We start from the raw sequence: 57,671 nt of genomic DNA on the forward strand, positions 1-57,671 counted from the left end.
GGTCTATTGACTGCAACTAATGGGCCCGGTTAGGACCACTCGCTTTCGCTACGGCTTCTCCGCTAAAGCGGATTAACCTCGCTACAGTCAATAACTCGCCGGCTCATTCTTCAATAGGCACGCCGTCATCCACCTCCACCGAAGCTTTGGTGGACTCCGACTGCTTGTAGGCATATAGTTTCAGGTTCTATTTCACTCCCCTCCCGGGGTTCTTTTCACCTTTCCCTCGCGGTACTCGTGCACTATCGGTCGAAACCTTGTATTTAGCCTTGGGAGGTGGTCCTCCCGGATTCCTACGGAGCTCCTCGGTTCCTCCGTAGTACTTAGGTATCTGGCACAGGCGTTTTCAGAATTTTGTCTACAGGACTTTCACCTTCTATGGTTGACCTTTCCATGCCATTCAACTATCCTGAAAAACTTTTAGACCTGTTGAGAGAGTAGGTTCTCTCATGCCAGACCCTGCAACCCCGTATAATGAACACACCTACGTTATTACCATTATACGGTTTAGGCTCTTCCCCTTTCGCTCGCCGCTACTAAGGGAATCGAAAATTTCTTTCTTTTCCTCAGGGTACTGAGATGGTTCACTTCCCCTGGTTCGCCTTCGTCTTGCGACGAATCTCCATCCTTACGGACAGAGGGGTTGCCCCATTCGGGAATCCCCGGATCACAGGTTGCTTGCACCTTCCCGGGGCTTTTCGCAGCTTGCCACGCCCTTCATCGCCATGTTTCGCCTAGGCATTCACTATATGCCCTTATTAGCTTGACCATAAATTTTAAATTGTCAAAGAACATCTCAAAGATTATTAAAAGGAAGGTTATTATACTCCCTTTTTTTATCTGTGTCAAATTATTTTACCCTTTTTAAACCACCCTGTCAAGAGAACTTATTTTAGTATAAGAAGATATTAGATTGCAAATAATCTCTTTTTCAGTAGCACCACATCTTTCCTTTAAAAAGTTACCAATTTCATTAACTGCTTTTTTAGGACCCTGTATCATTATTTCTACATTTTCGTTTGATAAACCTTCTCTTATGTCAGGAATGGCTATCATCATCTCCACTGTGCTTTTTAAGTTATATTTATTTCTATTGTAGTAAAGGTATGTATCTAATCTATATTTTTCTGCTATCTGAGTAACAGGCATTATTGGTCTTATGTGAAAGTCCTCTATTCTGTAAGAGTAAAGTATAAGTTTTTTTGTAGAATAGATAAATTCATCTGCATCCATACCCATTTTTCTGAATATCTTTGCAGAGACTTCCCTTCCCATAATAAGGAAAAATACAGAATAATTGAGAACAAATTCTCTTAAAGTTTCTTTTATTGCATTGTTTGATACCAAACGAGAAATTTGAGAGTATGTAGAATATCTCCTTACTTTGTCACTATGCCTTTCATAGAAATGTGCAAGTGCCTTACCCATCTCTAAAAGGTGTAGAGATATAGCCACATGACTTCTTATCTTTTTTATATCAGGGTAGGTATTCTCTATCTCTGTGTTTTTAAGGAATGTATCATAGAGTGACTCAATCTGGTTAAGTATTGACCTGTATTTCTCCATTACTTCTTCTGTAATTTCTTCTTCTGATTTTATACCACATACGAAGGTATTAAATACCTCAGTGCTTTCAAGAAATTTTACCAGGATGCCAACTGCTCTTTCTTCTTTTTCTTTTATTGTATCTTCTTCAATATCAGGAGGAAGGATTTTCTTCTGGATTTCTATTAGCATTTTCTTCTTGATATATCTTTCTTTTGTTTTTTTAACTCCAATTTTTAATGCTTCTTCCTGTAATGCTTCTCCAAGATTTTTCAGCGCATTTAAATAAAGAGATATCGTCTCTTTTATCTTCTTAATAAATCTCTCTTTTTCTCGTTCAGAGATTTCAAGGTTATAACTTTTTACCCTTGCCAGGATATGTAGTCCTTGAAATATAGTAATGTTTATCCATCTTATAGAACCAATCAACTCTCTAAAATAAAAAAACTTTCTGTTGTGAGAAGCACCATAATCATCAAGGAATGTTTCTATTTCTTCTACTTCCCGCATCACAGAGAATATAAGTTCTCTGTCAGGGAAGGACTTTTTATTTATAATCTCTTCAAAAATTATAAGGAGTGTTTTACTTATAGAATTAAGGCGAGGGATAAAATCGTTCTCTATCTCCTTTTCACTCATTATCTTAACCAGCGAATCTGTTTTTTTATCTTTCATAAAAATTCCTTTTAATAAATTAAAAATAACAGTTATAGGATATTTTAATCTATTTTTAAAAAATAAGTGGAGATAGCGGGAGTTGAACCCGCAACCTTCCGCGTGCAAGGCGGACGCTCTCCCTTTGAGCTATATCCCCATTTCCTAATAGTTTAATTGCTACAAAATTAACAGTATTTATTGTATATTATTATATCAAAAACATAGGGACAGTCAACATCGGTGTTAAGAATTTTGGAAATAAGAAAGATAAGAGTATATAATAAAAGTAATTATGAACCACAAAAAACTTATTTTATTTCTGGCATCCTTAACACCTCTGATATTTCTGCCATACCTTAGAAACACCTTTTATGTTCCTAAAATTGTTTGGATTTTTCTGATAACTATATTGATTTCTACTGTGTGCATAAAGTATAAATTGTTTGGGTACAGAAACACCTTTATTATACCTATAGGTCTAATAACTTTCTGGTATTTAATATCTTTAAATCGTTGTGTAAACATTTTTGAAGGGATATATGCAGTTTTAATTTTTATACTTTTTATTACCTTTTACATTTCATTAGAGGATTTAGTATCAAAGGATGTTGCAGTTATAGATATTTTTATAGGTTATTTGGTCCTGGTAAGTTTCATGGTTTCTTTATATGGGATATTACAGATATGTGGTATAGATTTTTTAAGGTGGGAGGTGGAAAGGACTGCATTAAGTACATTAGGGAGGCGAAACTTTGCTGGTGAGTATCTTGTAATGGTGATTCCATATGTTTATTATTTATTATATAAGGAAAAGAAGTGGTATCTGTATATAGTTTTATTGTTTTTAATTTCCCATCTGGTTTTTACATTTACCCGTGCCAGTTATATTGCCTTTTTTGTTTCAAGTGTTGTATTTTTCATTCTGGTAAGTAAAAGAATCTCGTTAAATAAGAAAGCAATAATATTTCTCTGTATATTGCTTTTTTCTTATAATGCCTTTTCTGATATCAAGACATTTGAGAAAGGGACAGTAAAAAGCAGATTTCTTATCTGGAGTATAACATTGAAGATGATTAAGTCCAATCCTTTGATGGGTGTAGGTCCTGGTAATTTTTTTGTTATGTATCCTTACTATGCAATAGGTGAAGAAAAGGCGCTCAGGGGTATATCTCTTGTAGTGGACAGGGCACACAATGACTATTTAGATATATGTGCTGAGACAGGAATAACAGGAATTTTTCTTTTCCTCTATCTTCTATATTGTTTTTTCAAGGTATGTATTATTTTGTATAGAGATATAGATAGAAAAAGGAAGTTATTGATAGCAGGTATTATTTCTTCAGTTGTTGCTATGTGTATCAATGCTTTAGCATCCTTCCCATTCAACAATCCAGCTACACTTTTTTTATTCTGGACTAATGTATCATTTGCTGGTGGTATATACAGAAAGGTGAAAGGTGAAAGGTCTGTGAAGGTGAGCTATTCTATAGTTAAATTTTATCTGGTAATTTTTGCTATTACAGGTATTGTTTTAAGTTATAGAGGTATAAAAGCGGGTAGATGTGCCTTTCTTGCTAAAGTTTTTAAAGGAAAGCAATCCCTTCAATTTGCAGAAAGCGCTGTAGCTTACAACCCTTTCTCTTTCAAATATTTACATTTTGCAGGGACTACCGCTCTGAACTTAGGGGAATATCAAAAAGCATATGAATTGTTGACAAAAGGAATTAATTTACATCCTTACTATGATTCAACTCATAATAATCTTGGTTTAATATATCTTTTCATAGGCGATATAGAAAAAGCAGAGAGTTCATTTTTCACTGCCCTTAAGTTAAATCCTGATAACTATGAGTTTAACAACAATATTGGCTTTTTATATCTTACTACAAAAGATTATGAGAAAGCCATTAATTATTTGACAAAAGCAATTCAACTAAAACCGGATGCCTATCTTTCTTTTTACAGTTTAGGAGTGGCTTATTATATGAAAAAACAATACAGTGAAGCAAAAGAACAGTTCAGAAAAGTGCTTGAAATAAATCCTGATTTTTATCCAGCAAAAGAATATCTTGAAAAAATATCCCGTTAAAAGCGGATACTTTTAAATTGTGGAAGATAGTCCTTATTTTTTTCAAGCATCTCTTTTACCATCTGTCTTATCTCCGCAAGTGAAAGAACACTTGCAGTTAAAGGGTCATAACATATCGCATGATAGACCATCTCTGCATTACCTGTCAATGCTGCCTCAACTGCCATCTCTTCTACCGCTATATTTATATTGTTGAGTGCGGCACACTGCGGAGGAAGTGGTCCAACATATATAGTATTAAATCCTCTTTTATCTGCAAGCACTGGAACTTCTACACAGGCATTATAAGGCAGATTTGGGATAATGCCTGTGTTTGGAACATTACCATTGAATACAAATGGTTCTCCACCCATATAAGCATTTATTATGCTTGCCGCATATTCATGACCTCTTTTAAGATTAATGGGTTCTTTCAGCCACTTTTTAATATCATCTCTCCATGTATCTTCTCTTTTAAGATATTCATCAAGAATATATCTATGGACTCCAGGGTTCCATCCAGTCCCATGTGTACAGTATTTTTCTATCAATTCGGGTCTTTTTCTGAACCACCAGTTATACTCTGAGTTATGTCCACTTGATTCAGTTACATAGTAACCGAGTGCAAGGAACATTTCATTTCTTACAATTTCTTCTTGATATATCTCTTTATTTTCTTTTATTGCTTTTCTTATAAGTGGATAAGCATCCTTCCCGTTTTTCTTAAATTCAATATACCATGCCTGATGGTTAATCCCTCCACATACATATGTGATCTCATCCATTTTTGCTCCAATCCATCTTGCAAGCATCTCAGCGGTTCCCTGAACACTGTGACAGAGTCCTGTTACCTTTAAAGAGGTTTTTTTCTGCATTGCCCTGCATAGCATAGCCATAGGATTTGTGTAGTTAAGAAATATAGCATCAGGACAAATCTTTTCAATATCTTTGCAGATATCCAACATCACAGGAATGGTTCTTAATGCTCTAAAAATACCTGCTGCTCCTCTTGTGTCGCCGACATTAAAATCCACACCATACCTCTTTGGTATCTCTATATCATGCCTCCATATATGGACATCACCAGCTAGGATTGTACATATAACAGCATCAGCACCTTTCAGCGCTTTTTTTCTGTCCATCGTTACTTCAAGTTTTGCGGGATATTTACCAACGGATATAATCTTCTCCACTGCCTCTTTTATAAAACCTAAACGCTCTTTATCAATATCCATCAGACATATAGTTGCATCTTTAAGGAGTGGAAAGGTAAGAATATCCTTTATCAATGTTCTTGTAAATCCAAAACTTCCAGCACCTATGAAAGATATCTTTGCCATTGTTTCCTCCTCTTTGAAATTTTATTTAAACTTTAATTATAGAATTTTCATTTACTTTGTCAAATTAAATTGACTTATGAAATTTTTATAGATAAAATAGTGATATGGGAATATTAATTTTTATACTTGGACTGGCTTTTGGAAGTTTTGCAAATGTGGTTATATATCGTTTACCAAAAGGTAAGTCTATAATATATCCTGGTTCTCAATGTCCTTCCTGTGGTAAAAATATCCTATGGTATGATAATATACCTCTTTTAAGTTACCTGCTACTTAAAGGTAAATGCCGTTTCTGTAAAGCAAAAATATCCTGTAGATATTTTGTTGTAGAATTGATTACAGGACTGCTATTTCTGTCTTTATATTTGAAGTTTGGTCTGACGGTAAACCTTTTAATATATGCCTTTTTTGTTTGCTGCCTTTTAATAATGGGTTTTATAGATATAGATACCTATCTTATATCTGATGTAATTGTTCTTCCTGGAATTGTTATCGGACTTTTATGTGCTATTTTCTTCCCCCAGATACATTATGATATAACGAAGATAGGAAGTATATGGTATTCATTCACAGGAATTCTGCTGGGAAGTGGTATTCTTATATTTCTGGCTATGATAGGTAAACTACTTTTCAAAAAGGAAGCAATGGGAGGAGGGGACATAAAACTTCTTGCTATGATAGGAGCATTTCTTGGATGGAAATGTGTTTTTATTACCATATTTTTTGCCTCTCTATTAGGGACAGTTATAAGTTTGTCCCTTATAGCACTAAAGAAAAAGAAGATGGAGGATTATGTTCCATTCGGCCCATATTTAGGATTAGGAGCGATTGTATCTCTTTTTTATAAAGGAACAACTTTTCTCGGGTTTTTTATAAACTAAAATTTAAGAAGAAAAGCAGAATAGATGATTATGAGTCAGGCAAGTATTGAAATTGTTAAAGAATTTTTCTTAATCCATAATTTTTTCGTCCTTAAAAGGGATGATATTCTTTTTGTTAAAAATGCTGAAATTATAGAATCAGAAGAAACAGAAAAGTTTATTCTCTCAGGAAGTGAAATATGTAAGGTTGTTAAAAATGCTGTTTTAAAGCCGGTCTGCTGGCATACAATGAAATTTACTCCTGTCGTTCTTTCCCGTTTTCCTGAGATATTTGAATTTGTAAGAGGTAAATATATAACGGAAAGTAAAAAGTTTTTTCAAGGAGATGTTTATAAAAAAATACTTGTTATCCCTTCTCTTCCTGCTTCAGATAATCTTCGTAAGGAAAGTATAAATATAATGAAGGTAAAAGGTATTGACCATATTGTTATATTTCCTTCTATTATTGCTTCTCTAATTGACAGTATAGATGCAAGGAATGTATATCTTTCTTCTGTAAATGAGATATTAAGGGTTCTTAAATTTTATAAATTTTTTACTGATAAAGAACAGAAACTCCCATTTTAACAATGAATGTAACGTTGGATACACCACTTATATACCTGCCTTCTGTTGGAGAAAAACGTGCTAAATCACTTGAAAAACTTGGGTTGAAAAAGGTATGTGATTTACTTTTTCTTTTCCCCCGTAAATACCTTGACCTCAGAAATTTTAAGAAGATAGGAGCGCTTATTCCTGATGAGTTTGTATCTGTAAAAGGGAAGGTAATGGCGAGAGAAGAGAAGGTAATACCTGTAAGGTATGGAAAGTCATATCTAAAGGTTGCAATATCAGATGGTTCAGGGGTTCTTTTTCTTGTTTTTTTTAACCAGCCGTATCTTAAAAATACCTTTGCTTTAAATAAAGATTTTTTTGTAAATGGTAAGGTAGAGATATTTAATGGGCAGATGCAGATGGTGAATCCTTTATATGAAGAGTATAAGGAAATAAAAAGGGACTGGATTTTACCCGTCTATCCACTTTCTTCCGGACTTACACAAAAATATATGAGAAAACTGATAAAGTTTATTCTCCATAAAATTGAAGAATATCCTCCTGAAGTCCTCCCTTTAGAAGAGAGACAGGGTTTGAATCTTTCTAATATAAAATTTGCACTTCAAAATATACACTTTCCAAAGTCGGATATGAATCTTGAGAAGGCAAGAAACTACCTTATTTTTCGTGAATTCTTTATTCTCCAGATGGGGCTCCTTTTGAAAAAAGCAAAAGGGAAGAGAGTATTTTCAGAGGTTCCTTTCAATACAGAAGAAAATGTTATTGAGATATTTCAGTCATATCTTCCTTTCAAACTCACAAAGCCACAGATTCAGGCGATGAAAGATATTTTGGAAGATATAAAAGAAGGGAAAGTTATAAGTAGGATGGTACATGGTGAGGTTGGTTCTGGCAAAACAATTGTTGCTGTTTTTGCATTATGGGTTTTTTCGCGGGCAGGTTATCAGTCAGCACTTCTTGCTCCTACAGAGATACTTGCAGAACAGCACTATATCAATTGGCAGAAGTTTTTCTTAGAGCAGGACATTTCTGTGTCTTTATTAGTTGGACAGTTATCAGAGGCAGAAAAGAAAAGGATAAGAGAAGGAGTTAAAAATGGAGATATAAAGGTTCTTATAGGAACACATACACTTCTAACAGAGACATTAGAATTTAAAAATCTTAAAATAGCAGTTGTGGATGAACTGCATAAGTTTGGAGTAAAACAGAGAGAGCGGTTAAAAGAAAAAGGGGAGGATGTTCACTACATTGTGATGAGCGCTACTCCTATACCGAGAAGTATTGCTCTTACTTTTTATGGTGCACTTGATGTTTCAGTAATAGGAGAGATACCAAAAGGTGAGAGGAAGGTTATATCATACATATTTCCTGTGGAAGAGAAAGATAATGTGTATCAATTTATTGAGTATCAGAGTTCTCAAGGTAAACAGGGTTATATTGTCACACCTGCAATAGAGGGTAATGAAAGTATTGAATCAGCAATTAAGGAATACAACTATCTGAAAGAAAAACTTCCTCATATTTCTGTTGCTTTACTCCATGGCAGGATGTCATATAAAGAAAAAGATGAAATAATGAAAAATTTTAGAGCAAATGAAATATCAGTTCTCGTAGCAACATCCGTAATAGAGTCAGGGATAGATGTTCCTTCTGCTACATATATTATTATTGAACAAGCAGAAAGATTTGGATTGGCACAACTACATCAATTGAGAGGTAGGGTTGGAAGAGCAGGGGATGTAGGTTATTGTATACTTGTTCCATATTCTTTTACTGATAGAGAGATAATGGAACGGCTTGAAAGTTTTGTGGAAACAGAAAGTGGTTTTGAAATAGCAGAGATTGATTTAAAAATAAGAGGGCAGGGAGACCTGCTCGGTGTGAGACAGCATGGTGTCCCACCTCTAAAGATAGGTGATATAGTGAGGGATATGGAACTTCTCAATGTAGCGAGAGAAAAAGCAGAAAGGGTTATAAAGGAAATCCCTGCAGATATTCTTAAAGAAAAGTTTTTAAAAGAGGTCTTTATAAATGAATAAAGAAATAGCGGTTTTAATTCCTGCACATAATGAAGAAAAAGCCATTGGTGGTCTCATATCAGAACTTAAAAAAAAGTTTGAAACAGTTATTGTAGTTGACGATGGCTCTTCAGACAGAACAGGAATATTAGCGAGAGAAAATGGTGCTATTGTTTTGAGGCATCCTGTATGTAAGGGGAAAGGAGAGGCGCTAAAAACAGGGTTCCGCTATGTACTTGAAAAAGGAGAAGGTATATCTGCTATCCTCACAATGGACGGAGATGGACAGCATAGAATAGAAGATATAGAAAATTTTATAAGGGGATACTACCGAAATAAAAATATCTCTATATGGGTGGGGAAGAGAAAGATAAAAGGGACAAAGATGCCCTTTATAAGACGGCTTACCAATATCTCTATGTCATTGAGTATTTCTTTTTTTTCCCTCCAGTGGATACCCGATACACAGTGTGGATTCCGTCTTATAAAAAAGGATGTAATTAAAAATATACGTCTTTTAACCTCACATTTTGAAACAGAATCAGAATTATTGATAAAAGCAGGATGGAAGATGTACAGGATTGGCTCTGTCCCTATATCTACTATATACAGTGAAGAGAAGAGTAAAATTAATCCTACGAGGGATACATTGAGATTTTTCGGTATGCTTTTAATTATATTCTTTCCACTCCTGCTGAAAGTAAAATGGAAGAGGCGGCTTTTATAAAATTAAGAAGGCGAATGGTAGAGGAACAGATTGTTGCAAGAGGTATAAGAGACAAAAAGGTTATAGATTCCTTTTTGAATGTTCCGAGAGAAAGATTTGTTCCAGAACATCTTAAGGAATATGCTTATGAGGATGGTCCACTTTCAATAGGTAAAGGGCAGACCATAAGCCAGCCATATATTGTGGCACTTATGACAGAGGCGCTTGACCTTAGCGGTGGAGAGAAGGTCCTTGAAATAGGCACAGGTAGTGGTTATCAGTCAGCAATCCTTGCAGAGATGGGGTGTGAGGTATATTCAGTAGAAAGAATACCTGAACTTGCAGAAAGGGCGAGAAAGATATTTATAGAACTTGGATACAATGTAAAAATAAAGATTGGTGATGGTACACTCGGCTGGGATGAGTTTGCTCCCTATGACAGAATTATTGTAACTGCAGCAGGTCCTGACGTCCCTCCTTCTTTATGTGCTCAACTTAAGGATGGTGGGTCTCTTATAATGCCTGTAGGTGATAGATACTTTCAGGACTTAATACTTGTAAAGAAGGTAGGTAACCGGATGGAAAGGAAAAGTTATGGGGGATGTCAGTTTGTACTTCTTAAAGGTGCTGAGGGTTGGAAAAATGAGGGGGAATAGTGATAGAACAAATAACTTCTTATTTATCAGGACTACCTAAAGAATTTATAATATTAATTCTATCTATGCTACCTATTTCAGAACTGCGAGGTGCAATTCCTTATGGTGTATACAATAACATACCATTTTTAAAGGTACTTGTTATTTCAATAGCAGGTAATCTCGTTCCTGTTATTCCTCTTTATTTTTTTCTTAACAGAATACTTATCTTCATAGACAGGTTCAGATATGGTAAAAGATTTTCTACCTGGCTTGTAAGGCATACCCTTAAAAAGTCAAAGATGATAGAGTTATATGAGATGCTCGGACTAATTATATTTGTTGGAATTCCTCTTCCGATGACAGGTGCATGGACAGGAACTATTGCATCAGTGCTTCTGAAACTAAAATCCAGATATTATTTCATAGGGATTATATGTGGTGTTCTCCTTGCTGCTATTATTGTCTCCTTAATTGTCTTTCTTTTTCACCTACCATAAAAGTATTGAAAGGATAAAGATTTTATAAAGAAAAGGCAGTATCAATTGCTTCTTCAGGTGTCTTTACAATAATGGGTTTTTTCTTGAATGTTTGGAGGAAATTTTCTTTTGAAAGTAAGTCCGCTACCCCACCGCTTCCGTCTATAACTATTGTGGGTTTCCCAATACCGAGAGCCATTGCTATTTCATTGAGTGTCCCCCATCTCCCGCAGATACCTATAACACAGTCAGCACAGTTGACAATGATATTGTTTCTATAAAAACCAATTCCTGTACCTATCGGGATGTCTATATAAGGATTTGCTGAGTTTTTATCCCATGGTAGTATCCCCACAGTAATACCATTTCCTTGCTTTGCGCCTTTTGCTGCCGCTTCCATAATTCCACCGAGACCACCACAGACAAGAATACCACCTTTTTTAGCAATCAGATAACCTGTTTCCTCAGCAATTTTCAGTATTTCCTCTGTAAGGTTATCATCACCTGAATTACTTCCAGACACCGCTATAATTTTTCTCATTTTTTATACTATTTCAAATACCTCAGGTGATATATAATCCCCATATTCTTTTTGTGCTTTTAGTAGACGTTCTTTCTGTTCTTCCAATACAGTAAACAGTTCCTCAGGGACATCAGAAAGTTTTTTCCAGAATGCCCATACCCTTTCAATCTTCATCAAATTTTCAGGTACCCTTATTGTGAACTGTTTTTCGTAATCATCTTTTGTATAGTTTTTCTTCCGTATCTCATTGAAAAGAGGAGCGATATCTTCATAAAGAGGTATAAGTCCTGTAGGGGTCATCCTTGCCTTCACTTCATTATTTACTCTTAACGCCATCCATTTTACCCACACATGTTTATCTTTCCTCTCATTCAGGAATTCCCCGGTTTTTAAATCTCTAAGGAAGTAGTTAACGCCGAATATCAATGGTTTCTCTTTTAGCCCTTCTCCGAACTTAAGATAATTCTTTACATACTGTCCTAATGGTATGGAAACAAAGTCCTGAATACTCATAATATTTATTTCATACTTTCCTTCAGTGCCAACTGTAGCAAATGTTGTCTCTGTTTCAAGCGCTGCACCATATACAATAATTCCATGTTCCCATGAGAAACCCTGTTGTACCGGGACATATGCCTTATAGTCCCTTCCACCATACATTATACCGTCTAATTTGACACCTTCAGGGTTATCCACTTCCGGGTCACAGTTAGCGAGGGCTTTTAGTTTTACAGTATATCTCGCATTTTTATGGGCAGGTAAAATTTTTTCACCCTTCTCATCTGTCTTTCCTTCATACCACCATCCAGAGTAGTTCTTTCCCTCTTTGGGTAATGGTTCTCCCATCCCTAACCACCATGTCCTTCCATCTTTTACAAGTATATTTGAAAAGATAACCTCTCCTGGAGTGGTGAGTATCTGGTATATAAGAGGGTCATCATTAAAATTTACATCCTGTATAATACCGAATATACCTGCTTCTACATTTACTGCTTTGCACTCTCCATTAATATTCTTTACATAAGCAATATCATCTGAAAGTATTGTCTCTCCTTCAAGCATAGCAGTAGATGTTTTTCCGCAGGCACTCGGGAACGCACCTGCAAGATATGTCTTTCTGTTATTTTTTGTATGAACTCCTATTATCATAAAGTGTTCTGCAAGCCATCCATTTCTATGAGATTCTCTTATAGCGAGACGAAGAGCAAGTTTCTTAAACCCCACAGAATTTCCTGCATACTGTGTATTAACGCTATATACAATGTTTTTTGTATAGTCAATATAAATTCTTTTTTTATCATAGTCCACGCTTACCATATTCTCATCAGTTCTACCAGATGAATGCAGTGTTTTGAATATTATTGAATTATCAGAAATATTACAAAATGCTTCATATCCCTTTCTATATAAAAGGTCAACAGAGTGTGCTACATACCAGGAGTCAGTGCATTCCATACAGTGAATTGTAAAGGGAGAATTAGCAGGTCCTAATGTAAGGAACCGTACAATCATTATCTTCCCTTTCATAGAGCCCTTAAGAAGAGAGAGTATTTCTTCAAGTCCCTTTTCTCTTTCAATTTGATTGAGATTGGGGCTTAAATGTTCTCCTTCAGGAACAAGGAATTTTGTTACTTCTCTATCTCTCCCTTGGTCGTAATATCCATCAAAGTGGAATGTATGCCCTGGAATAAGAAGTGCTGCTGATTCTTCACCGGATACAATTGCCATATTTTTTATATATGCAGTTTCATCGGGTGTATCACTGCATATAAAGACATCTTTTGGTTTGCATAGTGTAACTGCATCAGCAATGAATTTATAGACAGAGATATTATTAATCTTTAATAACTTTTCCAGTTCTTCTTTCCTTAATTTTTTTTCAAGTTTACGGATATACTTATTTTCCATTTATCCTCCTTTTTGTTTGATTTATAAAAGATAAAAAAACTGTGGAAAAGAGCGGTTATGATGTGAAGTTTTGAATATTATAATAACATATGGTAATATATATGTCAAAAAAAAGGAGGAGATAATGATTTCTGAAAAAGCAAAGAATATAAAACCATCAGCAACATTAGAGATTAACAAGAAAGCAAAAGAACTGAAGGCAAAAGGTGTGGATGTTATAAACCTTTCAGTAGGAGAGCCGGATTTTGATACGCCTGATATTATAAAGGAGTTTGCTATAAAATCAATAAAGGATGGATTTACAAAGTATACAGACACAGCAGGCATTCTTGAATTGAGAGAGGCAATCTGTGAAAAACTTGAAAAGGAAAATGGACTTTCTTATGCACCATCCCAGATAGTTGTTTCAAATGGAGCTAAACATTCTTTATACAACATATTTCTTGCAATACTTAATGATGGCGATGAGGTTATTATTCCTGCCCCTTACTGGGTAAGTTATCCTGAAATGGTCTCTCTCGCTGGTGGAGTTCCTGTTTTTTGTAAATGGGATAAAAATTTTAAAATAGATATGGAACATTTGAAATCGCTTATCAACAAAAGGACAAAGGCGCTTGTTTTGAATAGTCCTTCCAATCCTACAGGTATTGTATATGATAAAGAAGAGATAGATAGTATAGCAGAAATTCTGCTTAAGAATAATATTATATGTATATCAGATGAGGTCTATGAGAAAATTATGTATGATGGGAAACAGCATATAAGTATTGCTTCATATTCACCTGAAATGAAAAAGATTACAGTGGTTGTAAATGCTGTTTCAAAGACATTTGCTATGACTGGTTGGCGTATTGGATATATAGCAGCAGAAAAAGAGATTGCAGATGCAATTAATAAAATACAGGGACAAACCACATCCGCGCCCTCTTCTATTTCACAGAAGGCAGCGGTAATTGCTATAAAGGAAGGGGAACGGCTTTATACTGATATGGTAAAGGAATTCCAAAAAAGAAGGGACTATCTTTTGAAAAGTATACCGGAAGAGTTTTCTTATCCAGTTCCTATGGGTGCTTTTTATTTATTCTGCAGTTATAAAGAGATGGATTCTATGGTACTCTGTAAACGGCTACTTGAGGAGAAGTTTCTCGCTGCAGTCCCTGGTGTGGAATTTGGTGCAGATAAGTTTATCCGTATTTCCTATGCGACGAGTATGAAAAATCTTGAGGTTACAGTTGAACGACTTAAAGAGTTTGTAAAGGAGAACAGATGAAAACAAAGATTTTTTTGTACCTGTTGGTATTCATTATAGGGTGTTTATCTTTTAGTTTTTCAGAACCACTTTATAGGTTTTCTCCGGAAAAACCCCTTTTCTATAGTTTCAAAATAGAGGGGGATATAACCTATAAATATGAAGGTATATCAGAAGAGACACTCAATGTTTCTTCTAAAGGGATAGTTAAACTTGAAACAATAGGGATGAAAGATGATAGATATATTATAAAGATAACTCCTTATAAGACAATTATTAAAATTAATGATGGCATTCTGGAAGACATTACAGATATAGAGACCGCCATATCAAATGTTATCTCAACATCTATTATGGAAATAAAACCAAACGGAGAGATAATGAGTGTAAAGGAAGAGAGAACAGGGATTTTAGATATTGCTCAGATGTTTATGTTGGTACCTGCCTTCCCTGAAAAACTTAAGACTCCATGGAAACAAAAAGTTCCTGCATTCAGTATACCTGGTGTTCCTATGTGCTCCCTTACATTTACATATTTATACAGTCCTGTAAAGGAAGGGATGTCAAAGATACAACTTCTTTCCAATCAGAGTATAAAAGAGGAGAGGAAAGAACAGGATGTAGTTGTAATCTTTACAGGAAAGAATTCTTCAAATGGTGAGTTTTACTTTGATGAGAATATAGGAGAATTAAAAAGTTTCAAAGGATTGGTAGACCTTATCTTGAATATTGTTTTTAAAGTGCCTTCTTCTCCTGAAAAGAAGTTGTCAACAAAACAGAGCATTCCCTTAAAAATAGGAGTAAAACTTAATATAGAAGTGATAAATAAAAATTAACGGAGAGAGATAACTGGTATCTCAACTTTTTCAATATTTTCTTCTGTGCATACCTTTCTGGCAATATTCAATAACACACCCAGTGCAAGGATATTTATAAGGAAGGAAGACCCACCTACACTGAAAAAAGGAAGTGTTGTTCCTTTAGCAGGTACAAGATTTAAAACAACACATGCATGAAGGAGGAACTGAAAGCCAAAGAGTCCCCCTATACCTGCACTTAAGAATTTAAGATAGTTATCAGAGGTTAGATTTGTTATTGTAAAGGCAGAGAAAACGAGTATTGCAAATAAAAGGAGTATAAAAGTGGTTCCTATAAAGCCCATCTCTTCCCCTACTACAGCATATATATAGTCCTTATGTGCTTCAGGTAAAAACTTGAGTTTTCTTTCTCCTGCACCAAGCCCTTTTCCTGTAATACCTCCTGAACCGATAGTAATGAGTGATTGGATTGTTTGGTACCCACTTCCGTGAGTATCCGCAGATGGATTAAGGTATGTTTTAATTCTCTGGATTCTATAGGGGAACATTAATATAAGTAAACAGACGAGTATAATCCCAGCAAGAATAATGAGTGTTATATGTTTAAGTTTTACTCCTGCAAGAAATGTAAGAAGAATAAAGGTAAAAAAGATAATGACAAATGTTCCTATATCCTTCTGTGTTTGTAGAATACCCGTAATAATAAGTAAAAAGATAATTGGTACAATCAATGTTTTAAAATTGCCGATATTTATTTGCTTCCTTTTGAAATAATCAGCGAGATATATTATAAATGTAAATTTTACCAGTTCTGCTGGTTGGAAACTTAAAGGTCCTAATTTTATCCATCTTAATTCTCCAAAAAATCGTGGTAGAGGGAGTAAAAGCATTGAAAAAAGAAAAATGTGGAAACTGTATTTTTCAATATATTTTATATCTTTTTTGTTGATGAACCATACTCCTATAATACCTATTACAAGCCATACGAGATGTTTTGTGAAGTAATATGTAGGATTTCCTGTCCGAGATATTCCATAAATAGAACTTGAACTTAAAACAAAAACACTACCCAGTAGAATTAATATCGTTCCTGAAATCAATATCTTAAAGTAGAGAGAAAACCTCTTTTTTAAAAGCATCTCCCCGCTCCTTATAATTGTTAAACATATCAAATGATGTACATCCAGGAGAAAACATCACTATATTACCTGTTTTTGCATTTTTTAATGCTTTTTCAACTGCTTCTTTAAGGGTATCAACCTTTATCAAGGGTAGACCTGTAGTACTGAATTCTTTCGCAAGTTCTTCTTTTGCTTCTCCTAACAGAATGATAAGGAAGACCTTTTTCTGGAAATGGGGTATAACTCCGGAGAAAGACATATCTTTATTCCTTCCGCCCATAATAAGTATCGTTTCTGTATTATTGTCTATACTGTCAAGTGCATTTATTACAGAGTGAGGATTAGTTGATTTAGAATCATTTATGAATAAGACACCATTTATTTCTGCTACTTTTTCAAGACGGTGGGGCAGGGGGGTGAATGAATAGATTGCCTCTTTTATATCATCCGGAGATAGATTGCATAAAAGTCCTATAAGTGTGGATGCCATCATATTTTCAATATTTCCCTTGCCCCAGAGGTTTGTTTTTGTAATGTTAAGAACTTCTTCTAAATTTTTAATATTTGAAAAGATATGTTTCCCGCTGATATATGCACCTTTTTCTTTTATTATTCTATGACTGAAGAAAAACAGGTTTGATTTTATATCAGGAACTATTTCCTGACAGTAATTGTCATCATAGTTGATAATTGCAAAATCATTTTTATCCTGATTGGCAAATATCTTTTTCTTTGCCTCTATATATTTTTTCATTGTTTTATGCCTGTCGATATGGTCTTCTGCTATATTCAAAAGACAGGCAATAGATGGTTTGAAGGTTATGGTTCTTTCCAATTGAAAGCTACTTGTTTCAAGTACAACATATGTATCTTCTGTGAGGTTTTCAATCTCCCCTATGAAAGGATTGCCTATATTACCACATACATTAACAGGAAAACCTGCTTTTTGTAATATATGTCCTGTAAGAGCAGTTGTAGTTGTCTTACCATTAGTGCCTGTAATTGCTATAATTTTATTGGTAGGGGAGAAGTTAAAAGCAAGTTCTAATTCACTTATTACAGGAATATTTTTACTTTCAGCATATTTTACAGGGAGAGCATCATCAGGGACACCAGGACTTACTATAAGAAGTTCCATATTTTCAAGAAATGCTTCTGTATGTCCTCCAATCTCTGTTTTAATACCTTTTTCATTAAGCAGAGAAGCATTTTTATAAATTTCGTCGGTTACCTTTGCCTCTGTTAAAAAAACATCTGCACCTTTCTTATAAAGAAAAATAGCGGTTTCAAAACCAGTTTTCCCTAATCCTATTATTACTACTTTTTTATCTTTTACATCCATTGAAAGTTTATCCTCTCATCGTATTTTTAATGTTACGAGAGTGAAGAGTGCAAATATGATACCGAGTATCCATAAACGCACAGTAACTTTTGGTTCAGGAATACCTTTAAGTTCAAAATGGTGATGTATGGGGGTCATAAGAAATACACGTTTGCCACGTGTTTTGAAAGATATCACCTGAATAATTACAGAGAATGCCTCTATAAAGAAAATTCCCCCCATTATAATAAGAGATAGTTCCTGTTTTACAATAATTGCAAGGAGGCCTATAAGTCCTCCTAACATAAGAGACCCAGTATCTCCCATGAATATTTCTGCGGGATAGCAGTTATACCATAAAAATCCGAGGGATGCTCCTATAAGTGCTCCTGAAAATACAGTAACCTCTTCAGCACCTTTTATGAAAGGGACATTTAGATAGTTGGCAAATTTTACATTGCTGACAACATATGAAATAGCACCATATGTAAGAGCAACCATAAGAACAGAAGCGATTGCAAGACCGTCCATGCCATCTGTAAGATTTACAGCGTTTGAAGTAGCAACAATAATAAGTGTAGCAAACAGTATATAATACACTCCGAGAGGAAACACAATATTTTTCAGGAAAGGCATATACACAGAGGTGTTAAAATTCAGAGAGGGATGATAATATAAAATTAATCCTATTATAAATCCAATACTGATCTGTCCTAATATCTTTACCAGTGGTCTTAATCCTTTGTGACTCTTTTGACGAAGTTTTATATAATCATCCCAAAAACCGAAAGATGCCAGCCAGATGGATAGAAAAATTAGAAGGAAGATATATATGTTCTTAAGGTCTGCCCATAATATTGTTGAGATAAGGATACTACCGAGTATAAGCAGACCTCCCATAGTCGGTATATTCTCTTTACTGTCCACCCTGAAATTAAGCATATTAGGATGACAGAGATGTCTCAATGCACTTATGGTTTTTTTTCCAAAAATAATGGTTATAAACAGGGAAGTGAGAGTGGCAAAAACAGTTCTTACTGTCACATATCTGAAAACATTAAATCCAAACCAGTATGATGTGAATTGGTAAAGAAATTTATATAACACGTTTATCCTCCATATTGTTCCAACAGGTAGTTTCTTGTGCTGTCCAGATTCATAATTCTTGACCCTTTGATTAAAATGGCATCACCCTTTTTTATAATTTTAGATAAGTATTTATTCAGCGTATCAATATCCATAAAATGTTTCCATTTTTTATCTGCAATTTCTCCCATCTGTTTACTTTTATCCCCTATAGTAATCAACATATCTATATCTAATTTTCTGATAAACATACCTGTATTTCTGTGATATAAAGAAGATAATTTCCCAAGCTCTGCCATATCTCCTATAACTGCTATTTTCCTGTTAAACTGTTTCTTATGGAAACTATAAAGAGATGCTTTTAGAGATTGAGGGTTACAGTTATATGTTTCGTCAATAATAGCAATATCTTTCAAGTAGTAAATTTTTCCTCTTCCCGGTAATGGTTGTATCTCTTCGAATATATTTACCATACTGTGTGTTCCTATACCGAATTTTTTACCTAATCCGAATGCTATAAGAGCAGGATATATAATGGATGTATTCCAGAAATTTATTCTGAAAGGACTATCTTCTCCCTCAATATAAAATGTGAAGAAGTCATTGCCTTCTTCTGCTATAATACCTCTTATATCAGCCCCTTCTTTTATTCCAAAACTTAAGACCCTTGCCGATGCCTTTTTTTTCAAAAAAGAGAAGAACTTATTATCATAATTTAGCAAACACAATTTTTCGCCTTCCAGAGTTTCTATTAATTCTGACTTAGCCTCTGCTATCTCTGTTAAACTTCTGAAAAATCCTATATGTGCAGGACCGATGGTTGTAATAACCCCTGCCTGTGGTTGTGCTATTTTGCTAAGATATCGTATTTCACCCCGTCTGTTCATCCCCATTTCAAGTACACAGAAGTCCGTTTTTTCAGTTATGTTGAATATAGATAAAGGGAGTCCTATGAAGTTATTAAAATTTCCTTCAGTACCACTTGTATTATATTTTACAGAAAGGGTTTTTTTAATAAATTCTTTTGTGGTTGTTTTTCCATCACTACCAGTTATTCCAATTACATAAACATCAAATTTATTTCTATATCCTCTCGCTATATCACCGAGTGCCTTTAGTGTATCTTTTACCTTTATGATTTTTTTGCTATCGGAGATGAAATTGTCTGGAACTACAGCAGCCACAGCTCCTTTCTGTAATACTAAATTAACAAATGATGTTCCATCAAATCTTTCTCCCTTAAGTGCTACAAAAACTTCTCCCTTTTTTATCTGTCTGCTATCAGTGGATATTCCATAACAGTATCTTTTAAGAATACTTTTATCAGGTACGGTTCCTCTACACCATTTTACGATGCTTTCAATTTGAACCTCTTCCATAATGACTATCCACTTATCAACGTTAATCTACAAATTTTTCAATTTAACTTTTTAATCTCTCTCTTATAGCTTTTCTCGCTTCTTCTCTGTCATCAAATGGAACAACGGTATTTTTCAATATCTGAAATGTTTCATGTCCCTTACCTGCGATAACCACACAATCATTTTCTCTGGCAATGGAGATTGCTTCTTTTATCGCCTGTTTTCTGTCTATAATTGCTACATATTTCTTCCTTAGATAGAAAGGAATACCTTTTTCTATATCATCTATAATATCCTGTGGGTCTTCAGAACGTGGATTATCAGATGTAATAAATACAATATCAGCCATCTTTACAGCGATATTTCCCATAAGAGGTCTCTTGGTTTTATCTCTGTCACCACCACATCCGAAGACAAGTATAATTCTTTTAGGATGGAGTTCTTTAACAGAATGTAACAGGTTAGAAAGGGCATGGTGTGTATGGGCATAGTCAACTATAACATCAAAGTTTTGTCCTTCATCAACTGATTCAAACCTTCCAGATACATATGTTATAGATGCAAGTGCTTCTTTCAAAATATCTATTGGTATCCCTTCAGAAATACCGAAAGAAATTCCTGCTAAACTATTGTATATATTACCCAGTCCTTTTAGATTTGTATAGAATTCAATTCTTGTCCCTTTTGTTTCCACTATAAGATAGTTCCCATCCTTTTTCATTGCATAATCTACAATCTGTATATCGGATTTCTTCCTGCCATAGGTTATACATTCTATTCCATTTTTTTTCAGACATTTTATAAAATAACCTGCACATTTATCGTCATTATTTACAATCCCTACCTTTCTTTCTTTTTCACTTTCTTTTAAATAATAATTAAAAAATTTCAGTTTTGCATTTAGATAGTTTCTAAAACTTTTATGATAGTCAAGATGTTCATGGGAGGCAATGTTTGTAAATATCCCTGTATCAAAATTTATTTTAGAAATCCTCCCCTGTGCTATACCATGGGAAGATACTTCCATTACAGCCCAGTTACAACCTGCCTCTACCATGTCATAGAAAAGTTTCTGGATATCAAGTGACTCAGGGGTTGTATTGACAGAACTGATGGCCCTTTCACCTATCTGATATGATATAGTTCCTATAAGTCCACATTTATTTCCTGATTTTTCAAGTATGTGTTTGATAATAAATGAGGTTGTGGTCTTTCCATTAGTTCCTGTTATTCCAACAACTCTTAATTTTTTAGAAGGATGTCCATAAAACTCTGCTGCGATAGTATGCAGGGCTTCTCTTGTATCTTCAACAACAATTTCTCCTACATCTGATGGTAAAACAGGACTTTTTTTACTTACAACGATTATTTTAGCCCCTCTGGATATAGCGTCGTTTATAAAATGATGACCATCAAAAGTGGTACCTTTTAAAGCAACAAATATGAATTTCTCTTTTACTTTACGAGAATCATACGCGATACCATTCACTTCAGGGTTATTCAGATTATATAACCGTTTGTAATCTAAATTTTTAATAATGTCTTTCAACTTCATTTTTTCATCACCAATTTATGTTCTTCTTCAAGTAATTCAGGTGGAATATTAAGATACTGTAATGACCTCCACATTATATTTTTAAATGCAGGTGCAGCAACCAACCCCCCATAATATACTGGTTTTGGTTCATCAACTTTTACTAAAACCAGCATTTTTGCATCTTTGTGCTGAAGGAAACCTACAAAAGAAGAAACAAACCTGTCCTTTGAATAATATCCATTTACAATTTTTTGAGCTGTACCTGTTTTACCACTGATATTGTAACCAGGTATATTTGCAAGTGGAGCAGTCCCTTCTGGTCCTGTTACTTCCTGAAGTATCTTTGTAAGAGTTTCACAGGTAGCACTGGAAAGAATCTGTTGTTTTTCCTTCCCCTTCCATAGTATAAGTGTTTCAGGATTATCCGCTTTAAATCCTTTAAGGACATGTGGCTGGATTAAATAACCACCATTTGCAATCACTGCCATTGCTGTAATCCCCTGTAATGCATTGATTCCCACTTCCTGTCCTATAGGAACAGCAGTAATTGAATAACTTGACCATGCATTGAGAGGTCTCAATATACCACTTATCTCTCCCGGCAGGTCAACCCCTGTAGGTACGCCAAATCCAAATTTCTTACAGTACTCATAAAGTTTTTTTTCTCCTAATTTCATTGCTATCTTTACTGTTCCGATATTACTTGATTTTTCTATTATTTCACTTACTGTTAATCTCCCATATTTATGTACATCTCTAAGATAATGGTTTCTTACAAACCACTTACCATTTTCACAGTTTATAACATCATCAGGAGATATAATTTTTTCTTCAATTGCTGATGCAGCAGTCACTATCTTAAATGTTGAACCGGGTTCAAAAAGGTCAGTAACAGCTCTATTTCTTAAGTTTGACAGAGGAAATTTGTCTGGTCTATTAGGGTCATATTTTGGTATATTCGCAAGGGCAAGGATTTCTCCTGTATCATAATCAATCACTATTGCAGATACACTTGCAGCGTTATATTTATGATATACGTTTTCAATCTCTTCCTCTACGATATACTGAAGATTACTGTCTATTGTAAGATAGATATCCTTACCAGGTTTTGAAGGAGATATTTTCTTTTCAACCGAATAGATAAGGTCTCCTGTTCCGTCTTTTAATATCAATGATATGCCTTTTTCTCCTTTGAGTATATTGTCGTAATAGAGTTCTACACCTTCAAGACCATTACCGTAGTTTCCTCCTGCGAATCCCAGTACATGACAGGCAAGTGTTCCATTTGGATAAGTCCTTTTATATGAAGGGAGGAAAACAATACCGGGTAGGTTTTTTCCCGAAAGTGTTTTGTATTCCTCCACAGAAAGTTCTTTTTTAATGAGAGGATATCTATTCTGTAGTTTTTTTTCTATCTCTGTTTTAGATATTTTTAGTATATCAATAAGTTCTTTCTTTAACTCTTCAGGATAAGATGGATTTTTCTTTTTTTGATGGTTTACTTTCCATGAATCAATATATAAGGAATAATAGGGAACACTCATAGCAAGAATTTTTCCATTTCTGTCGTATATTGTACCTCTCGGAACAGGAATTTCTACCTTCTCATATGTACCTGTTGTTTCTTCCGGAGGGTTGATAATCTGGATTTTTACAAGAAAACATAAAACAACGGTAAACATAATACCAAATAATATCTGTATAAAGGACAACCTTTTATTTAAAACGTTTTTTTTATTAAATTCCTGCTTCAGCAGTATCATTATTGTTCCCTTTTATATCTTTTATCATTATATCTACATAACACCATTCAGAAGGATTGATTAGTTCAATACCGGCGTTTCTTACTATCATCAGAAGATTTTCAGGAGAAGATAATTTTAGAATTTCTGCATTATAATTTTTATTTATCATATTTAACTCTTCATACTTTCTTTTTATTTCTTCCATTCTGTATCCAATAGCAATAATTTTACAGGATAAAAGTACATAAAGGCATAGAAATATCCACATAAGCCCCATAATAACTGCTACTGTTGGCAATGGTTTTCTACGAGTTTTCATATTTTCTCACTTACCCTCATTTTTGCACTTCTACTCCTGGGATTAACTGCTATCTCTTCTAATGCAGGTAGTACAGGTTTTTTTGTCAGAACCTTTAATTGTTTATTATTCCGAAAAAAATGTTTTACAGTTCTATCTTCAAGAGAATGAAAAGAAATTACAACGAGCCGACCGTTCGTTTTCAAAAACATTACTGCTTTCTTCAACCCTTCTTTTAATATCTCTATCTCATTATTAACTGCAATTCTTAAAGCCATAAAGAACTTCGTTGCTGGATGGATTTTACCAACTTTTTTATAATATCTTGCTATAAAATCAGCAAGTTCTCTTGTTGTTTCAAATTGTTTCTTTTTCCTCTGTTCAATAATCGCCTCAACAATTTTCCCTGCTTTATTAATTTCTCCATAATTTTCAAAAATCCATAAAATTTCTTTTTTGTTCCATCTGTTAATTATCTCTTTTGCTGTTAAAGGTGTTTTTCTATCATATCTCATATCCAGAGGACCATCTACCTGAAAACTGAATCCTCTTTCTCCATCTTTTATCTGATTTGTTGAAAAACCGAGGTCCATCAATATTCCATCTACTTTTTCCACATTTTCTTTTCCGAGTACTATATCCATATTTTCATATCCAGAGTGTATTGCCTTGAAGTTTTTAAAATCAGCAAGTGCCATGGATATGTGTTTTATAGCATCTTCATCTTTATCCAGTCCATAAAGAATTATATCTTTATTTGTTTCAAGAATATATCTGCTATGTCCTCCGTATCCACAGGTTGCGTCTATATATATACCCCCATCTTTAAGATTAAGGTATTTCAACACATACTCTTTCATTACCGGATAATGTTCTACCATTTTTATAATTCCATTAATTTTTCTGAAATATCCTCATAGACCTTTAATGATTCTTCGTAATAATTATCCCACCTCTTTTCATCCCATATCTCAACCCTTGTACCCGCACCTATTATTACTACACTTTCTTTTATCCCCGCATAGGTAAGTAGATTGGATGGGATAAGAACCCTTCCCTGTTTATCAATATGGGATTGAAAGGCACCCGAAAAGAAAAGGCGGGTGAAGGTTCTCGGGTCTCCCTTTGTAAAGGGAAGGTCTTTTAGTTTTGTGCTCTGGTTCTCCCACATCTGTTCAGAAAAAATGAAGAGACAGTTTTCCAGTCCTTTGGTTATATAAACTGCTCCATTTTTTTTAACTGAGAGCAGATTTCTCATCTTTGATGGAATAACAATTCTTCCCTGTTTATCTACCTTTCCCCTGAATTCACCAAAATATACCATTTTGTTCCTTTCTGCTATATTAAATACCCAAAAGTTTTTTTTGTCAAGTAGAATTTTTGCAGTGTGTTTTTAAAAAAAGGTAGATACTATCTTCTTTCTATTTTTTTCTGATATCCACTTTCAATATATGCCTTTACAGGGTCTACCGGAAGTCCCTTTTCTATCCGTGCCTGTGCAACAATAGGTCGGACATCTGCATTGAGGAGAGCATTATTAAATAGCCTGTTAGCAAGGATAATTTCATCTTTTTCCATCAGGTTTGCTATTTTTTCACTATCTACTATGGCTGCCTTTGCAAGTGAGATTTGAAGTGAATCTATTGAATGCAGCAGTGCGTGTATTCTGTTTTCTCTTCCACTTGCCTGGTCTATCATATATGCCCATTTCTTATTTCCAATTACAACATCTCCCTTAACAAGTTCATAGAAAATCCTTGCTACCTGTGGATTGGGTTCTACTGCATGGTCATCATCTGCTACATATCTTGTATTGAAGTGGAAACCACATTTGATGTTTTCAGTAATGAGTATTGCGACTATCTGTTCTATATTAGTTCCATGGTGATGGTGTCCTAAATCAATAAGAACACCTACATTTTTTCCTAATGAACTTGCTAAGAGAAATGATGTTCCCCAATCAGGTATTGTTGTGCTATATGTTCCTGGTTCAAAAACCTTATATTCAATAAGTATATGTACATCCTTTGAAATTTTTTTATAACTTTCAAGTAGAGATTCCTTCATTCTTATATAAGCGGTAGAAAGGTCTATCTGACCGGGATATAAAGAACCATCAGGAAACCATAAATTTATTATACCATTACCGAGTTCTTTTGCTATCTTTCCTGCTAATATTGTCTGTTCTATATATCTTTTTCTTACAGATTCTGAAGGAGAAGTAAAACTTCCTTTTTCAGAGCCGGTAAGAAAATATGTTGGGTTAATAGTTCCTAATTTCATTCCCCTCTCTTCACATATTTTTTTAACCCTGACGGCTATCTCATAATCTCCTTCAATTCCATCTTCAGAAAAATCCCATAAGATGTGTGTGGATATGTATGGAGTACTACCCGTGAGAGAATGGATAAATGCACCGTCATCAATCTTCTGCTCAATACTTTTTGCATAACCTGGAGGTGTATAGTTTCCAAATCTACCGCCTCCAAATGGTCCAAGTGCCCAGCTGGGTATTTCTACTTCAAACTTCTTAATCATCTCAACGGCTTTATTTATCTTTCTCTCCCCGAACTCTTCCTTTAAATTTTTCAGTCCATTTTCTATCCATTTGCTATCCATTATTTGCTCCTTTATATAGAAATTTACAGAATTTTTAAAACTCCTGATTGATTTATGGGGTAGTTCGTAAGCCGGATTCTGTTTAAGCGGTCATTCATCTTGACCTGAGGTCACCCTCAGGTTCATGCAGTCAACCCGAACCTTTTAGGGCAGGGACCCATTGGTTCTGCTTGACCTTGCTCCGGATGGGGTTTACCTTTCCACTCGTAGTTACCTACCAGCGGGTGAGCTCTTACCTCACCATTTCACCCTTACCTTCCTGTAATGTAGGGAAGGTGGTATGATTTCTGTGGCACTTTCCAGTCATTTCTGACTGCTCCTGTTAGGAGCCATCCTCCCTGCAGGAGTCCGGACTTTCCTCCCTGAAAGTCAGAGCGACCGCCCGACTACCCCATAGTAATATTATAAACTTAAAACACAAAATCAGAAACGTCAGATATTATCCTGGAGAGAATTTTGTGCAACCTTATCTGCCTCTTTGTTTTCTTCTCGCGGAATATGGATGAATGAAACATTATTATATAGCGCAATAAGATGGGTTGCTATAAAGTATAATTTCTGAAGATATTTATCTCTTACTCTATAACTACCCTGCATCTGTCTTATGAGAATCTGGCTATCACTTCGTATCTCCAGTTTTTCTGGCTTATATTGGAGGCATTCTATAAGGGCTGTTATAAGTGCAGTATATTCAGCTATATTGTTAGTAGCTTCTCCTATACTTGCGCTAATTTTTTTCAAAAGTACACCTTCTGAATATATAACAATTCCTATTGATGCTTTTCCTGGATTCCCTTTTGAAGCACCATCAATATATGCAGTGATTTCTTTCATTAGTAGAGTATTCTGCTACAGTTTTCACAGTGAACAATTTCTTTTTTTGCCTTAACTTTTTCAACCACATAGACAGGAACAAACATTGAACATCCCCTACAGCTCTGTCCTTCCAGTTTACATATAGCAATACCATCTTTTTTCCCTGCTCTTATTCTTTCATAAATCTCATATATATCTTTATTTATTTCTGATACAACCTTTGTCCTTTCTGATAATGTCTCTTCTAATTTTTTCTTTATCTCCTCTACTTTTTTCGCTTCTTCAACTATTTTTTCTTCAATCTCCTTTTTTTCTTCTTCAGATTTCTTAGAAAACGTATTCAATTTTCTATTTATCTGGTCTTCTTTTTCCATAAGAAGAAGAATGCTATCTTCTATCTCTATTTTCTTTTTCTTTTGATTTTCTATTTCTGCAAGCAGAGAAGTATATTCTTTATTTGTTTTTACTTCATCCATCTGTTTCTGTAGTTTTTTAATTCCATTTTCAATACTTTCCAGTTCAAGTTCTCTCTCTTTCCGTTCCACCTGTATCTTCTTCAGTTCTTTCTTAATCAAAGAGATATCCTGAGATGTATTTTCAATGGACTTTTCCATCTGGTGTTTCCATTCAGGGAATTTATCTATGACTTTTCTATATGCAAGAATTTCATTATCTATTTCCTGGAGACAAATCAGTTTTTCTATATCATCTTTTAACATAGGGAAAAATAATACCCTATATAAAAAAATATGTCAATAATTCGTACGGAAATATAAAAATAACTCTTTAAATCATTTCCCTTTTCTTTGAGGGGAGAGTAGGATGGTGAGGATGAGTCCTTTCCTGTACTTTCCATCCTTTTGTCTTTACTTATAATATATTATAATAAACGTATGAAGAAAAGAGATGATATTTCTTCAATAGTAAAGAAGATAATTCCGAGAAATATACTTTCAGGACGTCTTTTATATTTTATAATACCTATAATCCTCACAATTATTATAATCAGTTCTACAAGTTATCTTTTGAATCTATTTGTTTCCAGGGAGGATGAACGTGTAAGGAAAGAACTTATAGATAAAGCGAAAGATGTGGTTGTTATGCTTAATCCTGAAAGGGTAAGAAAACTTACCTTCACTCCTTCTGATATTAACCTTCCAGAGTATAGAAGATTGCATAACCAACTGGTATGTATAGCCAAATTTAAAGAGATTGGTTTTGGTAAGGTATATACAATAAAGATGAAGCCAGATGGATTTTATTTTGGTCCTGAAGGATATGAACCTGATGACCCTCTTGCTTCTCCTCCAGGGACGAAATATGAAAAAGCACCAGCAGAGATTGAAAAAGTATTTATAGATAAAATACCTATAACAGTAGGTCCTTATACAGATGAATATGGAAGTTTTATATCTGCCTTTGTCCCTTTTATAGACCCACTTACACAGGATGTTCTTATGGTAGTAGGTATTGATACTGAAGTAAATATCTGGAAGGATAGATTATCTGCTGTTAAAAAGGTTCCACTTATTGTATGCTGGGCTTTACTTTTGATAGTTTATACAGGAACATTTCTTTTATGGCAGAGGCAGAGGATGACTACGGCGAAGAAATGGAAGATGAGGTTTGTAGAGTCAGGTATTACTTTATGTATAGGTTTAATTTTAACTCTCCTGATTGCCTATAATGTTTACATTAATGAAATAAATATTAAGACAGATGAGTTTTTCAGATTAGGAAGAGTTGTTGCATCTCATATAAAGGTAAATTTTGTAAAGGTAAGAGAAAGAATATATGTAATAAACAATTTTTTTGCTTCAAGTGAATATGTAAGTAAGGATGAGTTTGAGAGATTTTGTATTGCTTTGATGGAGACAGATAATTTTATATCTTCCATAGGATTTGTCTCCATTGTACCTGCCGATGACATTCAGAAGCATATAATAAAACAAAAATCCAGCGGTATAAATAACTATAATATTTTCCAGATAACAAATGATAATAAAAAAATAAATGTAAAAAAAGATGTGTATTATCCTATAGATTATCTTGTATCTAATAATAACAGAGAGGTATTATCTATTGGATTTGATATAAGTTCTATTCCTGAAGCATATAATGCGATTAAGGAAACTTTGTCTACCGGGCTTCCTACTTCCACTGTCCCTATTATTTCTCCTGTTTTCCCAGGGTATGGAAGTATATTGATTTTTAGCAAGGTTGCATCTCACAAACAGGAAGGACTTATTGTAACGGAAGTAAGATTAAGTTCTGCTATTTCTTCAGGTATGGAATTAATAACTGATAATATAGGAATTGATGTTTATCATCTTTCAATGGATAATATAAATAAGGAGCATATATTTTCTGTTGATTATAGACGAAAAGGGAAAACAGATAAAAATAACAGGTTCCATATTTCACTTCCTTTATTTTTCTTCGGAAAGGTATATTTTTTGAAGATTTCAGGAGAAAATCTATTAGACACAGATGCTTTAAATAATTGGTCAGTCATATTAACTGCAGGATTGTTACTGACATTGATTATGTCTCTGGTTATCTATTATTTAACCACAAAACAGATTGTTTTAGAAAGAGAAGTATTTCTCAGAACAGAGGATTTAAGGAGGCAGATACAGTTTGAAAAATTTGTAGCAGAAATATCTTCTATGTTATTTAAAATAACACATACGGACGCACAATATCGTATTACTTTAGTATTAAAGATGTTGGGGGAGTTTGTAGATGTGGATAGGGCATATATAAACTTACTATCTGAGGATAGTACTACTGTTTCATTAGTATATGAATGGTGCAGAGAAGGTGTAAAGTCACAGATGCCTTTCTTTCAACAGATTCCAGTAGATATGTTCCCCACTTTAAAAAAGTATCTATGGAATAACTTAATTATTGAAATACCGGATATAAAAGATGTAGTTATAGATAAAGATATGACTGAAGTAGAAAGAAATGAACTTAAAAGAGAAGGAGTAACTGGTATGCTGGCTATCCCACTGGTATGGGAGAATAGAACAATAGGATTTATGGGATTTGATACAGTGAACAGAAAAAAAGAGTGGGGTGAGACCTGTCATACACTTCTAAAAGTTATTGCAGGACAGATTACAGCACTTATTATGAAACTGAAAGCGGAAGATAGAATCTGGTATCTAAGCATTCATGACACGCTTACAGGTCTTTATAACCGAGCATATTTAGAAGAAGAGATGGAACGGCTGGATACCGAGAGACAGTTGCCTTTAAGTATGATAATGGTGGACCTCAATAATCTAAAAAAGATGAATGATACATATGGACATATAGCAGGTGATGAAATGTTAAAAAAGGTAGCCGATATTTTAAAAATCTCCTGTAGGAAAGAAGATATTGTTGCCCGCTGGGGAGGAGATGAATTCGTTATATTTCTACCCCAGACAGATGTAAATACAGTTATAAGTATATGTAATCGGATAATTGAAAATTGTAAAGAGATTTATGTGAAAGGAGAAAAGATATCAATAGCAATAGGTTGTTCTACTAAAGAGAACATAGAAAAAGATTTAATGACGGTGTTGAATGAAGCAGAAGAAAAGATGTATAAACATAAAGCAATTGTAAAAGGAAATCTAAATAGATAATTTTTTCAAGGATGATTTTCTGATATAGGTTGACTCTATTATTGATTTTATACCGCCACGTGGATTAAATTCTCCTTTAATTTTTAACCAATTGGGTTTGCATGCTTTTATAATATCCTGTTTAATCCGGTTTACAGCATTCTCATAAAATATACCTAAATTTCTGAAACTTTGAATATATGTCTTTAATGACTTCAGTTCTAATACCAGTTTATCCGGTTCATACTCAATTGTAAGAGTTCCAAAATCTGGTTGTCCTGTTTTAGGACATAGCGAGGTATATTCAGGAATGATGATGGTTATTGTATATTTATTAAATTGGTTTCTGAAACATTCAATATCAGGGAGTTTTACATCAAGTCCTGCTTTTTCAAATTTTTTATATTCACTTTTTATCTTTTTCATTTTAAAATGTTATTTCAAAAGAACTGAATGTTCCTGTATATGCTTTTTCTATTTCTTCTATATTTGTTATATTCCTGCCTAAATATCCTTCCTTCAGTTTTTTCAGAAATGTTTGTATTTCTTCTTTGCTACCCTCTGCTACTATTTCAACCTTTCCGTTAGAAAGATTTTTTACCCATCCAGTTACACCTGTTTTTGTAGCAATATCCTTCGTATAGAATCTAAACCCAACTCCCTGTACCTTGCCATCTATTATAATATGAAGTCGTTTCATTTAAAAGAAATAGACCCCGCCGTAGATAAAGCGGGGTCTATTTTTATGTATTTAATTAATATTCAGGGTAAGGAGGTGGAGTAGGTGTTTTTTCCTTCTTCTCCGGTATTTCTGTTACAAGTGATTCTGTAGTAAGGAGAAGTGCTGCCATACTGGCTGCATTTTCAAGGGCTGTTCTTACAACCTTTGTTGGGTCAACAATCCCTGCCTTCACCAGGTCTTCAAACTCATCTTTTTCTGCGTTGAATCCGAAGGTGTCTTCTTTTGACTCTTTTACTTTCTGGGCAATTACTGCTCCATCAAAACCAGAGTTTGAAGCGAGCTGTCTGATAGGAACTTCAAGTGCCTGCTTTATTATTTTTGCCCCTGTTTTTTCATCCTGATCACTGATTTTCAGTTTGTCTATTTCTTCCTGACACCTCAGAAGTGCAACTCCACCACCAGGAACTATACCTTCTTCTACAGCAGCTCTCGTTGCACTTAAAGCATCTTCAACTCTTGCTTTCCTTTCTTTCATATCTGTTTCGGTAGGAGCACCTACGTTAATAACAGCAACTCCACCTGACAGTTTAGCAAGTCGCTCCTGTAATTTCTCTCTGTCATAGTCAGATGTGGTCTTTTCAATTTCGCTTCTTATCTGATTTATCCTTCCCTGTATTTTACTCGCAGACCCAGCACCTTCAACTATTGTTGTATTTTCCTTGTCCACTATAATCCTTTTTGCTTTTCCGAGCATACTTAAGTCAACATTTTCTAATTTTAGACCAAGTTCTTCCATTATTGCCTGTCCACCTGTCAGGATAGCAATGTCTTCTAACATTGCTTTTCTTCTATCTCCAAATCCAGGTGCTTTCACAGCACAGCAGGAGAAAGTTCCTCTTATCTTATTAACGACCAGTGTTGCAAGTGCTTCTCCTTCCACTTCTTCCGCAATAATAAGGAGTGGCCTTCCTGACTGAGCAACCTTTTCCAGTAAAGGTAAAATATCCTTAACTGCTGAAATCTTCTTGTCATGGATTAGAATATAAGCATCATTTAACACACATTCCATTCTTTCTGGGTCTGTTATGAAATATGGAGAGAGATAACCACGGTCAAACTGCATTCCCTCTACAACTTTCAGTTCTGTCTCTGTTCCTTTTGCTTCTTCTACAGTGATTACACCTTCTTTACCAACCTTATCCATTGCTTCTGCTATAATCTTACCTATCTCAACATCATTAGCAGCAGCAATAGTTGCAACCTGCTGTATTTCATTCTTATCTTTAATGGTCTTGCTCATTGACTTTAACCGCTCTACCACTGCTTTTACTGCTTTTTCAATACCTCTTCTTAGATGTACTGGATTTGCACCAGCAGCAACATTTTTAAATCCCTCTTTTGCTATAGCGAGGGCAAGTATTGATGCAGTTGTAGTTCCATCACCTGCAACATCGTTGGTTTTTGAAGCCACTTCCCTGAGTAGTTGTGCACCTAAATTTGTCATGGGGTCTTCTATCTCTATCTCTTTTGCTATGGTTACACCATCATTTATAACTGTTGGAGAACCAAATTTCTTTTCCAGTACAGCACATCTTCCTTTAGGACCTAGTGTTGGTCTTAAAGTATCTGCCATTATACTCATTCCTTCTAATAACTTCCTTCTTGCTTCCTCTCCAAGAACTATCTGTTTTGCCATATTACACCTCCGTTTTTATTTGTCTTCAATAACAGCAAGGACATCCTCTTCTCTCAAGATCATATATTCCTTGCCTTCAATAGTTATCTCTGTCCCGGCATATTTACCATACAGAACTTTATCTCCGACCTTCACTTCCATCGGGATTAATTTCCCGCTTTCGTCGGTTTTTCCTTTACCGACCGCTACAACCTTTCCTTCCTGTGGTTTTTCTTTTGCTGTGTCAGGAAGAATAATACCTCCTTTGGTCTTTTCTTCTGCCTCAAGTGGTTCAACTACTATCCTGTCGCCGAGCGGTCTTAACTTCATCTTTCCCATACATCCCTCCTTGTTAAATTAAATAAATTGGTAATTTTTGTGGTTTTTTTTGGCTTTTCAAAATATAAATTATACCTTTTAAATAAAAACTGTCAAGAGATATAGAATTATTTTGAAGATTGATATAAAATATAAAAAAGGGGGCTATTATGGAAAAAGAAACGAAAAGATACAGGGTGCGTCCGAAAAGATATCTGTGTTTTTCCCCTGAAGAAGCAGTAAATACAGGAATTAGTGTTGGAGAAGAAACAGTTGAGGAATTGTTATTGATAAAGGGACTGGTATTTGGGAGTTTACTGTATGCTTCTATAAGAGAGATTGATGAGTACGAACTTATGAAGATGTCTGTTGAGGAAAGGAAAGAACGGCTTTTTGATTCCAGAAAAGAAGCAGTGAAGTATATTTCAGAGAACAATACTGATGGGACACTCTATCTTTATGGTGTAAAGGAAATAAGGAGTGTTCCGAGAGAAATGATAGGAGAGTTTGAAAGAGGTTCATCAGGTATCATAGATGAATTACAAAAGTTCAATAAGAGGGATTAGTTGGTTGACACGGATATAACCAGAAGGTAAAATTTTTTGTATGCGGGATTAACTCAGGGGTAGAGTACGAGCTTCCCAAGCTCGGAGCGCGGGTTCGAATCCCGTATCCCGCTCTTTGATGGATAAAATTCAGTTTTTATTTTTTAATGTAGCTATCAATTTCTGCATCCTTCTTTGAGAAGGAAGATATCTTATCCCAATGGAAAGGTTTAATATAATAAAAACAACCATCCATGAGATATTCCCACAGATAAGGAAGCCCATAAAACCTGTTATGGAAATGATATTTAATAGCCATATAGTAAAGAGCACATAAAGAAGATAGAAATGGGTAGTATCTTTCACTGCTGAAGATAACCGTTTACTGAAGAAATCAGATATTCCATCACAGAAGAAAAATATGCCGGCTCCTGTAGCAAAAAGAACATACTGGATAAATTTTGCCGGTCCTTCCTCATAATTTTCAACTATTCCTGTAAAACCATTTTTATGAAGTATAACTCCCACTATTAATAGTAAGAAAGGGGTGATGAAAGAGATAATGCCCGATATCTTTATATTCCTCCACAAAAGATTATTTTTCTCCATTTAGTCCTTTTTTCTCTCCAAAATAGTCCATTGACATCAATTCCTGACGGATTGCTGATATACGGGTTTTAATCAGTAAAGTAGAATAAATACTTTTCATATTTTCAAGTCCATATTTTTGCATAATCTCATAGACACATTCATTTGCCTTTTCAAATTGTATGATTCTCTTGCTACCCATGCCCTCTTTTCAGGATGCAACTGTGAGTACTGTAGATTTCCATGAGGCAAAAAAATTATTCCTGTTTTTTAAATAACAATCCCTTCTTAAAGATACATAGTATTTTATGTATTCATGATATTTTGTCAAATTTTATATTGACGGCTGATGTTTCAAAAGTTAAAATAAGAGAAGAATATAAAAAGCGCCTGTAGCTCAATGGATAGAGCATCTGCCTTCTAAGCAGAGGGCTGCCTGTTCGAGTCAGGCCAGGCGCACTACCAATCTTTGTAAATAAATCAAAAAGGAGATTATATTATGACCTGCCAGAAAGAAAAAAGTTTAGGAGAAATGAAGGTTCGGCTTTTAAATCTTATAAAAGAAAGAGCGCTTTTTTTAGGTCCGAGGAAACTTGCATCCGGTAAAATGAGTAATTGTTATATTGATGGAAAACTGATTACATGTGACCCTGAGGGAATCTACCTTGTGTCAAAAATTATCCTTTCAATGATAGAAAATGAAAAGATAGATGCAATAGGTGGTATGACAATGGGGGCAGACCCTATTTCAGCAGGTGTTGCTGTTTTAAGTTATATTGAAGGCAGACCTATCAAGGCATTTATAGTAAGAACTGCTCCTAAAGACCATGGGATGGGAAAACTTATAGAAGGGCATATCCAGAAGGGTTGGTCTGTAGTCATAGTTGAAGATGTTGTTACTACAGGTGGTTCTGCCTTAAAGGCAATCAAAGCAGTTGAAGAGGCAGGAGCAGTTGTTAAGAAAGTTATTGCCATAGTAGACCGTCTTGAAGGAGCAAAGGAATCACTTGCAGAGAAAAATATTCCCCTCCAATCAATCTTTACAAAAGATGATGTTGATTTCAGCAGTTTACTTTCTTCCAAATAATATATTATGCGCTTGTAGCTCAACTGGATAGAGCGTTGGCCTCCGGAGCCAGAGGTTGTGAGTTCAAATCTCACCAAGCGCACACTTTATCCGATGGATATTTCATTTATTACCTTTGCTATTACAGAAAGTGGTTGTTATCTATTTTCAGAGTGTATTCTCATATATATAGTAAAAATAATCCTGCAAACTTTAAAATTGATTTTTCAAAATGGTATGACAGATAGGAGTAAAAGGAAAGGTATAGGATATCCTTTATGTTTTTGTATTTTTTATAAAAATAAGTATAATATAGACCTATATGGGCCGTTAGCTCAATGGCAGAGCAGGGCACTCTTAATGCCAAGGTTGGAGGTTCAAGTCCTCCACGGCCTATTTTTTATTTTGTGAATGTTATTAAGAAAAATCCATCCTCATCAATACCTTTTATGAATTTAAATCCAAAGGGTTCAATGAAGTTTATCAGTGTAGGTATGTTTTTTATAACATCCTCTTTTATAATGGGATGTGCCCTTTGATGTAATTCATTTATAAATTTTCTTCCGGTTGGATGAGAGATAATGAAAAGTCCTCCTGTCTTCAATATCCGATATATCTCCCTTAAAACAGATGGTTTTTCTTCAAAGTGTGGATAACAGGAGTTTACAATAATTCTATCAAAAAATTCATTTTCAAAGGATGTCTTTCTGATATCCATTACATATGGTTTTACATTTGGAGGAAAATTTTTCGCTCTTAATTTCTCTATCATCCTTTCTGCAAAGTCAATGGCATAGACATTTACTTCCTTTTCTTTCTCAAGGATATAAGGGATGAGAATTCCTGTTCCGGTCCCCACATCTAATATATTCTGCCCTTTTCTAATATCTGCTTCAGAGATAATTCTTCTGTATTTTTCATTACTTACAATATCCTCTTCATCCCACCTGTCCGCAAGGTTATTGAAAAATTCTTTTTTAGTTATCATTTCTTATCCTTTTTGGAGAAAGTAGAACAGATATTATAAATATAAATGTTGATATAATCACTATAGATGCCCCTGCTGGAATATTAAAACGTGTTGAAAGAAAAAGTCCGCCCCATCCAGATAAAATTCCAAAAATTGAAGAAAGGATATACATCTTTTTCAAAGAATATGTTATCTGGTAGGCGGAAGCAGAAGGGTTTACTACAAGTGCAAATACAAGAAGTCCTCCAACTGATTTAAGTGTTGTACTTATTGTCATCCCTGTAAGAAATAATAGTATATAAAAGAATATAGTAGCAGGTATTCCACTTGCCTTTGCCAGTTCTCTGTTAAATATAACTGACTGGATTTCCTTGAAAAAAAGAGAAGTGAGGATTATGAGTATTACAACTGTAATAACAAGAAGACAGATATCTTTTGAATTTACAGTAAGAATACTTCCCCATAAAAGATTTAGTGCCTGACTTTTTGCTTCGGGTAAAATTCCCATAAATAGGAAAGCAAGTCCTAATGTTGAAGAAAATATTATCCCTATGGAGGTATCAGGATGTAATTGCCCTTTATCAGAAAGAGGTCCAAGAACAGCACACGCGAGGAAACTGAAAGAAAATGCGAAAGGAATGACTGGTTTACCTAAAACAAGTCCTAAAAGTGCCCCAGCAAAAGCAGAGTGTGAGATGGCAACCCCTATAAAAGAAATTCTCATCGTTACTATCCAAACACCTACTATACCACAGGCAATACCTGCAAGGAATGCCGAGATAAGGGCCCTCTGAAAGAATGTAAATCCTATCAATTCCATTTTTTTGTTTTTATATTTTTCAAAAATCCTTCTCTTCCACCATCAAAAATCACTTTTCCTTCTTCCATCCATATTACCCTTGAACAGAGTTTTTCTATCATTTCTATATCGTGGGATACAAAAAATGTTGTAAGTTTTCTTTCCTTATGAATCATGCTGATTATGTCAACTACTTTTTCCATCATCTTCACATCCAGCCATGCAAATATCTCGTCAAGAAGAAGAATCTCTGGTTCTTTCATAAGAGACCTTGCTATAAGAACTCTTTTTTTCTCTCCTCCTGAAAGTTGTCCGAATGGCTTTTTGAGTAGATAGTTTATCTCAAGCAGGTCTGCTATCTCATCTGCGAGTTTTTTTTCTTTTTTTTCAGGGTATTTTAAAAGTCCAATCTTTCCATAACATCCCATAAATACAACCTCTTCTGCAAGTACAGGGATTTTAAGGTCAATATCAAAGTGTTGAGGAACATAACCAATAATTCTTCTAAATCTGTTTTCATTAAAGATATTAAACTCTGTATTGTTTATATAAACCTTCCCTTTCTTTATTCTGGCAAGTCCATTTATAGCACAAAGGAGTGTTGTTTTTCCCGCACCATTAGGTCCAAATATACCAACAAATTCACCCTCTTCTATTTCAAGAGATAGGTCTCTAATTACTGTTTCTGTTAAATATCCCACTGATATATTATCTAATTTTATTTTTCTCATATGCCTCTATTATCCTTTGAGTATTTACATATAATGTGTCTCTAAGAGTCGGGGTATCAGGAAGTGCTTCAGGAAAGTTTGATATTGTAATATGGGGTATTCTTAGTTCCTCTGCTATTCCCTTCCCTGTATCAGGACCTGCCTGCAGGTTGTCAATTACGAGAGATACTTTTTCTTTTCTACCAATTTCTATAAGTTTTTTTATCTGTGAAGGAGAAAGGTCTTCTTTTCTGCCATATGTTGCTATGACCTCTAATCCGAGGTATTCAAGCATATTTTTAATATATCCGTTGCATATGACGGATATGCCTGCAACCTGCTTCTTCTTTATTATATTTTTTATCTTTTTATCTGTTTCTTCTATCTCTAAAAGAGTTTTTTTAGAATTGGTTTCAAAAAAATCCTTGTACTGTGGAAATTTCTCAGATAGAATTTTTGTAAGTTCATTATATATCTTTTTTTGGTTTTCCAGAGAGAAGCAGGTTCCCTCTGTTTTTATAATAATAGGAGAGAAACCTTCTTTTTTAATTGAGTTTTTTATCTGGTCAAGATATGGTTCAAATCCATGTGCAAAAAGGAGTCCACTTTTTTCTATCTCTGCAAGGTGTTTAACCTTTATATCAGAGTGTCCAGGGCAATATCCGGATGGGACAAGATTTTCCACTTTTAATTTACCCTTTACAATCTCTTTTACAGCAGAAGAAAGAACACTTGTAGTTGTAATAATCTCCTGGGCAAACAAATTACTTATATATAATAAAAGAAGGAGTATATATGTTAAAAAACATCTTCTTATCTTCATTTTATTTTCCCCTTTCTTCATCCCTCTTCCTTGATGGGAGATGGGCAGGGTGAGGGTGAAACCGTCGTTTCACTTTCCACCCCCACCTATATCCTCCCCCCTCATATGGGGAGGATTTGCTTTACTCCCTCTCCCTTGAGGGGAGAGGGGTGCTATCTTTGTTAATTCTCCCCTCCCTCAGAGGGGAGGGGATTAAGGGGAGGGTGAGACCTTTGCTACTCTTTTCTCCCTCATCCTTTCCTTCTCCCCCCATAGGGAGAAGGAATACTACCTTCCACCCCTACCTATCATCCTCCCCCCTCGTATGGGGAGGAACTGTCTTTTTTTCTCTCACACGTTGCTTAATATTAATATATATTTTAATATGATGTGTCCCAGTATTTTCTCCAGTCAGGTGCTATAACAGTTCCTACTGTGCCTGTTCCATCTGCATTACTGTGGTATTCCTCAGGTCTCATCCATTTTACACTACCATCACCAAAAAGTACATTGCTTCCCCCTGAATGAATCCTGCATACAGTCCAGTAGGATGTTGCACCACCCCCGAGAATGCCAGAAGGACTTAAAGTTCCACTTAAATCACTGTATGGTGGTCCTGCATTACATCCCCCTTGACCATCAGAAGGTCTTCCCCATTCCACTACAACTATTTTATTTGAGATATTTCTTATCTGTCCTTCTTTTCTTCCTACAAAACCAGGGATTGCACCAGAGCCGATATTATATCCCTGCCCATAGAACCAGTTACTGTAAGATATGGTTTTTCCATGTCTGCTGGGGCAGTAGCATATCTTGTTTCTCATATCAGCAGAGACATAACTCCACAGGTTTGTTTTCCAGCCAGGATTTGCAGGATATCTCGTATCCCAGTCCATCTTGTACATTTCAAATGCAAATCCCACCTGTTTCAGATTGGTCATACAGACCACCCCACGCGCCTTTTCTCTTGCCTGGCTGAGTGCTGGAAGGAGCATACCTGCCAGGATGGCAATGATTGCCACCACGACAAGCAGCTCTATAAGAGTAAAGCCCTTCTTCACAATAAGACATCTTTCCATCTTACCTCCTTTGTTTATTTGGTGCTACAATTTTAACATTCGTGCTACTACTTGTCAAGTAAAATTTTTGTAAAGGATAATAAAACTTTATAAAATATATAAAAAACAAAGGGAGGAAAGATGGCAGGGATATTAAAAGAACTGTATAAGATGAAGAATGCGATAACAAAAAGAATATCAAGTTATGATGTAAATGGTAGAAATCAGGATTCATGGAGGATTGAACCTGGGGAAAGAAAAATACTTGCAGAGATAGATGGTCCTGGATGTATTACACATATATGGATGACACAGGGAGGGGGAACATATCTTTATAGAGAAGTTCTTCTAAAAATCTACTGGGATGGAGAAAAGAATCCGAGTATCAATGTACCTCTTGGTGATTTTTTCTGTTTGGGACACTCTCTCGTTAATTCTTTCTGTAGTTTACCTTTCACTGCTTCTACCAACTCACCCTATACATTTGGTGCTGGCTGTGCCTTAAACTGCTATCTTCAGATGCCATTCAGGAAAAATGTGAAGGTAGAACTTGTCAATGAGGGTAAAAACCCGTATAATCAGTACTTTTATATTGACTATGAACTTTATAAGGAACAGTTTGGAGAGGATGTTGGATATTTACATGCTCAATGGAAAAGGGAAAATCCTACACCTGGATGGGGTCCTGAGATACGGGTAAATACACCAGAAGCAGATATTGTAAATAAAGAAAAGATTGCTTATAACAACAATTATGTGATTCTTGAAGCAGAAGGAAGAGGACACTATATCGGCTGTAATCTTTCTGTAACGAATTTTCATGGGACATGGTGGGGTGAAGGAGATGATATGATATGGGTGGATGGATATAAGTGGCCTCCTGACCTGCATGGAACCGGTAGTGAGGACTATTTTAATCAGGCGTGGGGTATGCAGGACAATGCCTTTCTTTTTAATGGTTCATCTATCTTTGAAGAAAAGACAGTATCAGGGCACGGACTGTATGATGGGAAGATGTGTGGTGGATATCAGACATCCTATGTTTTTCACCTTACCAATCCAGTCCACTTTAAAAAGTCCATAAAGGTAACAATAGAACATGGACATGGAAACCATACAGCCAATGACTATTCATCAACTGCCTACTGGTATCAGATAGAACCCCATAAAAGTTTTGATGTACTGCCAGTGGAAAAGCGGCTTCCTGTGATTCTTGAGTTTAACAATAAAAATTCATTACATACCAGAGGTAGAAAACTTATAATTACTCCGGAGATGGAGAAGATGAAACGAAAAAAGAAGGGTTAACCGATACGGAAAAATTCTCCAATTCTTTTTGCGACAAGACGGGATGATATATAGTATGAAAGTCCTACAATAATCATTCCAATAACTCCAAGTGCAGATGCAACATATGGTCCATCTGTAATCCTTCCAGCAAGTGTATATATCACTTTGGCGATAGGGTAGTGTTGTTCTTTAATGGCAAGTATGATACTGCTGCTTACTTCCATCACTGAGAAGGCGAAGGTAAGGATTGCTCCTGCAAAAAGTCCTGGACTTATAAGTGGAAATGTAATTCTTCTAAATGTTGTAAATGTAGTTGCTCCAAGTGAGTAAGATGCTTCTTCAACTGAATTCCCTAACTGCTGGAATGATGAGTATACACTTCTTACGATATATGGTAGCCGTCTGATACTATAACTTACTACAAGAAGGAGATAAGGGTTGTTCCTCGGGTCAAGAACTGTTCCAGTAAATATCGTAAAATATCCGAAAGACATTACTATTCCAGGGATTGCTAAAGGTAGCATAGTAAGAAAGTCAAGGAGATTTTTTCCTTTTATCTTCGTTCTGGCAAGTAAAAATCCAATAGTAAAACCCAGTATTACATCTAAAAAAGTACTTATCCCACTTAAAAATAAACTATTAAATATCCCTGTTCTGGTAAGATGATGGGTAAAAACCGTATGGTAAAACTCTCCTGTAAATTCTGATGGGAATACAGTAAAGAACCACTTTTTTGAGAGAGAGGTTAAAATGATGCTTATATGGGGAAGCAGACCTGCCCCGAGCAGAAGTAAAAGTATGATATACACAAAAAGTAATTGCTTACCTGAAAGTTTTTTCTCTATAGAAGTTGCTGTTCTTTCTGTTGTGTAGGGGTGTCTTGTAATATATCTTTTGGTTAATCCAAAGAGAAGAAGAGTAATTACTATAACAATAAACACCAACACATATCCCTGTGGATTAAGGTTTATATCTTTAAGTGAATTAAATATCTGGACTGCAAGTAGTTCTCTGTATTCAAAGACAAGTGGTGTTCCGAGGTCTGTAAGTGTCCAGATGAAAATTATAGATGAGGCAGCAAAATATCCAGGAAGAATTAAAGGGAATGTTATTTTCCTGAATGTCTGAAAGAAAGAGGCACCGAGATTGTAGGATGCCTCTTCTACAGAAATATCAAAATTGTTAAGTGCAACAGAGGTATTCAGAAACATTATGGGATAAAGGTGCAGGGTTTCAAGGATAAATATCCCTAAAAGTCCAGACCCCAGCCAAGAGATAGGATGATGTAATATTCCGAGTTTCATAAGAAATATATTTAAACTACCAAACCTTGAAAGAACCTGTGTCATACCAATTGCACCTACAAAGGGACTTGCTATAAGTGGCAAAAAGCATAAAGCCCTTAAAAAACTTTTGCCAGGGAAATTATATCTGACAAATAAGAAGGCAAGAGGAACACCTATAATAGATGTAGAAATCACCACTGCTATACTGAGGATGAAACTGTTAAGAAGAGAATGCATTATTACATAATTTTCTAATGCGGTTGTAAATATCTTAAAACTTATCTTACCTTCAAGGGCAAAACTGTTGATAGATATATATATGAGAGGATACAGAATAAAATAACTGAGAAATACCAGACATAATGTATAAATAAGTTTTATCCTCATTGTTCAGAAAAAATGATAATGTTATCAGGAGCGATAGAAAAAGTAATCTCACAATCTTTTTTTATATTTTTAATCTCTGATGAGAGTACCCTTAAAAAGAGGTTGTTCCCTTTTTTCGTTTTTACTTTTATTTTTGCTGTCTCTCCAGAGTATTCAATATCTTTTACATTACCTGTTATTATATTATTACTTTCAGACGAACTTATTTTTGCATTTTCAGGTCTGAATCCAATCTCTATATCCTTCCCTACAGGCAATATTTTATCTACAGAGAATTTACCTTCATCAGTTATTACTTCTGTATAATTATCTATAACCCTTTCAACCTTCCCTCTGATTATATTTATTTCACCTAAAAATTCTGCTGTAAACCTATTCTTGGGTTGAAAATATAATTCTATTGGAGAACCAATCTCTACAATTTTCCCTTCATTCATTACAGCAATCTTTGTCCCTGTAGATACTGCTTCTTTTCTATCATGTGTGACATAAATCATTGTAATACCTGTTTCCTTTTGTATTCTCTGGATTTCTGTTCTCATCTCATCTTTCAGTTTTGCATCAAGGTTGCTTAAAGGTTCATCAAGGAGCAATACCTCTGGTTCATTTATAATTGCTCTCGCGAGTGCCACTCGTTGTTGCTGTCCTCCTGAAAGTTTTGTAGGGTAGTAATCTTTGAAAGGGACAAGTTTGGTTATCTCAAGGATTCTCTGGACCTTCTCTTGTATTATTCTGTAAGGGTATCTTTTTACCTCAAGTCCGTAAGAGATATTCTTCCATACAGAAAGGTGTGGCCATAGCGCATAATTTTGAAAGACAATACCAATATTCCTTTTTGAAGGCGGGAGTCCTGTAATATCTTTTCCGTTAAGGAATATCTTACCTGAATCAGGGGGGATAAATCCCGCTATAATCCTTAAAAGTGTTGTCTTGCCACAGCCAGAAGGACCGAGAAGGAAGAATATCTCATTTTCTTCTACAGAGAAAGAGACCTCTTTAATTACCTCTAAATTTCCTAACTTTTTTGAAATACCTTTAATTTCAATCTTTGTCATTTTTTCAATTCTATCTGCTGTTTTATTGTTTTGAACTTCTCCCTTGAAAATTTCATCCATTCATTTATATATTGATTACGGAATACAGGATTGTTCCAGTTTTCCCATAGAAATTTCTGGTCTTTTTCCTCCACAGGAATTTCAAAAAATAATTTTTTCAGTGCTTCATCATCCTTTATTATACTCCATATCTTTGTTAATACTGTATGCTGGTCTATTACAAATGCTCCGAGCATATCATTTAAAAGGTTCCATCTTTTTGATGCAAGGGCAAAGTCATATTTAAGAGTACCTTTAAGTGTATATGGATTAAAAATACCTGTATTTTTTACAGCAGGGTTCTCGTATATATCAGGTCTTATGCTGAACCTGTTTAAAGAGTATGTCACAGGTCCTCCTGTGGTTCCTTTCTTCAACATCCATAAGAGTTGTCCTTCATAAGAAAGAAGATAATCAATAAGTCGTTGTGCCACTTTAAGATTAGGAGCGCCTTTCAAAATTCCTATACCGTCAGGGTTTATTACAGTGAGGTTTTCAGGAAGGACAAACCCCATATTTTCAGAACCATTGGTTTCTATCTGAGCGAGAGCATAGGAGTCAATACAGAGAGAAGCAGCCACTTCTCCGAGTGAAGTATTTTTCGCAACAGAAGAGGCACTCGCTGTAAATGTTTTGGTATTGCCTGCAATAGCGAAGATGATTTCCCATCCTTTTTGCCATCCATACGCCTGAAGGATTATCTCATACATCATATGCAAACTTCCACTGTGTCTCGGGTCCCCATTTCCCACCCAACTATAGTATCTTTTATCTGTGAGAGATTCCCAGGAGGAAGGATAGGGAAGGGAAAGATAATCTAAAACCTTTTTGTTATAAAGGATACCAAATCCACTTAAAACAACTCCATACCAGTAGAAGTTCTTATCGTAGTTAGGTATTCCTGCACAGCGGGTAGGTATGTCTCTTAAAATTTCTGGATGCACTTTATATGGTTGTAATAATCCTTTCTCTTTAAGTGTAAGATATGGATTTATTCCACCTCCAAAGAACAGGTCAATACCTATACCTTCAGGGTTTTTCTTAAAAAGGGACTCTACGAACTTCAAGTCATCAGATGTTCCACCCTGGTCAATCCATTCTATCTCTACCTTTTCTCCATAATTCTTAACATACCAGTTATTGAATGCTCTTTCAACTTCAATCCGTACACCTTCCCAGTGTGGAGAGATAATAATAAGTTTTTCATCAGCAGTCCCGAAGGTTACCATCAGGAATGATAGGAAAAATAAAAGATACTTCATAATGTATTTATTATACATGGTATCTTCTCTCTTACAAAAACATACTTGACAAAGTTTAAAATTTATGACATAAGAAAATAAGAAAGGAGGGAAAGAAGATGAAAGGGATAAAAGGATTTACTTTGATAGAGTTGCTTGTAGTGGTGGCAATCATTGCGATTTTAGCAGCAATGTTGCTACCTGCACTTTCTCAGGCAAGGGAAAGGGCAAGAGCGGCAAAGTGTATAAGTAACTTAAAACAGATTGGGGTTGCTTATCTGATGTATTGTGATGACTATGATGGCTGGGGACCGCGCATCAAGGACACGGACCCGGTAGCGGGTTATCATTGGGGATGGTTCTTAGTTAATTATCAATACCTTTCTAACCGAGAATGTTTGCTTTGCCCAAGTGTAGCAGGTAGAAGGAAGTTTATCAATTATAGTGAGACCTATGGTTATTTATTAGATTGGGGAGAAGGGCATCCGTTGGGTTATCCATGCGTCAAAAGGATGAGTAAAACTCCGAGCAATGCCGGAATTATATTTGATTCAGCCAAGAATTCTTTAACAGGTATTATGAATGCATTTGTTTACAGTTATTATAATTCTAGTGACCTATGTCTCGTGGCTAAACGTCATAATGGAATAGCAAATGCTTTATTTTTGGATGGTCATGTGGAGGGATGTAATAGTACCAGGTTAAGAACTTTAGAAAAACAGGTAACTGCCAGTTGGTAATTAAAAGGAAAAGTATATATAGAGTAGATGTTCTTTTAATTATTTCACAAAGATTATCAGTCTAATTTTTTCCTCTTTATTTTCCTTATTTAATCTCTCCCTTACTATTGAGAAAATCCAGTACAGTCCATATTTTATTCCAGTGCAATATATAGAATGGAAAATTTGACATACATAGAATAGATATTATAGATAGGGTAGCAGAAGTAATGAGGTTATAGGATTTCTTCCCATATTATAGAGGTGCTGGTGGGGTTGGAGAGTAAATGAAAGGTCTCATCCTCACCTTTATCCTCTTTCCTCAAAGGAGAGGGAAATGGTTTAAAGTATTATTTATCTCCTTATCTGTATGAGTACTTGACAAAAATTTTTCTGTATGATATAATACAATTAGAAAAATATAACAATAGGAACAAAATGTATATCCCTAAGATAAGAAGAGAAGATAAAAGACCATATTATGTACAGATAGAGAGTGCCTTAAGAGAAGCAATTATAACAGGCAGGATACCTTATGATACAAAACTACCTCCTGTTAGGAGATGGGCATCTCTCATTGGTGTAAACGTTCATACACTGAACAGGGTACTCAACAATCTTGAAAAAGAAGGATTATTAAGTAGAAAGACAAAGATTGGGACATATGTGCGTTATCAAAAAGACAGAAAGATTATTAAAGAGCAGAATAGAAATAAAATACTTGTCATATGCCCTGACGATAAACGGCTTGAGCATCTTTATACTCAGGAAGTTCTTAGAGGAATAGAAGAGGAGGCAGAGATATACAGGTTTAATATAGATATACACTGTGTGAAAGAAAATGCCTACTCAGGATTGAAAGAGATATTAAATGAGAAAAAGCCATATGGGCTCATTATTGATAAAGAGGGACTTCCTGATATTCTATGTATGGAACTACTGGAGGACTTTACAGGTCCGAAAGTAATTATCAATTCCACTTTCCATTTAAATACAGATATCTCTTCCGTAGTGATAAACTATGAATCCAGTGGATTTATTGCCACAGAATACCTTATTAAGAAAGGACATAAGAGGATTGCTATTGTTATAAGGAGTTCAAAGGATATGTGGCAATATAGAAGTGATAGTGCAATGATATCTGGATACAGAACAGCATTAGGAAAATATGGATATCCTGTAAAAAAGGAGTATGAAAAAGATGGTGTTTATTATGATGTAGAAAGGATAAAAAAGGCAACTGAAGAATTAATAACATTAGATAGTCCACCTACAGCAATATTTGCTACAGATGACCTTATTGCATTTAAGATATTCCAGATACTACAGAATAAAAAGATAAGAGTTCCTGATGATATTTCTATTATAGGGTTCCACAACCTTTTATATTCCAGAACGACATCTCCACAGATAACAACAATAAGAACGCCTAATATAGAGTTGGGGAGAAAAGCAGTAGAACTTATTATAAAACACAGAAGAGAACACGTGCTTCTTGAAGGAGAACTTATTGAAAGAGGAAGTGTAAAGGAGGTGAGTGAGGGAAAGGGAAAGATAGAAAACAAAAAGGTAAATGGGCTTCCAACCCAGATGCAGGTAAACACATAGATAAAATTGAAATAAAGGGAGAAAGGAGGAAAATAAGATGGAAAGGAGAAAAGGATTTACATTAATAGAGTTGTTAGTAGTGGTGGCAATTATTGCGATTTTAGCAGCAATGTTGCTACCGGCGCTATCCCAGGCGAGGGAAAGGGCAAGAGCGGCAAAGTGTATAAGTAATTTAAAACAGATTGGGGTTGCTTATTTAATGTACTGTGATGACTATGATGGCTGGGGACCGCTTGTTAATGATAGCGTTACCTGGTATAAACATTGGGGATGGCAGTTAGTTAATAGTAATTACATTAACGGAACTAATAGAGATTGTTTAATTTGTCCCAGTGGACCAAGAAAAAAATTCGTAAATTATGACGAGACCTATGGTTTTTTAACAGCATGGTCATGGGGTCATCCATGCGTCAAAAGGATGAGTAGAACTCCGAGCAATGCTGGAATTATATTTGATTCAGCCAGAGGTTCTTTAACTGGTAGCATGTGCAAATATGTCTACACTGGTTCTAATTCTGGCGATCCAAATCAGGTAGCTAAACGTCATAATGGAATAGCGAATGTTTTATTTTTGGATGGTCATGTAGAAGGATGTAATAGTGAAAGATTAAAAACTCTGGAAAGACCGGTAAGTTATAGTTTTTAATTTTTAATTAAAGAGAGGAAGTGTTATATGAATAAAAAGGGGAGGTATTGGTTTATACTGCTGGCATGTTTTTTCACTATATCAAATTTCTGTTTCGGTGCAGGTTGGTGTGATAAGGATGGTAAACTAATTTTTCTGCGAGGGGTCGGGTTTTCACCCTGGCATAAAACAGAAGGATGGAACCGTTCAGAAGAAACAATCAAACTTGATATAAAGTTTCTGAAAGATGTTCATGCCAATGCATTGAGGGTCTGGGGACCTGCCTCTCCAGAGGGGGTTAAAGCAAATCTTTCTAATGGTTTTTATACTCTCCCAACTGTCCATTGTGAAGGAGGGATGTCAGCGGAATTCTCTAACGGGAGCAAACACAGTATTGCATTCAGTGACCCAGAGACACAGCAGAAGTTTGCACAGCAGTGCGAAGAGTATGCAGAGAAAATAAAGGGTATTCAAGGTGTACCAGCGGTGCTTTTGGGAAATGAATATACAGGTGTTGGGTACAATTCTGCCACCAAGAATTATGAATATGTTGGTTTTGAAGCACCAACACAGGAGAGATTCCGTACATGGCTTGCTAAAAGATTCAAGACGATAGAATCTCTAAATAAATATTGCGGGACAAACTTTAAGGACTTTAAAGAGGTTACGCCATTAGCAACCCGACGGCTCAGATATGAGTTCTGGTTATTCCAGAATAGAAGTTTTGAAGAATTTATTAAAGCTGGCCATGATGCTATAAAAAGAGTGGATTCCGAGAGATTGACCTCTTATGGTAAGTTGATGGGCAATCGCTGGGACCCTTGTACTGAGGATGCACAATTATCCTTTCTGGATTTTCCCGGAGACCAGATTTACTGGCACTGGATAGATGACTGGGCGAAATTCAACAGGTTTGTCAATGACTTTATTGCGACAGGGAAGGGGAAGCCAGTCCTTATAACCGAGACAGGGATATCTACCTTTAATAAAAATGAAGATTATGCAGCCCGATTATTAAAACAGAATATCTGGAATGTATTACTTCATCCTGAAGTTGCAGGTATCTTTGTTTTTGAGTATTGTGATGAGTGGTATAAAGGGTGTAAGCCAGATGAACTGGACCATCAAGAAGATGGATGGGGACTTGTAACTGCTGACAGGATTCCAAAGAAGTCATACTATGTATTAAAAGAGATTTATGAATTCATAGAGAAAATGAACGATTTCTTTGTCAATCGGCAGTCCACACCTGTTGTAGCAGTTTCTAACCAATCTCTGGACTTTCTGGTTGCAGACAAGGGTACAGGGCTACCTCTTGAGATTGATAAGGTACTCTATTCAAAGGGTGTTTCATTCAGGCATATAACCCCTGATGATGTGTATGATTTAAGTCCAGAAAAGACACCTCGGATAATCTTCTGTGATGAATATTTCAACTGCGAGCCCGATGGTTCACGTTCTGCTCTCACTTCTTTTTTAAACTACCTGGAGAAGGGTGGTAAGGTTCTTTATCTGTGTACAAATCCCTGGCAACTTCCATATGGAAAAGCAAATATCCCTGAACCATTGCGTTTTGATACCAGTAAAACAGAACTTACAGAAGTAAACTATGGTAAGGGAACAATCTATTTCCTGCCAAAAGACAAATTCAACTTAAAGGAACTTTCTGACCTTTTATTACAATTTCTTAAGGAAACCGGTGCTCCTGAGGTTCTCAATATACAAAATGTTGAACCGGTAGAAAAACAGTTTGAGGTATTCTGCAGGATGTTTAAGAGTAAGGACAGGCAGATAATTTTAATAGTTAATTCAAGTGATAAAATAATAAACAACTTCCAGATAGATGTGTTAGGAGTAAAATGGGCAAAACTACTTTTTGCAGATGGTGCTACACTCAGTTCCTCACAGCAGGAGAACGTCCTGCATCTGAACTTACAGAATATTGATACATATGCCCTCGTGGAGGTTGGAAACTAGGAATACTGAAAAAATTTACGATGAATAAATGATGATATCTCGGGAGGGGAAACATTATACCACTTTAAAGAAATATCTCTCTTTACACATAAAATAATCCGATTTACCAATACAGTATTTAATAAGCAATGGGTAAACGTTTTGAGTTTGTTAAAAGGGATGATACTATATAAAAAAGAACAGGTATTATTAGATGAAGATGAGTAAACCAGAGAAGATAAACAGAGATATTTTTAGATGGGCAAGGGACTATACTGACATTGTAAGGATAGATGAAGAAACCCAGTTTACAGGGGATAAGGTATATGCAATAACTGTAGAGAAAAGGAATAATCTTCCAAAAAGAAATCTTTTAGTTGCAGTTCCTCATGCCCATGAGCCAGCAGGGACAGTAGCAATTATGGAGTTTCTAAGTGAACTGATTACAGGGAAAGATGCAGAAGGGAATGTATCTCAACTTCCGAGAGAAGAAATCCTGAAGAATATCCGGCTTACCTGTATTCCCATAGGCAATCCGTTTGGCAGGAAGAACTCACCTGTGGAGTTCTGGGATGGAACAAGATTTTCTTTAGAAGAGTTCATTTATATTATGGTTGGTAGATTGATGGGTAATCCTCCACCTAATATAGTTAATGAGTTCTGGCATAACCATCCTGTATTCAACCAGGAGGTGGAAAGATTAGAAGAGATTGGGATTGTATGGGAGAAACTTTCAGAGAAATGGTATGGAGAACCACATTTTTATAAGGGATGTACCTGGTGGAAGCTGGTTGAGAGGATATCTGATGAGTTTCAATACAGTAAAGATGACTTGTTTTTAGAACTTCATCAGACAGAGATGTATCCCGATAAGGACTGTATGGTAATCCACCCGAGAGAGGCATGGATACCTCCTGATGCAATTGCAAGAGCGGATGAGATAGAAGAGAAGATAAACAGAAGATGGAGGGAGGTTGGTGGGAGTCCATATCAGGATAAAGAGTATTACACACGGCTGGTGGAAAGGGATAAGGATTTAAACAATCCTAAAGAAAGGAGGAAGATTTCCATTGACTGGCTTACGATGAAAACAGGGACTCCATGTATTACTATAGAAGTTCAGATGCATAATCCGAATACACCAGCACAGAAACAGATACTACTTGAAAAGGTTGCTATTGAAGTATGTGTAGAACTTTTACTTAAAGGGGGATAGAAAATGGGCTTTAGATGGCTTGTTCCGAAATGTGCAGAGTTTGATAGAGAGGATATAGAAAAGATTGTGGATGCATCAATACGTATTTTAAGAGAAGTGCCGTGGACAATAGATGGAACAGTAGAGTTTATGGAGTACTTGAGAAATTTTGGGTTTCAGATAGAAGGTAATAAAGTAAGGTTCACTCCAGAAGTGATAGAAAAGACATTAGCCAGGATTAAAGAAGAGAAGCAGAAGAATCTTTCCAGAGGTGGAGATAAGTATCCAGTAGCACCGCAGGAAATAAGATATGCAGCATCAGGACAGGCACTATGGGCACATGATATAGAAAAAGATACAATAAGACCTGCAACAAAGGATGACCTGGCTGACTTTTCTCGTGTAGTCAATACCTATCCCGGACTTGATAGAACCCATCCTACCTTTATTCCTACAGATGCACCACTTAAAACGAGGGAATTGCATGCATATATAACGATTATGCTTAATAGTGATAAACCGTATCGTGTCTCCTGTTATTCTCCTGAAATACTGGATTATTTTGTAGAGGCGAACACCATATATTATGGTTCAAGAGAGGAAGGGATTAAAAAATTACTTTTACCCTGTAAGGTCTGGATAAACACACCTTTTATGATATCCAGAGATGGTATAGAAGCGGCGATGAAGTTGAGAGCACTTACAGGTAGAACTCTGGATTATACAGCCATGCCTGTCTGTGGTGTTGCAACCCCTGTTACCTATGATGGCGCTTTAACACTGATAACCGCTGAGGTTATAGGAGTGAATGCCATAGGACTTGCTGTGGATAGTGTTTTACCGCGGTGGATGACAGGAATAATGGGTTTTGATATGAAAGGGGGGATATTTAGAGAATGGAGCCCCCAGACACTAATTTTGAATACTGCTGGTGCTCAGATTTCTTCTTATCTCTTTGGTACATCTCCTTTTGGGATGTCCACCGGAAATCTTTTTTATACCAGCGCTAAAAAACCAGGACTGCAGAGTGCTATGGAAAAAGCATTTGGTATGGCTATAGTATTTGCTTCAGGGGGCAGGAATTTTGGTGCATTAGGGACACTGGCAGACGGGGATGTGGGAAGTATTTTACAGTTGGTTATAGATATGGAACTTATATCAGCAATTAAAGAATTTGTGAAGGGGTTTGATATAAGTGATGAGACAATAGGAGAAGATTTGATTAAAGAGATTTCAGTAAGAGGTGCATATTTCCTTGACTCAATGCATACATTTCAATACTATAGAAGATATGGATGGATTTCAGAACTTATGGATACCCAGTTTCCATCAGCGTGGATAAACAATCCTAAGGAGATGCTGGATAATGCGAGAGAAAAGGCGAGAGAACTCATAAAGAACGCACCTAACAGGTGTCCACTTGATGAGAATAAAAAGAAAGAACTTTTAAATCTTCTTAAGATAGCGGATGAAAAATTAGGAGAAAGATAAGGATTAGAGATGGGAAATATAAGAAAGAGTATAGAGTATATATGTAAACAGATTGGACACAGAGCACCTGGTAGTAAAAATGAATATGAATGTGCAGGATATCTTAAAGAACGATTAGAGAAAATGGGTCTGGATGTATGTATGGAGGAGTTTGATTCACCATCTCATATAGCCACCTCATCCTTTCTTATATCAGTAGAAGACAATAAGAAATTTACATCCTTACCTGTCCAGTTTTCTCCTGTAGGGAAAGTAGAAGGAGAACTTGTATTTTTAGGGAGTGCGGATACTCCTTTACCTGAAACAGAGCAGATAAAAGGTAGGATAGGACTACTTCTATCTGAGACAGATAGATTTACAAGACACAGAACAGTTATCTCACTTGAGGAAAGAGGACTTATAGGACTTGTTGTGGTCTCTTCCCATTTTGGCACAATAGACACAAAAGTAGTTAGGGAGCCAGATATTAAAATGCCTGTAGTAGCAGTAAGTATGGAAGATGGATATGAATTAAAGAGATACGAAGGGAAGAAGTTTATAATGAGTGTTGAAGGGGAGAAAGAAAAAAGGAATAAGTCCCAGAATGTTGTGGTAAAGATAGAAGGAAAGAGTAAGGAATGGTTTGTTATAGGTGCGCACTATGACAGTACTCCATTCATTGAAGGGGCACTGGATAACGCCTCCGGGACTGCAGTGGTATTAGAGGTTGCCCGCATACTCTCACAAAAACGTATGAATAATACAGTTTATATCTTATTTACAGGGAGCAAGGAGTATGGAGGTAATGACTGTACAGGCAGAGGCGCACAGAATTTTTTCAAAAGGCGAACTGCTGAGATAAAACACTGTACTGGATATATTGATGTAGATGGTGTGGGAGATATAACAGGAATACCAACACTTATTATAGACGGAAACGAAAGGTTTAAGAGTTTTGTTAGAGGGATAACATTAAGCCAGAGATATCAGATTAAAAAGAGAGAGTCCCCTGGTGGAGATAATGGAGTTGCATATCAGTACGGCGTTCCGTATATCTGGTTTACAGATGCAATTTTATTTGGAAAAAACTATCTCCATACCACCTATGACAGAGTAGAACTTATTGATTTTGATAAACTTGAAGTTTATGTCAATGATGTTGTTAAAGTTGCTGAAGAGATGGACAGGCAAGGGTGTTTTTTCCCATATTTGGAAGATAGAGGGATTACTATCAGACAGGCACGGTTTAGTGATATACCCTCTATTCTTGAGATTACCCGCCTTGCCTTTGAAGGATACAGTTTAGGAAAGATACAGGAAGAGTTTTATGGAGAGAAATTGGGTGGTAAAGAGTGGTATGAATATAAAAACATGGAGGTTGAAGGATACTTTAAAGGGAATATCTACTGCTGTATAGTTGCAGAGATAGAAGGCAAGATAGTGGGGTATGCGACATATTATAAGGATGGAGAAAGAGGGATTGGTACTATCGGGAACAATGCTGTTCATCCTTCATATCAGGGAAGGGGTATAGGTACACTTTTGCAGAAAGAGATAAAAAGACGGATGGAAGAAGATGGATTTAAAAGGTTCAGTGTTTCAACACTTTCTATTGATATACCAGCACAAAAGATGTATGAGAAGATGGGGTATAAAAAGGTGGTAGATACAATCCACTATATGAAAAAGCAAGATAAAGATGAAAAATAGATAGTGGATAAAAAATTAATGTTTTGGAAGAACTGGTGCAGCAATATAAAGAAGATATAGAAGAGGCAAAGAAGAAGTTTAATGTAGATGTTCAGTTAAATAGTATCATCTGATGGTTTGATAAACCTAAGAGATGACAACTACTTTATAGATTATGGTTTGATATAGGCCCTTCAGCAAAAGGATTATGTTTGGACCCTCCTATAATAATATCTTCTGAGATATCACCGAGGATTGTGTCAATACTTTAAGAAACAAAGGATAGATTAAACTTCAAAGTTATTTAACCAGAAGGACTGAAACAGATATTAGAGTTTGATACAACATTATATGAAAGATGCGGGAAGAACTGGAGGGGATTATATAAAGATGGACCATCTGAAAATAACTTCAGGATATTTGAAGATGAATTAAGAATCAATTGTATACAGGTGGCTGGAATTTTGTTGAGAAGGTGAAGGCAAGGTTGAGAGAGGTATAAAAGATTGCAGGAATGTGTGGTGGCTTTAATATTCGCGATAGGGTAAGAAGACATATGTAGGGACTTCTCCAGAGGTGCTTATAGAACTTGATTTGAGATGCATGGGAACACCTGCATTATAAATAAGGTAGCAGAAGTAAGGATATAGAAATTCCTTCCCATATGAGCGGGGAAAGTAAAGGGGAAGGTCTCACCCTCACCCTGCCCCTCTCCCCTCAAGGGAGAGGAGATAAAGCAATCCTCCCCATATGAGGGGGAGGATACTGGTGCGACGGGTAAGGAGCACCGTATAGCACAGAGGGCGAGATGGTGAGCCCGTTGACTGAAGCCCGTCAGGGCAAGAACAGGTGGAGATAGAGAAGAATGAAAGGTTTCACCCTCCCTCTGGCTCTCTCCCCTCAAGGGCGAGGGGAAAAGAGCAATTCCTCCTCATATGAGGGGGGAGGAATTAGGTGGGGGTGGAAAGTAAAGAAAAGGGTTCACACTCACCTTTGTCCTACCCATTCGAGGTAGAGGATAATAATTTAAACTATTATCTATCTACTCTATTCGTATGATTACAAAATTGAACTTAATCGGTTAACTATTGACAAAAATGGCATCGTAAGTATAATGTTAATATGAAAACAATGCGAGAGATATCAGAAGAGTTAGGGGTTTCTATAGCGACTGTGTCTTATGTATACAACGATAGGTGGAAGGAGAAAAAAATAAGTAGGGAACTAGCTGAAAGGATTAAAAGGAAACTTGAAGAAGAGGAGTATAACCCCAATATCCTTTCTCTCCAGTTTATGACACAAAAAACCCAGAGTATCGGGATTATTCTTGGAGACCTTTCAAGGATTTTTAATCTGAATATCCTCTGCGGAATAGAGAAGGTGTTGAGCAAGGAAGATTATGTGAGTATTGTAGTAAGTTCTGAATTGGGGAAAAAAGAAAAGCAGTATCTTAAAATAATGGAGTCAAGAAGAGTAGACGGTATTATTTTTGCACCTCATAATAACAGGGAGATACAGTTTATTAAAAGATTTTGTAAGAATACATCTTTGGTTTTTGTGGATAATTATCTGCCAGAGATAAATACGAGTTTTGTTGTAAGTGATAACTGGTACGGTGTATATGAAGCAGTGAAATATCTTATTAAAAAGGGAAGAAAGAAAATTGCATATGCTGGTAGTAATAAAGAACTGATAGTACTGAAAGAAAGATTTAAAGGATATAAAGATGCTTTAAGAGATGCTGACTTAAATATAGATAATAAACTTATCTGGAAAGTGTCTGATAGTTCTGAGTATCCTGCTATACTTAATGAGATGTTTTCTAAGATAAACCCGGATGCGATATTTGTTGAAAGTTTACTTTATTTTAAGAAAGGATTCAGATTTTTTTATGAAAAGGGAATTAAAATTCCTGATGATGTACTGATAGCAGGATTTGACCCTGTAGATTTGAGTTTAAGTGAGATGTCAGAAGTGGGTCTTCATCTGGTAGTAAGAGGGACTATTCCTTTTGTTGAGCAGAGAGGAGAGGAGATGGGGAAAAAGGCGGCAGAGATTTTACTCGGAATGTTAAATGGAAAAAAGGAGATACAGCAGATATTTATAAAGCCAGAGTTGAAAAACTTTAAATAACAGAAAGGAGTGAGATGTACGAGAAAGGTAAAGCAATAATTTTTAAGAGACCCCGGGAGGTAGAGGTAAGGGAAATAAAATTTGCAGAAATGGATGATGAAACGATAGTAATAAAGACAAAATACAGCGGGATATCTATAGGGACAGAGATGGCGGTGTATAGAGGTGAGGCAGGCGGAGAAGGTGTATGGTATCCCTGTGTGCCTGGATATGAGGAGGTAGGAGAGGTTGTTTATGTGGGGAAGAATGCGCCTAAAACAAATACAGGAGAGACACTGAAGGTTGGGGATAGGGTGATGGCAAATGAGATAAGGTACTATCCTGACTATATGGCTGCATGGGGAGGTCAGTGTGAATATGCAATAGAGAATCCTAAAACCGCTCCTTTCCCTATGGATAGACCTGCAAAGATTCCAGACAATGTAAGTTATCAAGAGGCAGTAGTGGCATATCTTTCTGCTGTGGCAAAGAAGGGTATAGACAGGGTAAAGGTATATCCGGGAGAAACAGTACTTGTGATAGGGATGGGAGTGATTGGACTTTCTGCTGTTCAACTTGCGAAGTTATATGGTGCTGGGAAGGTAATTGCTACTGATATACTTGATGAGCGGCTAAAACTTGCAAAGAAGTATACTGAGTATCTTGTAAATGGAAGCAATCCAAAGTCAACCAGAGAGATATTTGATATAAATGATGGTAAGCAGGTGGATGTGGTTATAGAATGCAGCGGGGATGTTTCTGCAGTAAATAAACTTTTTGACTATGTAAGACCTGGAGGTAGGGTCCATCTTCAGGGACAGTACAGACAGCCGATAATTATTACAAGATATGCGAGATGGAACTGCAGTGACCTGGCAGTGAC

At 35.6% G+C, this 57,671-nt stretch carries 52 protein-coding genes, 5 tRNA genes, 1 rRNA gene, 1 other RNA gene and 3 pseudogenes (1 of these 62 running past the window's edge); 28 read left to right on the plus strand and 34 right to left on the minus strand.

Annotation, left to right across the window (positions count from 1 at the left end):
- From N3D17_03755 to N3D17_03765, 3 genes are all read right to left on the minus strand, one after another.
- Positions 1 to 769, minus strand: a 23S ribosomal RNA gene (locus N3D17_03755); the annotation flags it as partial.
- 95 nt (positions 770 to 864) lie between these two features.
- Positions 865 to 2,220 carry a hypothetical protein gene (locus N3D17_03760; protein ID MCX8082499.1) on the minus strand — a complete coding sequence of 452 codons (1,356 nt, stop codon included), beginning with the start codon at positions 2,218 to 2,220 and terminating at the stop codon, positions 865 to 867.
- A 67-nt stretch (positions 2,221 to 2,287) separates the two neighbouring features.
- A tRNA-Ala gene (locus N3D17_03765) sits at positions 2,288 to 2,359 on the minus strand.
- Between the two features lie 498 nt (positions 2,360 to 2,857).
- On the opposite strand from N3D17_03765, the gene N3D17_03770 reads away from it, so the two are divergent.
- On the plus strand, positions 2,858 to 4,291 hold the full coding sequence (locus tag N3D17_03770; protein ID MCX8082500.1) for a tetratricopeptide repeat protein: 1,434 nt from the start codon (positions 2,858 to 2,860) through the stop codon (positions 4,289 to 4,291).
- Here N3D17_03770 and melA read toward each other — a convergent pair.
- On the minus strand, positions 4,288 to 5,610 hold the full coding sequence (gene melA / locus N3D17_03775; protein ID MCX8082501.1) for an alpha-galactosidase: 1,323 nt from the start codon (positions 5,608 to 5,610) through the stop codon (positions 4,288 to 4,290). The genes N3D17_03770 and melA overlap by 4 nt on opposite strands.
- Before the next feature lie 104 nt (positions 5,611 to 5,714).
- Between melA and N3D17_03780 the strand changes: the two genes are divergently transcribed.
- Genes N3D17_03780 through N3D17_03805 form a run of 6 tightly spaced genes read left to right on the plus strand, consistent with a single transcriptional unit; the run spans position 5,715 to position 10,905 of the window.
- Positions 5,715 to 6,491, plus strand: a complete 777-nt coding sequence (locus N3D17_03780) for a prepilin peptidase (GenBank protein MCX8082502.1) — start codon at positions 5,715 to 5,717, stop codon at positions 6,489 to 6,491.
- Positions 6,492 to 6,515: 24 nt separating this feature from the next.
- The gene (locus tag N3D17_03785; protein MCX8082503.1) at positions 6,516 to 7,058 is read left to right on the plus strand and encodes a hypothetical protein; all 543 of its coding nucleotides are present in this window, start codon (positions 6,516 to 6,518) and stop codon (positions 7,056 to 7,058) included.
- Between the two features lie 2 nt (positions 7,059 to 7,060).
- Positions 7,061 to 9,085, plus strand: a complete 2,025-nt coding sequence (gene recG / locus N3D17_03790) for an ATP-dependent DNA helicase RecG (protein ID MCX8082504.1) — start codon at positions 7,061 to 7,063, stop codon at positions 9,083 to 9,085.
- On the plus strand, positions 9,078 to 9,791 hold the full coding sequence (locus N3D17_03795; GenBank protein ID MCX8082505.1) for a glycosyltransferase family 2 protein: 714 nt from the start codon (positions 9,078 to 9,080) through the stop codon (positions 9,789 to 9,791). Before recG ends, N3D17_03795 begins: the two co-directional genes overlap by 8 nt.
- Positions 9,770 to 10,426 (plus strand): protein-L-isoaspartate(D-aspartate) O-methyltransferase, encoded by a 657-nt coding sequence (locus N3D17_03800; GenBank protein ID MCX8082506.1) that lies wholly within the window; start codon positions 9,770 to 9,772, stop codon positions 10,424 to 10,426. The genes N3D17_03795 and N3D17_03800 overlap by 22 nt, the downstream gene beginning before the upstream one ends.
- The gene (locus N3D17_03805) at positions 10,426 to 10,905 is read left to right on the plus strand and encodes a small multi-drug export protein (GenBank protein ID MCX8082507.1); all 480 of its coding nucleotides are present in this window, start codon (positions 10,426 to 10,428) and stop codon (positions 10,903 to 10,905) included. Before N3D17_03800 ends, N3D17_03805 begins: the two co-directional genes overlap by 1 nt.
- Before the next feature lie 22 nt (positions 10,906 to 10,927).
- On the opposite strand, the gene N3D17_03810 is transcribed toward N3D17_03805, so the two are convergent.
- Positions 10,928 to 11,425, minus strand: coding sequence for a TIGR00725 family protein (locus N3D17_03810; GenBank protein ID MCX8082508.1), 498 nt, complete (start codon positions 11,423 to 11,425; stop codon positions 10,928 to 10,930).
- A 3-nt stretch (positions 11,426 to 11,428) separates the two neighbouring features.
- Entirely contained in the window at positions 11,429 to 13,315 is a 1,887-nt protein-coding gene (locus N3D17_03815) for a phosphoenolpyruvate carboxykinase (GTP) (GenBank protein MCX8082509.1), read from the minus strand.
- Between the two features lie 121 nt (positions 13,316 to 13,436).
- Between N3D17_03815 and N3D17_03820 the strand changes: the two genes are divergently transcribed.
- A complete protein-coding gene (locus N3D17_03820) occupies positions 13,437 to 14,585 on the plus strand; it encodes a pyridoxal phosphate-dependent aminotransferase (protein ID MCX8082510.1) in 1,149 nt (382 codons plus the stop codon).
- Positions 14,582 to 15,400 (plus strand): hypothetical protein, encoded by an 819-nt coding sequence (locus N3D17_03825; protein MCX8082511.1) that lies wholly within the window; start codon positions 14,582 to 14,584, stop codon positions 15,398 to 15,400. The genes N3D17_03820 and N3D17_03825 overlap by 4 nt, the downstream gene beginning before the upstream one ends.
- Here the strand turns inward: N3D17_03825 and ftsW are convergent.
- The 13 genes from ftsW to N3D17_03890 all read right to left on the minus strand — a co-directional run bounded on the left by ftsW (position 15,397) and on the right by N3D17_03890 (position 28,005).
- Complete coding sequence (gene ftsW / locus N3D17_03830) at positions 15,397 to 16,521, minus strand: putative lipid II flippase FtsW (protein ID MCX8082512.1); 1,125 nt, start codon at positions 16,519 to 16,521, stop codon at positions 15,397 to 15,399. The two genes, N3D17_03825 and ftsW, sit on opposite strands and share 4 nt — an antisense overlap.
- On the minus strand, positions 16,487 to 17,845 hold the full coding sequence (gene murD / locus N3D17_03835; GenBank protein MCX8082513.1) for a UDP-N-acetylmuramoyl-L-alanine--D-glutamate ligase: 1,359 nt from the start codon (positions 17,843 to 17,845) through the stop codon (positions 16,487 to 16,489). The genes ftsW and murD overlap by 35 nt, the downstream gene beginning before the upstream one ends.
- A gap of 15 nt (positions 17,846 to 17,860) precedes the next feature.
- Positions 17,861 to 18,931 (minus strand): phospho-N-acetylmuramoyl-pentapeptide-transferase, encoded by a 1,071-nt coding sequence (gene mraY / locus N3D17_03840; GenBank protein MCX8082514.1) that lies wholly within the window; start codon positions 18,929 to 18,931, stop codon positions 17,861 to 17,863.
- 2 nt (positions 18,932 to 18,933) lie between these two features.
- Complete coding sequence (gene murF, locus N3D17_03845) at positions 18,934 to 20,289, minus strand: UDP-N-acetylmuramoyl-tripeptide--D-alanyl-D-alanine ligase (protein MCX8082515.1); 1,356 nt, start codon at positions 20,287 to 20,289, stop codon at positions 18,934 to 18,936.
- Between the two features lie 43 nt (positions 20,290 to 20,332).
- Complete coding sequence (locus tag N3D17_03850) at positions 20,333 to 21,826, minus strand: UDP-N-acetylmuramoyl-L-alanyl-D-glutamate--2,6-diaminopimelate ligase (GenBank protein MCX8082516.1); 1,494 nt, start codon at positions 21,824 to 21,826, stop codon at positions 20,333 to 20,335.
- Entirely contained in the window at positions 21,823 to 23,571 is a 1,749-nt protein-coding gene (locus N3D17_03855) for a penicillin-binding protein 2 (protein ID MCX8082517.1), read from the minus strand. Before N3D17_03855 ends, N3D17_03850 begins: the two co-directional genes overlap by 4 nt.
- Positions 23,546 to 23,872, minus strand: coding sequence for a hypothetical protein (locus N3D17_03860; protein ID MCX8082518.1), 327 nt, complete (start codon positions 23,870 to 23,872; stop codon positions 23,546 to 23,548). Before N3D17_03860 ends, N3D17_03855 begins: the two co-directional genes overlap by 26 nt.
- Positions 23,869 to 24,732: a 16S rRNA (cytosine(1402)-N(4))-methyltransferase RsmH gene (gene rsmH, locus N3D17_03865; protein ID MCX8082519.1), complete on the minus strand. Its 864-nt coding sequence runs from the start codon at positions 24,730 to 24,732 to the stop codon at positions 23,869 to 23,871. Before rsmH ends, N3D17_03860 begins: the two co-directional genes overlap by 4 nt.
- Before the next feature lie 2 nt (positions 24,733 to 24,734).
- Positions 24,735 to 25,175, minus strand: a complete 441-nt coding sequence (mraZ, locus tag N3D17_03870) for a division/cell wall cluster transcriptional repressor MraZ (GenBank protein ID MCX8082520.1) — start codon at positions 25,173 to 25,175, stop codon at positions 24,735 to 24,737.
- Between the two features lie 86 nt (positions 25,176 to 25,261).
- The gene (locus N3D17_03875) at positions 25,262 to 26,470 is read right to left on the minus strand and encodes an L-rhamnose isomerase (protein ID MCX8082521.1); all 1,209 of its coding nucleotides are present in this window, start codon (positions 26,468 to 26,470) and stop codon (positions 25,262 to 25,264) included.
- A 51-nt stretch (positions 26,471 to 26,521) separates the two neighbouring features.
- Positions 26,522 to 26,864: RNase P RNA component class A (gene rnpB, locus N3D17_03880), an RNA gene on the minus strand.
- Between the two features lie 38 nt (positions 26,865 to 26,902).
- On the minus strand, positions 26,903 to 27,304 hold the full coding sequence (locus N3D17_03885) for a ribonuclease HI family protein (GenBank protein ID MCX8082522.1): 402 nt from the start codon (positions 27,302 to 27,304) through the stop codon (positions 26,903 to 26,905).
- Complete coding sequence (locus N3D17_03890; GenBank protein ID MCX8082523.1) at positions 27,304 to 28,005, minus strand: C4-type zinc ribbon domain-containing protein; 702 nt, start codon at positions 28,003 to 28,005, stop codon at positions 27,304 to 27,306. Before N3D17_03890 ends, N3D17_03885 begins: the two co-directional genes overlap by 1 nt.
- A 174-nt stretch (positions 28,006 to 28,179) precedes the next feature.
- Between N3D17_03890 and N3D17_03895 the strand changes: the two genes are divergently transcribed.
- Positions 28,180 to 30,924 carry a diguanylate cyclase gene (locus tag N3D17_03895; protein MCX8082524.1) on the plus strand — a complete coding sequence of 915 codons (2,745 nt, stop codon included), beginning with the start codon at positions 28,180 to 28,182 and terminating at the stop codon, positions 30,922 to 30,924.
- Here N3D17_03895 and queF read toward each other — a convergent pair.
- Genes queF through groES form a run of 4 tightly spaced genes read right to left on the minus strand, consistent with a single transcriptional unit; the run spans position 30,913 to position 33,590 of the window.
- Positions 30,913 to 31,329 (minus strand): preQ(1) synthase, encoded by a 417-nt coding sequence (gene queF / locus N3D17_03900; protein ID MCX8082525.1) that lies wholly within the window; start codon positions 31,327 to 31,329, stop codon positions 30,913 to 30,915. The two genes, N3D17_03895 and queF, sit on opposite strands and share 12 nt — an antisense overlap.
- Before the next feature lies 1 nt (position 31,330).
- Positions 31,331 to 31,603 carry an acylphosphatase gene (locus N3D17_03905; protein MCX8082526.1) on the minus strand — a complete coding sequence of 91 codons (273 nt, stop codon included), beginning with the start codon at positions 31,601 to 31,603 and terminating at the stop codon, positions 31,331 to 31,333.
- A gap of 55 nt (positions 31,604 to 31,658) precedes the next feature.
- On the minus strand, positions 31,659 to 33,281 hold the full coding sequence (gene groL, locus N3D17_03910) for a chaperonin GroEL (GenBank protein ID MCX8082527.1): 1,623 nt from the start codon (positions 33,279 to 33,281) through the stop codon (positions 31,659 to 31,661).
- Positions 33,282 to 33,296: 15 nt separating this feature from the next.
- On the minus strand, positions 33,297 to 33,590 hold the full coding sequence (gene groES, locus N3D17_03915; GenBank protein MCX8082528.1) for a co-chaperone GroES: 294 nt from the start codon (positions 33,588 to 33,590) through the stop codon (positions 33,297 to 33,299).
- Between the two features lie 158 nt (positions 33,591 to 33,748).
- Here groES and N3D17_03920 point away from each other — a divergent pair, with 158 nt between their 5' ends.
- Entirely contained in the window at positions 33,749 to 34,144 is a 396-nt protein-coding gene (locus N3D17_03920; GenBank protein ID MCX8082529.1) for a hypothetical protein, read from the plus strand.
- 42 nt (positions 34,145 to 34,186) lie between these two features.
- Positions 34,187 to 34,257: transfer RNA gene (locus tag N3D17_03925), tRNA-Gly, on the plus strand.
- Between the two features lie 16 nt (positions 34,258 to 34,273).
- On the opposite strand, the gene N3D17_03930 is transcribed toward N3D17_03925, so the two are convergent.
- Both N3D17_03930 and N3D17_03935 read right to left on the minus strand, forming a co-directional pair.
- Positions 34,274 to 34,732, minus strand: a complete 459-nt coding sequence (locus N3D17_03930; protein ID MCX8082530.1) for a hypothetical protein — start codon at positions 34,730 to 34,732, stop codon at positions 34,274 to 34,276.
- On the minus strand, positions 34,719 to 34,913 hold the full coding sequence (locus tag N3D17_03935; GenBank protein MCX8082531.1) for a hypothetical protein: 195 nt from the start codon (positions 34,911 to 34,913) through the stop codon (positions 34,719 to 34,721). Before N3D17_03935 ends, N3D17_03930 begins: the two co-directional genes overlap by 14 nt.
- 184 nt (positions 34,914 to 35,097) lie before the next feature.
- Between N3D17_03935 and N3D17_03940 the strand changes: the two genes are divergently transcribed.
- The 4 genes from N3D17_03940 to N3D17_03955 all read left to right on the plus strand — a co-directional run bounded on the left by N3D17_03940 (position 35,098) and on the right by N3D17_03955 (position 36,173).
- Positions 35,098 to 35,170: transfer RNA gene (locus tag N3D17_03940), tRNA-Arg, on the plus strand.
- Between the two features lie 40 nt (positions 35,171 to 35,210).
- Positions 35,211 to 35,798, plus strand: coding sequence for an orotate phosphoribosyltransferase (pyrE, locus tag N3D17_03945; protein ID MCX8082532.1), 588 nt, complete (start codon positions 35,211 to 35,213; stop codon positions 35,796 to 35,798).
- Between the two features lie 8 nt (positions 35,799 to 35,806).
- Positions 35,807 to 35,880, plus strand: a tRNA-Arg gene (locus tag N3D17_03950).
- Between the two features lie 221 nt (positions 35,881 to 36,101).
- A tRNA-Lys gene (locus N3D17_03955) sits at positions 36,102 to 36,173 on the plus strand.
- A 4-nt stretch (positions 36,174 to 36,177) separates the two neighbouring features.
- Here N3D17_03955 and N3D17_03960 read toward each other — a convergent pair.
- The 6 genes and pseudogenes from N3D17_03960 to N3D17_03985 form a co-directional block, all read right to left on the minus strand.
- A complete protein-coding gene (locus N3D17_03960) occupies positions 36,178 to 36,765 on the minus strand; it encodes a class I SAM-dependent methyltransferase (protein MCX8082533.1) in 588 nt (195 codons plus the stop codon).
- Positions 36,755 to 37,567 (minus strand): metal ABC transporter permease, encoded by an 813-nt coding sequence (locus N3D17_03965; GenBank protein MCX8082534.1) that lies wholly within the window; start codon positions 37,565 to 37,567, stop codon positions 36,755 to 36,757. Before N3D17_03965 ends, N3D17_03960 begins: the two co-directional genes overlap by 11 nt.
- Entirely contained in the window at positions 37,558 to 38,277 is a 720-nt protein-coding gene (locus tag N3D17_03970) for an ATP-binding cassette domain-containing protein (protein ID MCX8082535.1), read from the minus strand. Before N3D17_03970 ends, N3D17_03965 begins: the two co-directional genes overlap by 10 nt.
- Positions 38,255 to 39,079 (minus strand): metal ABC transporter substrate-binding protein, encoded by an 825-nt coding sequence (locus N3D17_03975; protein ID MCX8082536.1) that lies wholly within the window; start codon positions 39,077 to 39,079, stop codon positions 38,255 to 38,257. The genes N3D17_03970 and N3D17_03975 overlap by 23 nt, the downstream gene beginning before the upstream one ends.
- 359 nt (positions 39,080 to 39,438) lie before the next feature.
- The gene (locus N3D17_03980) at positions 39,439 to 39,882 is read right to left on the minus strand and encodes a hypothetical protein (protein ID MCX8082537.1); all 444 of its coding nucleotides are present in this window, start codon (positions 39,880 to 39,882) and stop codon (positions 39,439 to 39,441) included.
- Between the two features lie 156 nt (positions 39,883 to 40,038).
- Positions 40,039 to 40,119, minus strand: a pseudogene (locus tag N3D17_03985) (prepilin-type N-terminal cleavage/methylation domain-containing protein).
- A 138-nt stretch (positions 40,120 to 40,257) separates the two neighbouring features.
- Here N3D17_03985 and N3D17_03990 point away from each other — a divergent pair.
- Positions 40,258 to 41,424 carry a DUF2961 domain-containing protein gene (locus N3D17_03990; GenBank protein ID MCX8082538.1) on the plus strand — a complete coding sequence of 389 codons (1,167 nt, stop codon included), beginning with the start codon at positions 40,258 to 40,260 and terminating at the stop codon, positions 41,422 to 41,424.
- Here N3D17_03990 and N3D17_03995 read toward each other — a convergent pair.
- The 3 genes from N3D17_03995 to N3D17_04005 are packed head-to-tail and all read right to left on the minus strand — an operon-like array spanning position 41,421 to position 45,453.
- On the minus strand, positions 41,421 to 43,079 hold the full coding sequence (locus N3D17_03995; protein MCX8082539.1) for an iron ABC transporter permease: 1,659 nt from the start codon (positions 43,077 to 43,079) through the stop codon (positions 41,421 to 41,423). The two genes, N3D17_03990 and N3D17_03995, sit on opposite strands and share 4 nt — an antisense overlap.
- On the minus strand, positions 43,076 to 44,134 hold the full coding sequence (locus N3D17_04000; protein ID MCX8082540.1) for an ABC transporter ATP-binding protein: 1,059 nt from the start codon (positions 44,132 to 44,134) through the stop codon (positions 43,076 to 43,078). Before N3D17_04000 ends, N3D17_03995 begins: the two co-directional genes overlap by 4 nt.
- Entirely contained in the window at positions 44,131 to 45,453 is a 1,323-nt protein-coding gene (locus tag N3D17_04005; protein MCX8082541.1) for an extracellular solute-binding protein, read from the minus strand. Before N3D17_04005 ends, N3D17_04000 begins: the two co-directional genes overlap by 4 nt.
- 80 nt (positions 45,454 to 45,533) lie before the next feature.
- Here N3D17_04005 and N3D17_04010 point away from each other — a divergent pair.
- From N3D17_04010 to N3D17_04060, 11 genes and pseudogenes are all read left to right on the plus strand, one after another.
- Positions 45,534 to 45,620, plus strand: a pseudogene (locus N3D17_04010) (prepilin-type N-terminal cleavage/methylation domain-containing protein).
- Entirely contained in the window at positions 45,606 to 46,154 is a 549-nt protein-coding gene (locus N3D17_04015; protein MCX8082542.1) for a DUF1559 domain-containing protein, read from the plus strand. The pseudogene N3D17_04010 and the gene N3D17_04015 overlap by 15 nt, the downstream one beginning before the upstream one ends.
- 417 nt (positions 46,155 to 46,571) lie before the next feature.
- On the plus strand, positions 46,572 to 47,741 hold the full coding sequence (locus N3D17_04020) for a substrate-binding domain-containing protein (protein ID MCX8082543.1): 1,170 nt from the start codon (positions 46,572 to 46,574) through the stop codon (positions 47,739 to 47,741).
- Positions 47,742 to 47,778: 37 nt separating this feature from the next.
- A pseudogene (locus tag N3D17_04025) lies at positions 47,779 to 47,865 on the plus strand (prepilin-type N-terminal cleavage/methylation domain-containing protein).
- Positions 47,851 to 48,387, plus strand: a complete 537-nt coding sequence (locus N3D17_04030) for a DUF1559 domain-containing protein (GenBank protein MCX8082544.1) — start codon at positions 47,851 to 47,853, stop codon at positions 48,385 to 48,387. Before N3D17_04025 ends, N3D17_04030 begins: the two are co-directional and overlap by 15 nt.
- A gap of 27 nt (positions 48,388 to 48,414) precedes the next feature.
- The gene (locus N3D17_04035) at positions 48,415 to 50,343 is read left to right on the plus strand and encodes a beta-galactosidase (protein ID MCX8082545.1); all 1,929 of its coding nucleotides are present in this window, start codon (positions 48,415 to 48,417) and stop codon (positions 50,341 to 50,343) included.
- Positions 50,344 to 50,536: 193 nt separating this feature from the next.
- Entirely contained in the window at positions 50,537 to 51,538 is a 1,002-nt protein-coding gene (locus N3D17_04040; protein MCX8082546.1) for a hypothetical protein, read from the plus strand.
- A gap of 3 nt (positions 51,539 to 51,541) precedes the next feature.
- The gene (locus tag N3D17_04045) at positions 51,542 to 53,008 is read left to right on the plus strand and encodes a trimethylamine methyltransferase family protein (protein ID MCX8082547.1); all 1,467 of its coding nucleotides are present in this window, start codon (positions 51,542 to 51,544) and stop codon (positions 53,006 to 53,008) included.
- A 9-nt stretch (positions 53,009 to 53,017) separates the two neighbouring features.
- Positions 53,018 to 54,697: a GNAT family N-acetyltransferase gene (locus tag N3D17_04050; GenBank protein ID MCX8082548.1), complete on the plus strand. Its 1,680-nt coding sequence runs from the start codon at positions 53,018 to 53,020 to the stop codon at positions 54,695 to 54,697.
- A gap of 1,101 nt (positions 54,698 to 55,798) precedes the next feature.
- Positions 55,799 to 56,809: a LacI family transcriptional regulator gene (locus tag N3D17_04055; GenBank protein ID MCX8082549.1), complete on the plus strand. Its 1,011-nt coding sequence runs from the start codon at positions 55,799 to 55,801 to the stop codon at positions 56,807 to 56,809.
- Positions 56,810 to 56,823: 14 nt separating this feature from the next.
- The coding region annotated (locus N3D17_04060) for a zinc-binding dehydrogenase (GenBank protein MCX8082550.1) crosses the window boundary (this coding region is incomplete at its 3' end): on the plus strand, positions 56,824 to 57,671 show 848 of its 1,003 nt. 155 nt of the annotated region lie beyond the right edge of the window.

This window comes from bacterium, from assembly GCA_026414725.1.
Taxonomy (GTDB): domain Bacteria; phylum Ratteibacteria; class UBA8468; order B48-G9; family JAFGKM01; genus JAAYXZ01.

Excerpts from the sequence above, each read along its gene's own strand:
- N3D17_03930 (MCX8082530.1), bottom strand. The coding sequence starts at position 34,732 with ATGGAGAAAAATAATCTTTTGTGGAGGAATATAAAGATATCGGGCATT.
- N3D17_03760 (MCX8082499.1), bottom strand. The coding sequence starts at position 2,220 with ATGAAAGATAAAAAAACAGATTCGCTGGTTAAGATAATGAGTGAAAAG.
- queF (MCX8082525.1), bottom strand. The coding sequence starts at position 31,329 with ATGAAAAAGATAAAAAGTGAATATAAAAAATTTGAAAAAGCAGGACTT.
- N3D17_03825 (MCX8082511.1), top strand. The coding sequence starts at position 14,582 with ATGAAAACAAAGATTTTTTTGTACCTGTTGGTATTCATTATAGGGTGT.
- N3D17_03995 (MCX8082539.1), bottom strand. The coding sequence starts at position 43,079 with ATGAGGATAAAACTTATTTATACATTATGTCTGGTATTTCTCAGTTAT.
- N3D17_03780 (MCX8082502.1), top strand. The coding sequence starts at position 5,715 with ATGGGAATATTAATTTTTATACTTGGACTGGCTTTTGGAAGTTTTGCA.
- N3D17_04015 (MCX8082542.1), top strand. The coding sequence starts at position 45,606 with ATGTTGCTACCTGCACTTTCTCAGGCAAGGGAAAGGGCAAGAGCGGCA.
- ftsW (MCX8082512.1), bottom strand. The coding sequence starts at position 16,521 with ATGCTTTTAAAAAAGAGGTTTTCTCTCTACTTTAAGATATTGATTTCA.
- N3D17_04030 (MCX8082544.1), top strand. The coding sequence starts at position 47,851 with ATGTTGCTACCGGCGCTATCCCAGGCGAGGGAAAGGGCAAGAGCGGCA.
- N3D17_04020 (MCX8082543.1), top strand. The coding sequence starts at position 46,572 with ATGTATATCCCTAAGATAAGAAGAGAAGATAAAAGACCATATTATGTA.
- N3D17_03920 (MCX8082529.1), top strand. The coding sequence starts at position 33,749 with ATGGAAAAAGAAACGAAAAGATACAGGGTGCGTCCGAAAAGATATCTG.
- N3D17_03875 (MCX8082521.1), bottom strand. The coding sequence starts at position 26,470 with ATGGATAGCAAATGGATAGAAAATGGACTGAAAAATTTAAAGGAAGAG.
- rsmH (MCX8082519.1), bottom strand. The coding sequence starts at position 24,732 with ATGGTAGAACATTATCCGGTAATGAAAGAGTATGTGTTGAAATACCTT.
- N3D17_04055 (MCX8082549.1), top strand. The coding sequence starts at position 55,799 with ATGAAAACAATGCGAGAGATATCAGAAGAGTTAGGGGTTTCTATAGCG.
- N3D17_03980 (MCX8082537.1), bottom strand. The coding sequence starts at position 39,882 with ATGAGAAACAAGATATGCTACTGCCCCAGCAGACATGGAAAAACCATA.
- N3D17_03810 (MCX8082508.1), bottom strand. The coding sequence starts at position 11,425 with ATGAGAAAAATTATAGCGGTGTCTGGAAGTAATTCAGGTGATGATAAC.
- N3D17_03885 (MCX8082522.1), bottom strand. The coding sequence starts at position 27,304 with ATGAAAGAAATCACTGCATATATTGATGGTGCTTCAAAAGGGAATCCA.
- N3D17_03975 (MCX8082536.1), bottom strand. The coding sequence starts at position 39,079 with ATGAAGATAAGAAGATGTTTTTTAACATATATACTCCTTCTTTTATTA.
- N3D17_04045 (MCX8082547.1), top strand. The coding sequence starts at position 51,542 with ATGGGCTTTAGATGGCTTGTTCCGAAATGTGCAGAGTTTGATAGAGAG.
- N3D17_03890 (MCX8082523.1), bottom strand. The coding sequence starts at position 28,005 with ATGTTAAAAGATGATATAGAAAAACTGATTTGTCTCCAGGAAATAGAT.
- N3D17_03970 (MCX8082535.1), bottom strand. The coding sequence starts at position 38,277 with ATGAGAAAAATAAAATTAGATAATATATCAGTGGGATATTTAACAGAA.
- mraZ (MCX8082520.1), bottom strand. The coding sequence starts at position 25,175 with ATGGTATATTTTGGTGAATTCAGGGGAAAGGTAGATAAACAGGGAAGA.
- N3D17_04000 (MCX8082540.1), bottom strand. The coding sequence starts at position 44,134 with ATGACAAAGATTGAAATTAAAGGTATTTCAAAAAAGTTAGGAAATTTA.
- murF (MCX8082515.1), bottom strand. The coding sequence starts at position 20,289 with ATGGAAGAGGTTCAAATTGAAAGCATCGTAAAATGGTGTAGAGGAACC.
- pyrE (MCX8082532.1), top strand. The coding sequence starts at position 35,211 with ATGACCTGCCAGAAAGAAAAAAGTTTAGGAGAAATGAAGGTTCGGCTT.
- N3D17_03935 (MCX8082531.1), bottom strand. The coding sequence starts at position 34,913 with ATGGGTAGCAAGAGAATCATACAATTTGAAAAGGCAAATGAATGTGTC.
- N3D17_03990 (MCX8082538.1), top strand. The coding sequence starts at position 40,258 with ATGGCAGGGATATTAAAAGAACTGTATAAGATGAAGAATGCGATAACA.
- groES (MCX8082528.1), bottom strand. The coding sequence starts at position 33,590 with ATGAAGTTAAGACCGCTCGGCGACAGGATAGTAGTTGAACCACTTGAG.
- N3D17_04040 (MCX8082546.1), top strand. The coding sequence starts at position 50,537 with ATGAAGATGAGTAAACCAGAGAAGATAAACAGAGATATTTTTAGATGG.
- melA (MCX8082501.1), bottom strand. The coding sequence starts at position 5,610 with ATGGCAAAGATATCTTTCATAGGTGCTGGAAGTTTTGGATTTACAAGA.
- N3D17_03800 (MCX8082506.1), top strand. The coding sequence starts at position 9,770 with ATGGAAGAGGCGGCTTTTATAAAATTAAGAAGGCGAATGGTAGAGGAA.
- N3D17_03795 (MCX8082505.1), top strand. The coding sequence starts at position 9,078 with ATGAATAAAGAAATAGCGGTTTTAATTCCTGCACATAATGAAGAAAAA.
- N3D17_04035 (MCX8082545.1), top strand. The coding sequence starts at position 48,415 with ATGAATAAAAAGGGGAGGTATTGGTTTATACTGCTGGCATGTTTTTTC.
- N3D17_03850 (MCX8082516.1), bottom strand. The coding sequence starts at position 21,826 with ATGAAGTTGAAAGACATTATTAAAAATTTAGATTACAAACGGTTATAT.
- recG (MCX8082504.1), top strand. The coding sequence starts at position 7,061 with ATGAATGTAACGTTGGATACACCACTTATATACCTGCCTTCTGTTGGA.
- N3D17_04050 (MCX8082548.1), top strand. The coding sequence starts at position 53,018 with ATGGGAAATATAAGAAAGAGTATAGAGTATATATGTAAACAGATTGGA.
- N3D17_03785 (MCX8082503.1), top strand. The coding sequence starts at position 6,516 with ATGATTATGAGTCAGGCAAGTATTGAAATTGTTAAAGAATTTTTCTTA.
- N3D17_03815 (MCX8082509.1), bottom strand. The coding sequence starts at position 13,315 with ATGGAAAATAAGTATATCCGTAAACTTGAAAAAAAATTAAGGAAAGAA.
- N3D17_03855 (MCX8082517.1), bottom strand. The coding sequence starts at position 23,571 with ATGATACTGCTGAAGCAGGAATTTAATAAAAAAAACGTTTTAAATAAA.
- N3D17_04005 (MCX8082541.1), bottom strand. The coding sequence starts at position 45,453 with ATGTATAATAAATACATTATGAAGTATCTTTTATTTTTCCTATCATTC.
- N3D17_03905 (MCX8082526.1), bottom strand. The coding sequence starts at position 31,603 with ATGAAACGACTTCATATTATAATAGATGGCAAGGTACAGGGAGTTGGG.
- groL (MCX8082527.1), bottom strand. The coding sequence starts at position 33,281 with ATGGCAAAACAGATAGTTCTTGGAGAGGAAGCAAGAAGGAAGTTATTA.
- N3D17_03960 (MCX8082533.1), bottom strand. The coding sequence starts at position 36,765 with ATGATAACTAAAAAAGAATTTTTCAATAACCTTGCGGACAGGTGGGAT.
- N3D17_03860 (MCX8082518.1), bottom strand. The coding sequence starts at position 23,872 with ATGAAAACTCGTAGAAAACCATTGCCAACAGTAGCAGTTATTATGGGG.
- N3D17_03770 (MCX8082500.1), top strand. The coding sequence starts at position 2,858 with ATGGTTTCTTTATATGGGATATTACAGATATGTGGTATAGATTTTTTA.
- N3D17_03895 (MCX8082524.1), top strand. The coding sequence starts at position 28,180 with ATGAAGAAAAGAGATGATATTTCTTCAATAGTAAAGAAGATAATTCCG.
- murD (MCX8082513.1), bottom strand. The coding sequence starts at position 17,845 with ATGGATGTAAAAGATAAAAAAGTAGTAATAATAGGATTAGGGAAAACT.
- N3D17_03965 (MCX8082534.1), bottom strand. The coding sequence starts at position 37,567 with ATGGAATTGATAGGATTTACATTCTTTCAGAGGGCCCTTATCTCGGCA.